This window comes from Modicisalibacter sp. 'Wilcox' (assembly GCF_010993675.1).
Classification (GTDB): Bacteria; Pseudomonadota; Gammaproteobacteria; order Pseudomonadales; family Halomonadaceae; genus Modicisalibacter; species Modicisalibacter tunisiensis.
Genome location: NZ_WNXF01000001.1, coordinates 378,875 through 433,340, shown reverse-complemented (window position 1 = coordinate 433,340; position 54,466 = coordinate 378,875). Strand labels below are relative to the sequence as shown.

54 protein-coding genes and 1 tRNA gene (2 of these 55 cut by a window edge) are annotated in these 54,466 nt (G+C 69.8%); 20 read left to right on the top strand and 35 right to left on the bottom strand.

The genetic code is table 11. The annotated features are described in order from the left end of the window. The 3 genes in view from G7A98_RS01915 to G7A98_RS01905 are tightly spaced (each overlapping or abutting the next) and all read right to left on the bottom strand, a layout consistent with a single transcriptional unit that may run on beyond the window. Window positions 1–182 carry the 5' portion of a DUF1653 domain-containing protein gene (locus G7A98_RS01915; RefSeq protein WP_163647787.1) on the bottom strand. Its footprint begins 52 nt before the window's first position, so only the first 182 of its 234 coding nucleotides appear in the window; it begins with the start codon at window positions 180–182; its stop codon lies beyond the left edge, outside the window. Beyond that, the gene (gene tcdA / locus G7A98_RS01910; RefSeq protein ID WP_163647786.1) at window positions 172–993 is read right to left on the bottom strand and encodes a tRNA cyclic N6-threonylcarbamoyladenosine(37) synthase TcdA; all 822 of its coding nucleotides are present in this window, start codon (window positions 991–993) and stop codon (window positions 172–174) included. Before tcdA ends, G7A98_RS01915 begins: the two co-directional genes overlap by 11 nt. Beyond that, a complete protein-coding gene (locus G7A98_RS01905; RefSeq protein WP_163647785.1) occupies window positions 990–1,778 on the bottom strand; it encodes a pseudouridine synthase in 789 nt (262 codons plus the stop codon). The genes tcdA and G7A98_RS01905 overlap by 4 nt, the downstream gene beginning before the upstream one ends. Before the next feature lie 296 nt (window positions 1,779–2,074). On the opposite strand from G7A98_RS01905, the gene G7A98_RS01900 reads away from it, so the two are divergent. After that, window positions 2,075–2,797 (top strand): Sir2 family NAD-dependent protein deacetylase, encoded by a 723-nt coding sequence (locus G7A98_RS01900; protein ID WP_163647784.1) that lies wholly within the window; start codon window positions 2,075–2,077, stop codon window positions 2,795–2,797. Between the two features lie 96 nt (window positions 2,798–2,893). After that, the gene (locus G7A98_RS01895; RefSeq protein ID WP_163647783.1) at window positions 2,894–3,658 is read left to right on the top strand and encodes a DTW domain-containing protein; all 765 of its coding nucleotides are present in this window, start codon (window positions 2,894–2,896) and stop codon (window positions 3,656–3,658) included. On the opposite strand, the gene G7A98_RS01890 is transcribed toward G7A98_RS01895, so the two are convergent. From G7A98_RS01890 to def, 7 genes are all read right to left on the bottom strand, one after another. Then, a complete protein-coding gene (locus G7A98_RS01890; protein WP_163647782.1) occupies window positions 3,650–4,870 on the bottom strand; it encodes a TraB/GumN family protein in 1,221 nt (406 codons plus the stop codon). The genes G7A98_RS01895 and G7A98_RS01890 overlap by 9 nt on opposite strands. 144 nt (window positions 4,871–5,014) lie before the next feature. Next, on the bottom strand, window positions 5,015–6,463 hold the full coding sequence (locus tag G7A98_RS01885) for a TrkH family potassium uptake protein (RefSeq protein ID WP_163647781.1): 1,449 nt from the start codon (window positions 6,461–6,463) through the stop codon (window positions 5,015–5,017). A 46-nt stretch (window positions 6,464–6,509) separates the two neighbouring features. Beyond that, window positions 6,510–7,883 (bottom strand): Trk system potassium transporter TrkA, encoded by a 1,374-nt coding sequence (gene trkA, locus G7A98_RS01880; RefSeq protein WP_163647780.1) that lies wholly within the window; start codon window positions 7,881–7,883, stop codon window positions 6,510–6,512. Window positions 7,884–8,048: 165 nt separating this feature from the next. Beyond that, window positions 8,049–8,255 (bottom strand): dodecin, encoded by a 207-nt coding sequence (locus tag G7A98_RS01875; RefSeq protein WP_163647779.1) that lies wholly within the window; start codon window positions 8,253–8,255, stop codon window positions 8,049–8,051. A gap of 76 nt (window positions 8,256–8,331) precedes the next feature. Beyond that, window positions 8,332–9,654, bottom strand: a complete 1,323-nt coding sequence (gene rsmB, locus G7A98_RS01870; RefSeq protein ID WP_163647778.1) for a 16S rRNA (cytosine(967)-C(5))-methyltransferase RsmB — start codon at window positions 9,652–9,654, stop codon at window positions 8,332–8,334. Continuing rightward, the gene (fmt, locus tag G7A98_RS01865) at window positions 9,647–10,624 is read right to left on the bottom strand and encodes a methionyl-tRNA formyltransferase (RefSeq protein WP_163647777.1); all 978 of its coding nucleotides are present in this window, start codon (window positions 10,622–10,624) and stop codon (window positions 9,647–9,649) included. The genes rsmB and fmt overlap by 8 nt, the downstream gene beginning before the upstream one ends. 244 nt (window positions 10,625–10,868) lie before the next feature. Next, window positions 10,869–11,381 carry a peptide deformylase gene (gene def, locus G7A98_RS01860; protein WP_163647776.1) on the bottom strand — a complete coding sequence of 171 codons (513 nt, stop codon included), beginning with the start codon at window positions 11,379–11,381 and terminating at the stop codon, window positions 10,869–10,871. Window positions 11,382–11,625: 244 nt separating this feature from the next. On the opposite strand from def, the gene G7A98_RS01855 reads away from it, so the two are divergent. The 5 genes from G7A98_RS01855 (at window position 11,626) to aroE (ending at window position 16,293) form a co-directional block, all read left to right on the top strand. Continuing rightward, window positions 11,626–12,762 carry a LysM peptidoglycan-binding domain-containing protein gene (locus tag G7A98_RS01855; protein WP_163647775.1) on the top strand — a complete coding sequence of 379 codons (1,137 nt, stop codon included), beginning with the start codon at window positions 11,626–11,628 and terminating at the stop codon, window positions 12,760–12,762. Next, the gene (dprA, locus tag G7A98_RS01850) at window positions 12,759–13,871 is read left to right on the top strand and encodes a DNA-processing protein DprA (RefSeq protein WP_163647774.1); all 1,113 of its coding nucleotides are present in this window, start codon (window positions 12,759–12,761) and stop codon (window positions 13,869–13,871) included. Before G7A98_RS01855 ends, dprA begins: the two co-directional genes overlap by 4 nt. Before the next feature lie 69 nt (window positions 13,872–13,940). Continuing rightward, window positions 13,941–14,495 (top strand): Sua5/YciO/YrdC/YwlC family protein, encoded by a 555-nt coding sequence (locus G7A98_RS01845; protein ID WP_163647773.1) that lies wholly within the window; start codon window positions 13,941–13,943, stop codon window positions 14,493–14,495. Window positions 14,496–14,552: 57 nt separating this feature from the next. Then, window positions 14,553–15,488, top strand: coding sequence for an oxygen-dependent coproporphyrinogen oxidase (gene hemF, locus G7A98_RS01840; protein ID WP_163647772.1), 936 nt, complete (start codon window positions 14,553–14,555; stop codon window positions 15,486–15,488). Next, complete coding sequence (gene aroE / locus G7A98_RS01835; RefSeq protein ID WP_163647771.1) at window positions 15,481–16,293, top strand: shikimate dehydrogenase; 813 nt, start codon at window positions 15,481–15,483, stop codon at window positions 16,291–16,293. Before hemF ends, aroE begins: the two co-directional genes overlap by 8 nt. A 15-nt stretch (window positions 16,294–16,308) precedes the next feature. On the opposite strand, the gene G7A98_RS01830 is transcribed toward aroE, so the two are convergent. After that, window positions 16,309–17,100 (bottom strand): M48 family metallopeptidase, encoded by a 792-nt coding sequence (locus G7A98_RS01830; RefSeq protein WP_163647770.1) that lies wholly within the window; start codon window positions 17,098–17,100, stop codon window positions 16,309–16,311. Window positions 17,101–17,228: 128 nt separating this feature from the next. On the opposite strand from G7A98_RS01830, the gene G7A98_RS01825 reads away from it, so the two are divergent. Then, the gene (locus G7A98_RS01825; protein WP_163647769.1) at window positions 17,229–18,086 is read left to right on the top strand and encodes an ATP-binding protein; all 858 of its coding nucleotides are present in this window, start codon (window positions 17,229–17,231) and stop codon (window positions 18,084–18,086) included. A gap of 18 nt (window positions 18,087–18,104) precedes the next feature. On the opposite strand, the gene der is transcribed toward G7A98_RS01825, so the two are convergent. The 14 genes from der to G7A98_RS01755 form a co-directional block, all read right to left on the bottom strand. Next, the gene (gene der / locus G7A98_RS01820) at window positions 18,105–19,517 is read right to left on the bottom strand and encodes a ribosome biogenesis GTPase Der (RefSeq protein WP_163647768.1); all 1,413 of its coding nucleotides are present in this window, start codon (window positions 19,515–19,517) and stop codon (window positions 18,105–18,107) included. A gap of 337 nt (window positions 19,518–19,854) precedes the next feature. After that, complete coding sequence (gene bamB / locus G7A98_RS01815) at window positions 19,855–21,006, bottom strand: outer membrane protein assembly factor BamB (RefSeq protein ID WP_163647767.1); 1,152 nt, start codon at window positions 21,004–21,006, stop codon at window positions 19,855–19,857. Then, window positions 21,003–21,662, bottom strand: a complete 660-nt coding sequence (locus tag G7A98_RS01810) for a tetratricopeptide repeat protein (protein ID WP_163647766.1) — start codon at window positions 21,660–21,662, stop codon at window positions 21,003–21,005. The genes bamB and G7A98_RS01810 overlap by 4 nt, the downstream gene beginning before the upstream one ends. Before the next feature lie 58 nt (window positions 21,663–21,720). Next, a complete protein-coding gene (gene hisS, locus G7A98_RS01805; protein WP_163647765.1) occupies window positions 21,721–23,001 on the bottom strand; it encodes a histidine--tRNA ligase in 1,281 nt (426 codons plus the stop codon). A gap of 23 nt (window positions 23,002–23,024) precedes the next feature. Continuing rightward, the gene (gene ispG, locus G7A98_RS01800) at window positions 23,025–24,140 is read right to left on the bottom strand and encodes a flavodoxin-dependent (E)-4-hydroxy-3-methylbut-2-enyl-diphosphate synthase (RefSeq protein ID WP_163647764.1); all 1,116 of its coding nucleotides are present in this window, start codon (window positions 24,138–24,140) and stop codon (window positions 23,025–23,027) included. Window positions 24,141–24,158: 18 nt separating this feature from the next. Beyond that, a complete protein-coding gene (locus G7A98_RS01795; protein WP_163647763.1) occupies window positions 24,159–25,229 on the bottom strand; it encodes a RodZ domain-containing protein in 1,071 nt (356 codons plus the stop codon). 25 nt (window positions 25,230–25,254) lie between these two features. Beyond that, a complete protein-coding gene (gene pilW, locus G7A98_RS01790; RefSeq protein ID WP_163647762.1) occupies window positions 25,255–26,004 on the bottom strand; it encodes a type IV pilus biogenesis/stability protein PilW in 750 nt (249 codons plus the stop codon). Window positions 26,005–26,151: 147 nt separating this feature from the next. Then, window positions 26,152–27,279: a 23S rRNA (adenine(2503)-C(2))-methyltransferase RlmN gene (gene rlmN, locus G7A98_RS01785; protein ID WP_163647761.1), complete on the bottom strand. Its 1,128-nt coding sequence runs from the start codon at window positions 27,277–27,279 to the stop codon at window positions 26,152–26,154. A 79-nt stretch (window positions 27,280–27,358) separates the two neighbouring features. Then, window positions 27,359–27,784, bottom strand: a complete 426-nt coding sequence (gene ndk / locus G7A98_RS01780) for a nucleoside-diphosphate kinase (protein ID WP_163647760.1) — start codon at window positions 27,782–27,784, stop codon at window positions 27,359–27,361. Between the two features lie 158 nt (window positions 27,785–27,942). Continuing rightward, complete coding sequence (locus tag G7A98_RS01775) at window positions 27,943–28,269, bottom strand: iron-sulfur cluster assembly accessory protein (protein WP_163647759.1); 327 nt, start codon at window positions 28,267–28,269, stop codon at window positions 27,943–27,945. Window positions 28,270–28,309: 40 nt separating this feature from the next. Further along, window positions 28,310–29,458 carry an aminotransferase class V-fold PLP-dependent enzyme gene (locus G7A98_RS01770; protein WP_163647758.1) on the bottom strand — a complete coding sequence of 383 codons (1,149 nt, stop codon included), beginning with the start codon at window positions 29,456–29,458 and terminating at the stop codon, window positions 28,310–28,312. Window positions 29,459–29,499: 41 nt separating this feature from the next. Beyond that, on the bottom strand, window positions 29,500–29,985 hold the full coding sequence (gene iscR / locus G7A98_RS01765; RefSeq protein ID WP_163647757.1) for a Fe-S cluster assembly transcriptional regulator IscR: 486 nt from the start codon (window positions 29,983–29,985) through the stop codon (window positions 29,500–29,502). Window positions 29,986–30,143: 158 nt separating this feature from the next. After that, window positions 30,144–31,019, bottom strand: coding sequence for a serine O-acetyltransferase (cysE, locus tag G7A98_RS01760; protein WP_163647756.1), 876 nt, complete (start codon window positions 31,017–31,019; stop codon window positions 30,144–30,146). Between the two features lie 100 nt (window positions 31,020–31,119). Next, window positions 31,120–31,899 carry an RNA methyltransferase gene (locus tag G7A98_RS01755; protein WP_163647755.1) on the bottom strand — a complete coding sequence of 260 codons (780 nt, stop codon included), beginning with the start codon at window positions 31,897–31,899 and terminating at the stop codon, window positions 31,120–31,122. Window positions 31,900–32,044: 145 nt separating this feature from the next. Between G7A98_RS01755 and G7A98_RS01750 the strand changes: the two genes are divergently transcribed. Further along, entirely contained in the window at window positions 32,045–32,839 is a 795-nt protein-coding gene (locus tag G7A98_RS01750) for an inositol monophosphatase family protein (RefSeq protein ID WP_163647754.1), read from the top strand. A 150-nt stretch (window positions 32,840–32,989) separates the two neighbouring features. Here G7A98_RS01750 and secF read toward each other — a convergent pair whose 3' ends face one another. The 5 genes from secF to queA all read right to left on the bottom strand — a co-directional run bounded on the left by secF (window position 32,990) and on the right by queA (window position 38,506). After that, window positions 32,990–33,913: a protein translocase subunit SecF gene (gene secF / locus G7A98_RS01745; RefSeq protein WP_163647753.1), complete on the bottom strand. Its 924-nt coding sequence runs from the start codon at window positions 33,911–33,913 to the stop codon at window positions 32,990–32,992. Between the two features lie 9 nt (window positions 33,914–33,922). Then, the gene (secD, locus tag G7A98_RS01740) at window positions 33,923–35,773 is read right to left on the bottom strand and encodes a protein translocase subunit SecD (protein ID WP_163647752.1); all 1,851 of its coding nucleotides are present in this window, start codon (window positions 35,771–35,773) and stop codon (window positions 33,923–33,925) included. A gap of 69 nt (window positions 35,774–35,842) precedes the next feature. Then, a complete protein-coding gene (gene yajC / locus G7A98_RS01735) occupies window positions 35,843–36,178 on the bottom strand; it encodes a preprotein translocase subunit YajC (RefSeq protein ID WP_163647751.1) in 336 nt (111 codons plus the stop codon). A gap of 95 nt (window positions 36,179–36,273) precedes the next feature. Continuing rightward, window positions 36,274–37,392 carry a tRNA guanosine(34) transglycosylase Tgt gene (gene tgt, locus G7A98_RS01730; RefSeq protein WP_205596190.1) on the bottom strand — a complete coding sequence of 373 codons (1,119 nt, stop codon included), beginning with the start codon at window positions 37,390–37,392 and terminating at the stop codon, window positions 36,274–36,276. Window positions 37,393–37,465: 73 nt separating this feature from the next. Next, a complete protein-coding gene (gene queA, locus G7A98_RS01725) occupies window positions 37,466–38,506 on the bottom strand; it encodes a tRNA preQ1(34) S-adenosylmethionine ribosyltransferase-isomerase QueA (RefSeq protein WP_163647749.1) in 1,041 nt (346 codons plus the stop codon). Window positions 38,507–38,661: 155 nt separating this feature from the next. Between queA and G7A98_RS01720 the strand changes: the two genes are divergently transcribed. Both G7A98_RS01720 and G7A98_RS01715 read left to right on the top strand, forming a co-directional pair. Then, a tRNA-Leu gene (locus tag G7A98_RS01720) sits at window positions 38,662–38,748 on the top strand. A 516-nt stretch (window positions 38,749–39,264) separates the two neighbouring features. After that, on the top strand, window positions 39,265–39,873 hold the full coding sequence (locus G7A98_RS01715; protein ID WP_163647748.1) for a LysE family transporter: 609 nt from the start codon (window positions 39,265–39,267) through the stop codon (window positions 39,871–39,873). Between the two features lie 3 nt (window positions 39,874–39,876). Here the strand turns inward: G7A98_RS01715 and G7A98_RS01710 are convergent, their stop codons facing one another. Then, a complete protein-coding gene (locus G7A98_RS01710; RefSeq protein WP_163647747.1) occupies window positions 39,877–41,523 on the bottom strand; it encodes an acyl-CoA dehydrogenase family protein in 1,647 nt (548 codons plus the stop codon). A 195-nt stretch (window positions 41,524–41,718) separates the two neighbouring features. Between G7A98_RS01710 and G7A98_RS01705 the strand changes: the two genes are divergently transcribed. Continuing rightward, window positions 41,719–42,213, top strand: coding sequence for a glutathione peroxidase (locus G7A98_RS01705; protein WP_163647746.1), 495 nt, complete (start codon window positions 41,719–41,721; stop codon window positions 42,211–42,213). Window positions 42,214–42,226: 13 nt separating this feature from the next. On the opposite strand, the gene G7A98_RS01700 is transcribed toward G7A98_RS01705, so the two are convergent. Beyond that, window positions 42,227–42,619 (bottom strand): hypothetical protein, encoded by a 393-nt coding sequence (locus G7A98_RS01700; RefSeq protein WP_163647745.1) that lies wholly within the window; start codon window positions 42,617–42,619, stop codon window positions 42,227–42,229. Window positions 42,620–42,777: 158 nt separating this feature from the next. On the opposite strand from G7A98_RS01700, the gene fabV reads away from it, so the two are divergent. Next, on the top strand, window positions 42,778–43,986 hold the full coding sequence (gene fabV / locus G7A98_RS01695) for an enoyl-ACP reductase FabV (protein WP_163647744.1): 1,209 nt from the start codon (window positions 42,778–42,780) through the stop codon (window positions 43,984–43,986). Window positions 43,987–44,033: 47 nt separating this feature from the next. Next, window positions 44,034–44,999 (top strand): GlxA family transcriptional regulator, encoded by a 966-nt coding sequence (locus G7A98_RS01690; protein WP_205596189.1) that lies wholly within the window; start codon window positions 44,034–44,036, stop codon window positions 44,997–44,999. 100 nt (window positions 45,000–45,099) lie between these two features. Here the strand turns inward: G7A98_RS01690 and G7A98_RS01685 are convergent, their stop codons facing one another. Next, complete coding sequence (locus tag G7A98_RS01685; RefSeq protein ID WP_163647743.1) at window positions 45,100–45,717, bottom strand: class I SAM-dependent methyltransferase; 618 nt, start codon at window positions 45,715–45,717, stop codon at window positions 45,100–45,102. 110 nt (window positions 45,718–45,827) lie between these two features. Further along, window positions 45,828–46,622, bottom strand: coding sequence for an SDR family oxidoreductase (locus tag G7A98_RS01680; protein ID WP_163647742.1), 795 nt, complete (start codon window positions 46,620–46,622; stop codon window positions 45,828–45,830). A gap of 263 nt (window positions 46,623–46,885) precedes the next feature. On the opposite strand from G7A98_RS01680, the gene G7A98_RS01675 reads away from it, so the two are divergent. The 5 genes from G7A98_RS01675 to astB are packed head-to-tail and all read left to right on the top strand — an operon-like array spanning window position 46,886 to window position 53,090. Beyond that, window positions 46,886–48,100 carry an aspartate aminotransferase family protein gene (locus tag G7A98_RS01675; RefSeq protein ID WP_163647741.1) on the top strand — a complete coding sequence of 405 codons (1,215 nt, stop codon included), beginning with the start codon at window positions 46,886–46,888 and terminating at the stop codon, window positions 48,098–48,100. A 32-nt stretch (window positions 48,101–48,132) separates the two neighbouring features. Further along, a complete protein-coding gene (locus G7A98_RS01670; RefSeq protein ID WP_163647740.1) occupies window positions 48,133–49,197 on the top strand; it encodes an arginine N-succinyltransferase in 1,065 nt (354 codons plus the stop codon). Further along, window positions 49,197–50,216: an arginine N-succinyltransferase gene (gene astA / locus G7A98_RS01665; RefSeq protein ID WP_163647739.1), complete on the top strand. Its 1,020-nt coding sequence runs from the start codon at window positions 49,197–49,199 to the stop codon at window positions 50,214–50,216. The genes G7A98_RS01670 and astA overlap by 1 nt, the downstream gene beginning before the upstream one ends. Before the next feature lie 22 nt (window positions 50,217–50,238). After that, window positions 50,239–51,708 carry a succinylglutamate-semialdehyde dehydrogenase gene (gene astD, locus G7A98_RS01660; RefSeq protein WP_163647738.1) on the top strand — a complete coding sequence of 490 codons (1,470 nt, stop codon included), beginning with the start codon at window positions 50,239–50,241 and terminating at the stop codon, window positions 51,706–51,708. 8 nt (window positions 51,709–51,716) lie between these two features. Beyond that, complete coding sequence (gene astB, locus G7A98_RS01655) at window positions 51,717–53,090, top strand: N-succinylarginine dihydrolase (RefSeq protein WP_163647737.1); 1,374 nt, start codon at window positions 51,717–51,719, stop codon at window positions 53,088–53,090. Window positions 53,091–53,276: 186 nt separating this feature from the next. On the opposite strand, the gene G7A98_RS01650 is transcribed toward astB, so the two are convergent. Further along, window positions 53,277–54,236, bottom strand: coding sequence for an aldo/keto reductase (locus tag G7A98_RS01650; protein ID WP_163647736.1), 960 nt, complete (start codon window positions 54,234–54,236; stop codon window positions 53,277–53,279). Between the two features lie 174 nt (window positions 54,237–54,410). On the opposite strand from G7A98_RS01650, the gene G7A98_RS01645 reads away from it, so the two are divergent. Next, window positions 54,411–54,466, top strand: partial view of a DUF808 domain-containing protein gene (locus G7A98_RS01645; RefSeq protein ID WP_163647735.1) — the start only. Its footprint extends 871 nt past the window's final position; 56 of the gene's 927 nt are visible here — the first part of the coding sequence; its start codon is at window positions 54,411–54,413; the stop codon falls past the right edge of the window.

Here is a 54,466-nt window from a genome sequence, read left to right as displayed (position 1 = left end):
TCGACGGTTTCGCTGAACATCGAAAGCGGCCTGACCCACAGGCCGTAATCGCCGTAGAGCGCCCGGTAGACCACCAGCGGCTCCTCGGTCTCGCTGTGATGGGCCACGCCGAGCACCTCGTAGGTCTGCCCCTTGTAGTGACGGTAGATGCCCGGCACCGGGTGGCTGGATTCACGAGACATCGGCGCTCTCCTCGGTAATGGGTGTCGGGGCCGGGCGTGCGGCCAGCCTGGCCAGTACGCGTGCGGCGGCGGTGAAACCGAAGCTGCCGGTGACGAAGGTCGCCGCGCCGAAGCCGCTGGCGCAGTCGAGCCGGGTGGCCTCGCCGCTGCCCGGCTTCTGCAGGCAGACCTCGCCGTCGCTGCCCGGATAGACGAGCTGCTCGTCAGAATAGACGCATTCCACGCCGAAGCGGCGTTTCGGGTTGCGCGAGAAGCCGAAATCCCGGCGCAGCCGGGCGCGCACCTTGGCCAGCAACGGATCGTGCTCGGTGCGGGCCAGGTCGGCGACGCGGATGCGCGTGGGGTCGGTCTGGCCGCCGGCGGCGCCGGTGACGGTCAGGCCCAGCTTGCGGCGCTTGCACCAGGCGATCAGCGCGGCCTTGGCGACGACGCTGTCGATGGCGTCGACCACGTGGTCGGCGTCCTCGGGCAGGCGCTCGGCGAGATTGGTCGGGGTGACGAAGGCGGTGTCGGCGACGACCTCGATCCCGGGATGGATCGCCCGGCAGCGCTCGGCCAGCACCGCGACCTTGGGGCGGCCGATGGTGCCGTCCAGGGCGTGGAGCTGACGGTTGACGTTGGACACGCAGACGTCGTCCAGGTCGATCAGCGTCAGCCGGCCGATGCCGGCGCGGGCCAGCGCCTCCACCGTCCAGCTGCCGACACCGCCGACACCCACCACCACCACGTGAGCGTGGCGGAAGTGCTCGGCGGCCCGGGCGCCGTAGAGGCGACGGATGCCGCCGAAGCGAAGGTCGTAATCGTCGTTCATGGCGTCTCCTCGGCAATGCCGCGAGAGGCCGACGGGGCGGCCTCGGACCAGTGGTAGCCGTCGCCCGGCGCATGCGCCGACCAGCCGAAGCGCGTGAACAGCCGCTGCATGTCCGGTTCGAGCGCGCCGCGCAGACACAGGGTGGCCTCGGCTCGCGGATGCCGGACATGCAGCTCGACGGCGGCCAGCAGCAGGCGCGGGCAGTCCAGCCGCTCGCGGAAGAAGCGGTTGTGCACGCCCTTGCCGTGCTTGGCGTCGCCGATGATCGGGTAGCCGCGCCGCGACAGATGACGGCGAATCTGGTGGCGACGTCCGGTCAGCGGCCGCGCCTCCATCAGTGAATAGCGCGTGGTCGGGTAGCGGTCGACGCTCACCGGCAGTTCCACGCTGTCGAGCCGGCACACCTCGGTGAGCGCCGGCTGGGCGGGCATCTCGGCCTTGGGGCGCGGCCCGTCCTCGTCGCGCAGCGGGCCGTCGAGGCGGTCCCGTTCGGGGCCGACACCGCGCACCACCGCCAGGTAGCGCTTGTGCACCCGGTGCGCGGCGAAGGCCTCGCCGAGCTCCCGCGCCGTGTCGGCGTCCAGGGCAAACAGCAGCACGCCGGAGGTCGGCCGGTCCAGGCGGTGCACCGGGTAGACGCGCTGGCAAAGCTGATCGCGCAGCAGCTGCAGGGCGAAGCGCGACTCGCCCCGCGCCAGGGCGGTGCGATGCACCAGCAGGCCCGGGGGCTTGCGCACGGCGACCAGATGGTCGTCCCGGTAGAGGATCGGCAGTGGCTCGTTCATCGCGGCAAGACGTGTCGTGTGGCAGAAGGGCGGGCATTGTCGCCGTTCGTGGCGGTGGCTGTCACCCTTCTTGCGGGGCGGCGTAGACGGCTGACTCGCTCGCGGCTGGTGCCGACGACAAGTCTTCGAGGGGGGCGCTGTGGACCCTTCCCTGGGCGCTACCTCGGCCATCCCCGGGCCGAGGACCCCCTCTCCGGTCTGTCCCCGGCGCCTCTCGCGACAGTGCTGCAGGCCGGGACCTATGAAGGCGGGCGGCGATGGTATAGTCAAGGGCCGAGATCGACGCGGAGCCCGCCATGAGCCAGCCCGATTCCCGCCGCCTGGTGGTCCTCACCGGGGCCGGCATCAGCGCCGAGAGCGGCCTGAAGACCTTTCGCGACGGCGACGGCCTGTGGGAGAACCATCGCATCGAGGACGTCGCCACGCCGGAGGCCTGGGCGCGCGACCCCGAGAGCGTGCTGCGCTTCTACGACGAGCGCCGCGAGCAGGTGCGCCGCGCCCGCCCCAACCCGGCGCATCAGGCCCTGGCGCGCCTCGAGCGGGCGGGCTTCGCGGTGCGGATCATCACCCAGAACATCGACGACCTGCATGAGCGGGCCGGCTCCTCGGACGTGCTTCACCTGCACGGCGAGATCCTCAAGGCGCGCTCCAGCGTCGACCCGCGCCTGCTCTATCCGCTGGCCCGCGGCGGCATCCGCCCGGGTGACCTGTGCGACAAGGGCAGCCAGCTGCGCCCGCATGTGGTGTGGTTCGGCGAGGCGGTGCCGGCCTATGGTCCGGCCTGCGACAGCGTCGCCGAGGCCGACCTGCTGCTGGTGGTGGGCACCTCGCTGACGGTGATGCCGGCGGCGATGCTGCTCGATGCCGCCCCCGTCGAGTGCCCCTGCCTGCTGGTCGATCCCCGGGCCAGCGAGGTCTCGCCGCGCTGGGTCACCGCCTTCGACGAGCTGGCGAGCCGTGGTGTGCCACGACTGGTCGAGCAGTGGCTGGCGGCGGGGCGGCTGCTCGCGCCGTCGTGATGCCCGCCCTGCCGGGGCGGGACGCCATCGATTGACGGGCTACCGGGCCGGGCATGCTAGAATGCCCGGCCCTGTCGTTGATGGCCTGTCCTGCCCATGAAAGATGATTCCGACGCTCCGATCGCCGAGCGGGCGCCCGCGCCGGACGTGGCGTCCGATGCGCAGGCCGACCCGCCGCGCAAGCCCTTCAAGGCCCGCGGCAGCTTCGTCGAGCGCTGCGAGGAGTGCCGCCTGCCGGTGCTCAACTGCCTGTGTCCCTACTGCGTCACCGCCGAGAGCACCACGCGCGTGTGGCTGCTGACCCACCCGCTGGAGCATTACAAGCCCACCAACACCGGGCGGCTGATCGGCGACGTGCTGGCCGACACCGAGGTCTTCACCTGGCGGCGCACCGAGCCGGACGAAGGCCTTCTCGCCCGGCTCGACGACCCGCGCTTCGCGCCCTTCGTGGTGTTCCCCGACGACCAGCCGGACTACGCCCATCGGGTGGTGGGGCCGGAGGCCGTGCACGAGGCGCGCGACGACGGGCGCATCCCGGTGCTGATCCTGCTCGACGGCACCTGGCGCCAGGCGCGACGGATCTTCCGCAAGAGTCCGTATCTCGACACCCTGCCGGTGCTGCCGCTGCACACCTCGCGGCACACGCGCTATCACCTGCGCAAGCCGGCCTCGGCCTCGCACCTGTGTACCGCGGAGGTCGCCGCCGAGCTGCTGCGTCAGGTCGGCGACAGCGCGGCGGCGGACGTGCTCGATGATTATTTCGATGCCTTCAACGATAGCTATGCCTCCAGTCGGCGGCACAGCAAGCTGGAGGGGCCGACCCCGGCGATGCAGCGTCTGCTGGCGCGGCGTTCAGAATAGCTGTTCGGCGATCCGTAGCCCGGCGATCCAGGTGCCCGCCGCCGAGCCGAGGGTGGCGAGCAGGAACACCAGCAGCGTGCGCGAGACGCGGTTGCGCCACCAGCCCTTCACCGAGCTGACGTCGTGACGCAGTCGCGAGAAATCGCGCACCTTGGGCTTGCGCAGGGCCAGCTCGACGCCGGCGGCGACGAAGCCGGCGCCGATGGTGGGGTTGAGCGAGGTCAGCGGCGCGGCGACGAAGGTCGCCAGGATGGTGAGCGGATGCGCCAGGGCGATCGCCGAGCCCAGCGCCGAGAGCACGCCGTTGATCAAAAACCACTCGGCGATCAGCTGCCAGCCGAGCTGGGTGTCCCGCGAGAAGCCGATCGCGAAGCCGGCCAGCACCAGCACCGTGACCAGCCAGGGCAGGGCCTTCCACCAGCGCGTCCGCGGCGGCGTGGCCTCCAGTTCGGCGCGCTCGGCGCCGGGATCCTCGGGCAGCGGTTGCGAAAGATGTTCGGCGAGCCCCTTGAGATGGCCGGCGCCGATCACCACCAGCACGTGGCGATGAGGCGGGTCGCGGCGCTCCTCGGCCAGGCGCAGGGCCATGTAGCGGTCGCGTTCGCGAATCAGCGGCTCGTAGAGGGTCTCGGAGCGCTCGGCGAACTCGGCGAAGGTGGATTCCAGCACGTCGCCCTGCTTGAGCCGCTCGATGTCCTCGCTGGACACCGTGTCGCGGGAGAACAGGCTGCCCACCAGGCCGCCGATCAGGCCGGCGCGCTGCCACCAGGGCACCCGGGTATAGATGCGCTTGAGGGTCACGCCGATGTCGCGGTCGATGAGCAGCAGCGGCAGGTCGGCACGCCGGCAGGCCTGGACGGCGGCACGCATCTCGGCGCCGGGTTCGATGCCGGACTGCTCGGCAACGCGCTGCTGGAAGGCGCCCAGTGCCAGGCTGGCGGCGACCATGCCGGCCTTGCCCTGGCGGAAGATCTGGAACAGGTCCTGATCGTCCATGCTCCTGGGCTGGGTGAGGTTCTGGTGGCGCGAGGGGCACAGTTCGACGGCCACGGCGTCGAACTCGCCGGAGTCGATCAGCTCGCGAACCTCGTCGGCGCTGGCGCGCGAGACGTGGGCGGTGCCCAGCAGGGTGTAGCGGGTGTCGCCGGCGTCGATCACCTGGCGCGGGCCGCGGGTGGTGTCCGGCGAGGCGATGTCCTGGGTGTCGGTCATGAGGGCTCGCTGTTTCAGGCAGAAACTCGATTATCCACGCCATGGCCGGGGGGGCAAACGCCAGCGGTGATTGAACTGTAAATGAGTACTTTGAGCCGATTTTTAACGCCGTATTGCCGAGCGCAGGCAGTTTTCGTATAAAGCCTAGCGTCGCCAGAAGGCGGGCGTGAATAACACCAGCACCGTGAAGATCTCCAGACGCCCCAGCACCATCGCCACCACCAGGATCCACTTGGCCAGTGCCGGGATCTCGCCGAAGTCGGTGGCCACCTCACCGAGCCCCGGCCCCAGGTTGTTGAGTGCCGAGCCCACCGCGGACCAGGCGGTGACCTGATCGAGCCCGGTGGCCAGCAGGCCGATCAGCATCAGGAAGAACAGCAGCACGTAGACCGCGAAGAAGCCCCACACCGCCTGGGCGACGCCGTCGGTCACCCGTATCTTGCCGACCTTGATGGCGATCACCGCGGTGGGATGGATCAGACGGGTCACCTCGCGCATACCCTGCTTGAAGATCAGCAGGATGCGGATCACCTTCATGCCGCCGCCGGCCGAGCCCGAGCAGGCGCCGACGAAGGCGGCGACGAACAGCATGAAGGGCAGGGCGCCCGGCCACAGCGAGAAGTCGGCGACCCCGAAGCCGGTGGTGGTGGCCACCGAGACCGCCTCGAACAGCCCGTGACGCAGCGCCTTCCACTGTGTGTAGTTGGGGTCGGCGAGCAGGGTGGCGATGCTGAGCAGGCTCAACAGCGCCAGGAAGCTCACGAAGAAGCGAAACTCCGGATCGTGCAGGTAGTGGCTCAGGCGCTTCTCGCGCCAGACCGCGAAGTGCAGCCCGAAGCTGGCCGAGGAAATCACCATGAAGACCACGCAGATCTGCTCGATGGTCGGGCTGTCGAAGTAGCCGATGCTGGCGTCATGGGTCGAGAAGCCGCCGATCGCCACCGTCGAGAAGCTGTGGCCCAGGGCATCGAACCAGTTCATGCCGGCCAGCCAGTAGGCCAGCCCGCAGATAATGGTCAGCGCCGCATAGATGTACCACAGCGCCTTGGCGGTCTCGGTGATGCGCGGGGTAAGCTTGGAGTCCTTGAGCGGGCCGGGAATCTCGGTGCGGTAGAGCTGCATGCCGCCGATGCCCAGCGTCGGCAGGATGGCCACCGCCAGCACCACGATGCCCATGCCGCCCAGCCACTGCAGCTGCTGGCGGTAGTAGCGGATGCCCTCCGGCAGCAGGTCGATGCCGGTGAGCACGGTGGCGCCGGTGGTGGTCAGCCCGGAGAAGGACTCGAACACCGCATCGGTCCAGGACAGCGAGGGGGCGCTGGACAGCATCAGCGGCAACGAGCCGAACAGGCCCAGCACGCTCCAGAACAGCACGGTGATCAGGAAGCCGTCGCGGGTGCGCAGCTCCTTGTGGGCGCGGCGGTTGGGCCAGTAGACCAGCGCGCCGGTGCCGGCGGTGATCACCATGGCGATGGCGAAGGCATGCCAGTCGCCGTCGGCGAACAGCCAGGAGATCAGGATCGGCGGCACCAGGGTCAGGCTGAACAGCATCAGCAGCAGACCCAGGATACGCAGGGCGACGCGCGGACTCATGACGGCGTTCCGTCTGGGTGAGGCATGACGAGTGACGGCGTCCGGGTCAGAAGAAGGTCAGGCCGACCTGGAACAGGCGCTCGACGTCGCGGATGCGGCGCTTGTCGATGACGAACAGGATGACGTGATCGCCGGACTCGACCACCACGTCGTCGTGGGCGATCAGCACTTCCTTGCCGCGCACCACGGCGCCGATGGTGGTGCCTGCCGGCAGGTCGATCTCGTCGATCGCCCGGCCCACCACCCGGGAGGAGCGCGAGTCGCCGTGGGCGATCGCCTCGATGGCCTCGGCCGCGCCGCGGCGCAGCGAGTGGACATTGACGATGTCGCCGCGGCGTACATGGGTGAGAAGACCACCGATGGTCGCCTGCTGCGGCGAGATGGCGATGTCGATCTCGCCGCCCTGGACCAGGTCGACGTAGGCGGCGTTGTTGATCAGCGTCAGCACCTTCTTGGCGCCGAGTCGCTTGGCCAGCATCGACGACATGATGTTGACCTCGTCGTCGTTGGTCAGCGCGCAGAAGATGTCGCAGTCCTCGATGTTCTCCTCGATCAGCAGCCGCTTGCTGGTCGCGCTGCCGTGCAGCACCACGGTGCGGTCGAGGCGCTCGGAGAGTGCGGTGCAGCGGTCCAGGTCGTGCTCGATGATCTTGACCTGATGGCTGTGCTCGAGCTGCTCGGCCAGGCGCTGACCGATGTTGCCGCCGCCGGCGATCAGCACCCGGCGGAAGTCGCGCTCGACCTTGCGCAGCTCGCTCATCACCGCGCGGATGTCCTTGCGCGCGGCGATGAAGAACACCTCGTCGTCGGCCTCGATCACCGTGTCGCCGCGCGGGATGATCGCCCGGTTGCGGCGGTAGATCGCCGCCACGCGGGTGTCGACGTTGGGCATGTGGCGGCGCAGAAAGCCCAGTTCCTGGCCCACCAGCGGACCGCCGTAGTAGGCCTTGACCGCCACCAGCTGGACCAGCCCGCCGGCGAACTCGAGCACCTGCAGCGCCCCGGGGTAGACGATCAACCGGCGGATGTGGTCGGTGACCACCTGCTCGGGGCTGATCAGCACGTCCACCGGCACCGCGTCGTGGGAGAACAGCCCCTTGCGGGTCAGATAGGCGGCGGCGCGCACCCGGGCGATCTTGGTCGGGGTGCGGAACAGCGTGTGCGCCACCTGACAGGCGACCATGTTGACCTCGTCGGAGTTGGTCACCGCGATCAGCATGTCGGCGTCCTCGCCACCGGCCTGGCGCAGCACCATCGGATACGAGGCGGGCCCGGTGACGGTGCGGATATCGAGGCGGTTGTGCAGTTCACGCAGCCGCTCGGTGTCGGTATCCACCACCGTGATGTCGTTCTCTTCGTGGGCCAGATGCTCGGCCAGTGTGCCGCCGACCTGGCCGGCGCCCAGTATGATGATCTTCATCGATGTCGAGTCCGCAGGGTTCGATGCCATCGCGCGGCCGGGCCGCGAGGCGGTGTATCAGACGCGAGGTAGCATAAACCACCCGGGCAGGGCGGGGACAGGTGTGTCGCGGTTCGGGGCGGGATTTCGGGGCCCCGGGCCGCCGCGACGGCCCGGGCGAGTCAGTCAGCTCAGTGTGAAGCCGACCTTGACGGTCACCTGCCAGTGGGCGATGCGGCCGTGTTCGACGTGGCCGCGGGTGTCGGTGACCTCGAACCAGCGAATGTCGTGAAGCGTCTCGTTGGCCTTGGCCAGGGCCTGCTCGACGGCATCCTCGATCCCCTTGGGTGAGGAACCGGTCAGTTCGATGTGCTTGTAGACGTGCTGGGTCATGGGCTGCTCCTTGCCGTTGCAAAACGAAGGCGCCGCTGGTGTGCATCGTTCAGCGGCGCCCTGGTCAGTATAGGCATCAGGCGCCGGGCGTTGTCGACTCCTTGACCAGCCGCGCGTAGAAGAAGCCGTCGTGGCCGCCGGTCTGCGGCAGCAGCTGGCGGCCGGCACCGGCGGCGCGGCCCCAGGCGGCATCCACGGTCTCGGCCCGGGCATCCGGGGTGCGTGCCAGGAAGGCGGCGATCTGCTCGGCATTCTCCTCGGGCATTACCGAGCAGGTGGCATAGAGCAGGGTGCCGCCCGGGGCCAGTGCCTGCCAGAGGCTGTCGAGCAGGCGTGCCTGAAGGGCGGCCAGCTCGCGCAGGTCCGAGGGGCGGCGCAGCAGCTTGATGTCCGGGTGGCGACGGATTACCCCGGTGCCCGAACAGGGCGCATCGAGCAGGATGGCCTCGTAGGGCGTGCCATCCCACCCGTCGAGCGAGCCGGCATCGGCGGCCTCGAGATGTGCCGCCAGGCCCAGGCGCTCGAGGGTTGTGCGTACCCGGGCCAGGCGCTGGGCGTCGACGTCCAGTGCCGTCAGCTCGGCGTCGCAGGTTTCCAGCAGATGGGCCGCCTTGCCGCCGGGTGCGGCGCAGGCGTCGAGCACGCGGGGGGTGGCTCGGCCGGCGAGCGCGGGAGCGAGCAGGTCCGCGGCGAGCTGGGCGGCCTCGTCCTGGACACTGACCTCGCCCTCGGCGAAGCCGGGCAGGGCGCTGACGTCGCAGGGCGTCTCGAGGGTGATCCCCGTGGCGGCATGACGGCACGGTTCGGCGGCGATGCCCGCCTCGGCCAGCCGCGCCAGATAGCCCTCGCGGGTGGTGCGGCGGGCGTTGACCCTCAGGGTCATCGGCCCGGGCTGATTGTTGGCCTCGGCGATGGCGCGCCAGTCGTCCGGCCAGGCCTGGCGCAGCCGCTTGAGCAGCCAGGTCGGGTGCAGCAGGGCCACGCCGGGATCGCGGTCGACCCGCCCCTGCAGGGCGACCGATTCGCGCTGGAAGCGGCGCAGGCAGCCGTTGATCACGCGGGTCGCCCAGCCCTTGTTCAGGGCGCGGGCGGCGCCAGCGGTCTCGCTGACCGCGGCGTGGGGCGGCACCCGCATGTACAGGAGCTGATAGAGCCCCAGCAGCAGCAGGGCGTGAATGTCGTCGTCGCGCTGCTTGAAGGGCTGGCGCAGCAGCTCCTGGGCCAGGGCCTGCAGGCGAGGCTGGGTACGGCACACGCCGAAGCACAGCGCCTTGGCGAAGCCCCGGTCGCGGGTGGCGACGCCGCTGTCGGCGAGAGCGGCGTCGAGCCCGGACAGTGACCCCTGGCTGGCGAGCACCGGGGCGAGCTGGCGGGCGGCGAAGGCGCGAACGTCAGTCATCGGTGGTCTCTCCCAGACGCTGCCCGGCGACGAAGCGCTCGCCGCGGGCATTGAGCAGGTCGCGCACCGCCAGCGGCTTGCCGCCGGGCAGCTGGGCCCGGGTCACCCGCAGCACCTCGCGCCCCGCGGGGCCACAGGCGATGCGCAGGGCATCGGGCGCGCTTTCCAGCAGGGTGCCGGGAGCGGCGCCGGCGGCCCGTGGCGTCGGTTCCGCCTCGGCCAGCCATAGCCGCAGGGTGTCGCCGTCGAGGCGTGTCCAGGCCACCGGCCAGGGGTTGAAGGCGCGTACCCGGGCGGCGAGTTCGGCCGCCGGGCGGGTGAAGTCCAGCGCCGCCTCGGCCTTGGAGAGCTTGGCGGCGTAGGTCACGCCGGTATCGGGCTGGGGTGTGGCGGCGAGGCCGTCGCCGGCCAGGGCGTCGAGCGCCTCGGCCAGCGCCTCACCGCCCAGCGTGGCCAGCCGGTCGTGCAGCTCGCCGCCGGTAGTGGTGGTCTCGATCGGCGTGCGGCGTTCCAGCAGCACGTCGCCGGTATCCAGCCCGGCGTCCATCTGCATGATGGCCACACCGCTCTCGCGATCACCGGCCTCGATGGCGCGCTGGATCGGTGCCGCACCACGCCAGCGGGGCAGCAGCGAGGCGTGGACGTTGAGACAGCCAAGCCGTGGGATGTCGAGCACCGCCTGGGGCAGCAGCAAGCCGTAGGCCACCACCACCATCACGTCCGGACGATACGCGGCGAGCTCGCGCTGGGCGTCTTCCGCCTTGAGGTTGACAGGCTGGTGCACCGGCAGGCCGTGCTCGAGCGCCAGCGCCTTGACCGGGCTGGGGGTGAGTTTGCGGCCGCGCCCGGCGGGGCGGTCGGGCTGGGTGTACACGGCGACTACCTCGTGGCGGCCGGCGAGCAGTGCGCGGAGGCTTTCCGCGGCGAAGTCCGGGGTTCCGGCGAAAACGACGCGCAGGGATCGGGTCATCGACAGGGCCTTGCTGACGGGAAAATGGACGATAGCGTAGCGGATGGGGCGGCGAACGAAAAACGCCGGAGCACCTCATGGGCGGCCCCGGCATCCCGATCAGGCAATGATAACAGGAGCGACGGGAAGGCCGAATCGCGACTGAAGTCGCTCCCGCAATCCGGCTGACCACCTCGGTCAACCGGGGTGCGGGTTTTTGTGGGAGGGAATCTCGCCCCGAGCGCCCTCGGGCAGGGAAGCGTCGTCAGGCGGACTGCATCTGCCGGTGACGCTTCTGCATCTTCTTCATCACGCGGTCGCGCTTGAGCGGCGAGAGGTAGTCGACGAACAGCCGCCCCTCGAGATGGTCGCACTCGTGCTGGATGCAGTGCGCCAGCAGCCCCTCGGCCTCGCGCTCGTAGGGCTGGCCGTCGCGCCCCAGCGCCTTGAGCCGCACGCGCAGGGCGCGGGGCACCTCGGCGTAGTACTCGGGGATCGACAGACAGCCTTCCTGCATCGGCTCGCGCTCGTCGCCGAGCGGCTCGTACTCGGGGTTGATCAGGACCAGCGGTTCGCTGCGGTCCTCGCTGGCATCGATGACGATCACCCGACGATGGACGTCGACCTGGGTCGCCGCCAGGCCGATGCCATGCGCGTCGTACATGGTCTCGAGCATGTCGTCGACCAGGGCGCGGACCTCGTCGTCGACGGTCTCGACCGGCGCCGCCCGGGTACGCAGGCGTTCGTCGGGGAATTCGAGGATTTCTAGCTTGGCCATGGCGTTGAAGGTACCGTATTCGGTTTATGCAACAATGTTGCCCCAATTGTAGTCCGCGGCGGCGCATTACGGAACCGCCGGGCCGGGCATCGCCGCGATAGGGCTCGGCTATGGAGCGCGGCAGGCGTCGCGTCGTGTCGCTCGTTCGACCCCGCGGGGCGCGCGGCGTTCCCGTCGGTGCGCTCCCGAAGTACGCAGAAGAGTACGCAGAAGAGAAAGTACGCAGGAAAAGGCACAGACCACCATGAATGAATGCAAGGGTGCCGGCCGCCGGCGACGGTGGCTCGTCAGGTTGCTGGCGGCATGGCTGCTGATCCCGGCCTGGAGCCTGGTCGCCGTGCTCCCCGCGGCCGGCGCCAGCGAAACGGGCGCGTCCGCGCCGCAGGCAGGCACGTCCTCGACGGTGCTGCGCCGCGATGCGCCGGCCCGCTACACCGTGCAGCGCGGCGACACGCTCTGGGACATCGCCGGGCGCTTCCTCGCCGACCCCTGGCAATGGCCGCGCCTGTGGCGGGGCAACCCGCAGGTCGACGACCCGCACTGGATCTATCCCGGCGACGTGATCCATCTCTACCGTGCTGCCGACGGCACGCCGCGCCTGGGGCTCGAGCGCGGGCAGGGCGTGGTGCACCTGTCGCCGCAGGTGCGCCGGGTGCCGCGGCGCCGGGCGGTGCCGCCGCTGCCGCTGGACAAGGTGCAGCGCTTTCTCGAGGCCAATCGCATCGTCGCGCCCGACCGGCTGGCGCAGGCGCCCTACGTGATCGCCGGCGACGACCGACGCCTGATCAGCGGGGCCGGCGATCATGTCTACGTGCGTGGCGCTCTGCCCCCGGGCGAGCGTTTCGGGCTCTATCGCCCCGGCGAGCGCTACGTCGCCCCGGATACCGGCGAATTCCTCGGCCTTGAGCTCGAGACCCTGGGCGAGGCCCGTGTGCTGCGCCGCGAGGGGGACGTCTCCCGGCTGGTGGTGACCGCCTCGCGTCAGGAGATACGCCCCGGGGATCGGCTGCTGCCGCTGGAGTCGCTGCCGGTGACGCCCGAGTTCCAGCCCCGCCCGCCCTCGCACCCGGTCGCGGGGCACATCCTCTCGGTGCCCGGCGGCGTGCGCTACATCGGTCGTCTCGACGTGGTGGCGCTCGACCTGGGGCGTCGCGAGGGCATGGCGCCGGGCACGGTACTGGCCGTCGAGCAGCGCGGCGAGACGCTGAGCGACCCGCTGACCGACGCGGCCGTGACCCTGCCCGACGAGCAGGCGGGCCGGCTGATGGTGTTCCGGGTCTACGACCGGGTCAGTTATGCCCTGGTCATGCATGCCACGCGCAGCCTGGCGGTGGGCGACCGGGTGCGGGCGCCGCGCCCGGCGGGAGGGCGAGCGCCATGACCCCGGAACGGCGCGACTGGCTGGCGCTGTGCCATCTGCCGAAGGTGGGGCCGCGGCGGCTGGCCGAGCTGAGGGCGGCCCGGCCCGCCTGGCCGGACGGCTGGCTGGCGGTGCTGCCGGCACCGGCGCGGGACGCCCTGCGGCTGTGGCTGGCTCGCCCGGCGGCGAGCCCGCTCGAGGCGCTGGTCGACCGCGCCCTGGCCTGGGAGGCGGCGTCGGCGACCCATCACCTGCTGTATCCCGGGCATCCGGCCTGGCCGGCCCTGCTCGATGAACTGCCCGATCCACCGCCGCTGCTCTGGGCCTGGGGGGAGCTTTCCGCGCTCGACGCGCCGGGGCTGGCGATCGTCGGCACCCGCCGGCCCACCCGCGACGGCCTGGGCAATGCCGCGCGCTTCGCCGGCGAGCTGGCCGGTGCCGGGTTCTGCGTGATCAGCGGCATGGCGATGGGCATCGACGGTCGTGCCCATCAGGCCGCGCTCGAGGCCGGCGGCTCCAGCATCGGCGTGCTGGGCTGCGGCATCGACGGCGTCTACCCGGCCCGGCACGGCGCGCTCTACCGCGCGATGCGCGAGACCGGCCTGCTGCTCAGCGAACACCCGCCCGGCACCCGGGCCAATCCGGCGTTCTTCCCGCGCCGCAACCGGCTGATCACCGGGCTGTCGCTGGGCGTGCTGGTGGTCGAGGCGGCGGAGAAGAGCGGCTCGCTGATCAGCGCACGGCTGGCCGGAGAGCAGAACCGCGAAGTGTTCGCGCTGCCCGGCTCCCTGAACAACCCCCAGGCGCGCGGCTGCCTGGCGCTGATTCGCCAGGGCGCCACCCTGGTGACGGAACTCGACGACATCCTCGCCGAGCTCGCCCACTGGATCCCGGCGCGCGGCGAGCCATTCGGCGAGCCATTCGGCGAGCCTGCCGGCGCGGCATCGCCGCCGGCGACACCGGAGGAGCCGCTGCTGGCCCTGCTCAGCGACTCGCCCACGCCGCTGGACCTGCTCATCGAGCTGTCCGGCCAGGGCGTGCTGCACTGCCAGCAGCGCCTGCTGGAGTTCGAACTGGACGGCCGGGCGGCCCAGGTGCCCGGTGGCTGGGTCCGCCTGCCCGGGGCCTGAGGGCGCTGTGACCCCCGGCGCGGCATGCTAGAATGGTCGGCTTTCGGACGTGCGGAGATAACGGGCGAAATGAGCACCGCGACTGGTTTCGAGGCCGCCGTGGCGACCCTGCGCGACGGCGGCGTGATCGCGTATCCCACCGAAGGGGTGTGGGGGCTGGGTTGCGACCCGGACGACCCCGCGGCGCTGCAGGCCGTGCTGACCCTCAAGCAGCGCGACCCGGCCAAGGGGTTGATCCTGATCGCCGGCGACATCGCCCAGGTGGCGCCGTGGCTGGAGGGCATCAGCGAGGCCCAGCGCGAGACGCTGCTGGCCACCTGGCCCGGACCCAACACCTGGCTGGTGCCCGACAACGGCCGGGCCCATCCGCTGCTGCGTGGCGAGCATGACCGCGTCGCCCTGCGGGTCAGCGACCATCCGCTGGTCGCCGCGCTGTGCGCCGCCCACGGCGGGCCGATCGTCTCCACCTCGGCGAACCCGGCGGGCGCCGAGCCGGCCCGGGACCTGGCCACCGTGCGCCGCTACTTCGGGGCGTCGCTGGTCGCCGTGGACGGCGCACTGGGCGGTCAGGCCCGCCCCAGCCGCATCCGCGACCTGCTTACCGGGGACACGCTGCGCGCGTGAGCCCGGCGCAGCGCACGCGAATCCACTCCATCCAGCCATTGTGACGAGGAGCCTGCCGTGGCGCATGCCTATCTCGATGACGTGAAGCATTACCTGCTCGACCTGCAGGACCGCCTGTGCCGACAGCTGGCCGAGGCGGATGGCGGGGCGACCTTCCGCGAGGATGCCTGGGAGCGGCCCGAGGGGGGCGGCGGCCGTTCCCGGGTGATCGAGGGCGGCGGCGTGTTCGAGAAGGGTGGGGTGAACTTCTCCCACGTCCACGGCGACACCCTGCCGCCTTCCGCCACGGCCGCACGCCCCGAGCTGGCCGGTCGCGGCTTTCACGCCGTGGGCGTGTCCTGGGTGCTGCACCCGACCAATCCGCACATTCCCACCAGCCATGGCAACGTGCGCTTCTTCATCGCCGAGAAGGCCGGCGAGGCGCCGGTGTGGTGGTTCGGTGGCGGCTATGACCTGACGCCCTTCTATCCGGTCCACGCGGACGTGCTGCACTGGCACCGGGTCGCCCGCGACGCCTGCGCGCCTTTCGGCGACGACGTCTACGCGCGCTACAAGCGCTGGTGCGACGACTACTTCTACCTCAAGCATCGCGACGAGACCCGCGGTGTCGGCGGGCTGTTCTTCGACGACCTCAACGAGGGCGGCTTCGAGCGCTGCTTCGCCTTCCAGCAGGCGGTGGGCGACAGCTTCCTCGACGCCTACCTGCCGATCGTCGAGCGGCGACGCGACACCCCCTGGAGCGAGCGCGAGCAGGCCTTCCAGCGCTATCGGCGCGGGCGCTACGTGGAGTTCAACCTGGTCTGGGACCGCGGCACCCTGTTCGGCCTGCAGAGCGGCGGGCGGACCGAGTCGATCCTGATGTCGATGCCGCCGGTGGCGGAGTGGCACTACGGCTGGACGCCCGAGCCGGGCAGTGCCGAGGAGACGCTCTACCGGGACTATCTGCGCCCGCGCGACTGGCTGGGCGAGGCACAAGGAGACGCCCATGAGTGATCGCTACTGCGTGTTCGGCCATCCGATCGGCCATTCGAAGTCGCCGCGGATCCATGCCGCCTTCGCCGAGCAGACCGGCGAGGCGATGACCTACGAGGCGATCGAGGCGCCGCGGGACGACTTCGCCGGGGCATGGCGGGCGTTTGCCGCGGCCGGCGGTCGCGGCGCCAATGTCACCGTGCCCTTCAAGGAAGACGCCTTCCGGCTGGCCGAGGCGCTGAGCCCCCGCGCGCGGCGGGCCGGGGCGGTCAACACCCTGTGGCTCGACGACGACGGCCGCCTGCACGGCGACACCACCGACGGCGTGGGGCTGGTGCGGGATCTCGAGGCGCATGCCGCGCCGCTGGCCGGCGCACGCATCCTGGTGCTGGGTGCCGGCGGGGCGGTGCGCGGTGTGCTCGAGCCGCTGCTGGCCGCGCAGCCGGCGAGCCTGACGATCGCCAATCGCACCGCCGCCAGGGCCGAGGCGCTGGCGGCGGACTTCGCCGACCTGGGCGACGTGCGGGGCGGCGGCTTCGCCGACGTGGCCGGCCCCTTCGATCTGGTGATCAACGGCACCAGCGCCAGCCTGGCGGGGGAGCTTCCGCCGCTGCCCGACGCGCTGTTCGCCGACGGCGCGCTGGCCTACGACATGATGTACGGGGCCGAGCCCACGGTGTTCCTGCAGTGGGCGGCGCAGCGCGGTGCGCGGACCGTCGACGGCTTGGGCATGCTGGTCGAGCAGGCGGCGGAGTCGTTCTTCATCTGGCGCAACACGCGCCCGGACACGGGGCCGGTGCGCGAGATGCTGCGCCGCTCACTCTAGCGCCTCTAGCCGGGTTCAGCCCGGCTGGTGACAATCGGGCGTGCGACCGGCGTCGCGGGCCTGACGGTAAAGCGTGAGCGCCTGATCCATCTGTGCCTGCAGACCGTCGATGCGCTGGCCGTGGCTGGGGTGGGTGGACATCCACACCGGCGGCTGGCCCTGGCTGTTGGCCTCCATGTTCTGCCACAGGTCGATGCTCTCGCGCGGGTCGAACCCGGCGCGGGCCATCAGGTTGAGCCCCAGGGTATCGGCCTCGCTTTCCTGCTTGCGCGAGAAGGGCATCAGGATGCCGTACTTCGCGCCCATGCCCAGCAGGCCCATCAGCTGCTGCCCCCCCTGACCCTCGAGCCCGGCGGCGGACTGCAGTACCGAGAGGCCGGTCTGGGTGGCCGCCTGGGTCGAGACCCGCTCGTTGGCGTGATGCGCCAGCACGTGGGCGACCTCGTGACCGAGCACGGTGGCCAGCTGGTTCTGATTTTTGGCGACCTCAAGAAGTCCCGTGTTGACGCCGATATGTCCTCCAGGGAGCGCGAAGGCGTTGGCGGAGTCATCCTTGAAGACCTTGACCTCCCAGTTTTCGCCGCTGTTGGTCTGGGCGGTGACGGCATGGGCCACGCACTGCACGTAGTCGGCGGTCGCGCCGCCCACGGTGGGCAGTTTCTGCTGGTACTGCTGGAAGCTCTGGTCGCCCATCTGATTGATCTCCTGGTCGGAGAACAGGGTCAGCTGCGATCGCCCGGTGGGGGTCTGGCTGCAGGCGGCCAGCACGAGCGTCAGGCTGAGCGCGCCGAGGGTGCGAAGTGTCATGGGTCTCTCCCTGAGAATGGGCTGGGGGAACCGCGCTGGACAGCGGCGGTCGCGTTCCGTGGCAGTGATCGCCTTCAAGATACCCCGTTGCCACATGGGGTCAACCGGATTGGAAAGAGGGGGAATCCATGGACGAGAGTCTGAACCGGCGCCTGCACGGGCTGCTCGATCGCCTCGAGGCGTGGCTGCCGCCCGCGCCCGAGGCCGCCGACTGGTCGCGGGACGTGGCCGCGATCTGGCAGCGCCATCCGCTCGGCGGCCAGCTGGTCCCGGTGGCGGCCCGCGATGCGGTGCGCCTCGACGACCTGGTGGGCGTCGATCGGCAGCGCGAGGCGCTGCTCGCCAACACGCGGGCCTTCCTGGCCGGCCGCCCGGCCAACCACGCCCTGCTGTGGGGCGCACGGGGCAGCGGCAAGTCGTCGATGGTGCGGGCGCTGCTCAACACCCTGGCGCCGGAAGGGCTGCGGTTGATCCAGGTCGACCGCCACGACCTGGCCGGCCTGCCGGCGCTGGTGGCGCAGCTGCGCGATACCGAGCACCGCTTCATCGTCTATTGCGACGACCTGTCGTTCGAGGGCCACGACGACGCCTACAAGGCGCTCAAGAGCGTGCTCGACGGTACCCTGACCGGCCCGCCGGAGAACGTGCTGCTCTACGCCACCTCCAACCGTCGCCATCTGCTGCCCGAGTCGCTGGCCGACAACGCCGACACCCGGCTGGTCGGCGACGAGCTGCATCACGGCGATGCCGTCGAGGAGAAGATCTCGCTGTCGGACCGCTTCGGCCTGTGGCTGGCCTTCCATCCCTTCAACCAGGACTCCTATCTCGAGGCCTGCCGTCACTGGGTGGCGCACCTGGGCGGGGCGGAGTGCTGGAGCGAGGCGGCCCGGGAGGCGGCATTGCGACACGCCACCCTGCGCGGGACGCGCAGCGGGCGGGCCGCCTGGCAGTTCGCCTGCCAGTGGGTGGGCAGCGGCGTCGGCTGACCCGCGCCCCGGGCGGGGTCAGCGCCGGCTGCGGCGGGCCTCGCGGGTCCGTGCCAGCTGGCGGGCGCGGGCCTTCTCGCGGTCGTTGGCCCCGGCGTTGGGGTCGTAGGGGTTGGCGCCGGAGCGGAACTCGAAGCGGATCGGCGTGCCACGCACCTTGAGCACCTTGCGGAAGGTGTTGGTCAGGTAACGCTTGTAGGCCTCGGGCAGCGAGGCGGTCTGGTTGCCGTGGACGACGATGATCGGCGGGTTGCTGCCGCCCTGGTGGGCCATGCGCAGCTTGATGCGCCGACCGTTGATCAGCGGCGGCTGGTGCTCGCTGACCGCGTCCTGGAGGATGGTGGTCAGGCGGTTGGTCGACCAGTGGGCGGTGGCGGCCTTGTAGGCACGCTCGATCGACGGGTAGAGGTCGCCCACCGCGGTGCCGTGCAGCGCCGAGATGAAGTGCAGGTCGGCGTAGTCGGCGAAGCCCAGACGACGCTTGATCTCGCTGCGCATCTTGTCGCGCTGCTCGCTTTCCAGGCCGTCCCACTTGTTGACCGCCAGCACCAGCGCCCGCCCGGAGGAGAGCACGTAGTCGAGCAGGTGCATGTCCTGTTCCACCAGCCCGGAGCGGGCGTCGAGCACCATGATCGCCACATGGCACTCCTTGATCGCCTCGAGCGTCTTGATGATCGAGAACTTCTCGGCCACCAGGCTGACGTTCTTGCGCCGGCGCACGCCGGCGGTGTCGACCAGCACGTAGGGGCGGCCGCGGCGCTCGTAGGGGATCTCGATGGCGTCGCGGGTGGTGCCGGCCTCGTCGAAGACCACCACACGGTCCTCGCCGAGCAGGCGGTTGACCAGGGTCGACTTGCCGACGTTGGGGCGGCCGATCACGCCGATGCGGATGCCCTGGTCGGCGGGGGGGAGGGCGTCCGCGTCAGGGTCGGTGTCGCGCTCGGGAAAGGGCGCGAGCACCTCGTCGATCAATGCGGTGACGTTGCGCCCGTGGCTGGCGGCGATGGGGCGCGGGTCGCCCAGGCCCAGCCCCCAGAACTCGGCCATCGCCGAGTGCTCCTCGAGGCCGTCGGTCTTGTTGACCACCAGCCAGGTCTTCTTCTGGTTGACCCGCAGGTGATTGGCGATCGCCTCGTCGGCGGGAATCAGACCGCTGCGCGCATCGACCAGGAACAGCACGATGTCCGCCTCGTCGATGGCCAGCAGCGACTGCTCGGCCATGGCGGCGTCGATGCCCTGCTCGTCGCCGCTGATGCCGCCGGTGTCGATGACGGTGTATTCCTTGCCGCCGAGCTGGCCGTTGCCGTACTTGCGGTCGCGGGTCAGCCCCGGGAAGTCGGCCACCAGGGCATCGCGCGAGCGGGTCAGGCGATTGAAAAGGGTCGATTTGCCGACATTGGGGCGGCCGACCAGGGCGATCACGGGAGTCATGGGAGTCAACGAGTCGAGGTTCAGGAACGGAATTTCGCGCGGCCCCGGGCGGGGTGCGCGGTCAGGGGGGCGATTCTAGCATCCCCCGGGCGGGGCGCCCAATGTTCAATGGGGACGTGGTGAAGAAGGGAATGCCGACGGGCCGGGGCGGCCCGTCGGAACACGGCTTTGCGCCTCATTCACTTTCCCTCTCTCAGGCGGTGCGGCTTTTCCGGCGGCAAGGCTTCCCGAGGGCGCTGTAAACCCGTCCCTGGGCGCTACCTTTGCCATCCATGGCAAAGGACCCTCGCTTCGCCTTGCCCCCGGCGCCATCACCGCCGGGAGCTTGGACATGATCTTACTGGCCGTCCTGGAGGCGATAGGCGGCAAGATCGCCGTCGTTGTCCATCACGTAGAGCTGCTTGCCGTCGCTGAGCGGGGCCAGGCTGATGCCGTCGCCGAGCTCGGTGCGGCCGACCAGCTTGCCGCTTTCGGCGTCGAGCAGGTGCACGTAGCCGGCATAGTCGCCCACGGCCAGGCGACCGTCGATGAAGGTCGGCGCGGTCAGGCTGCGGCCCTCGAGGGCGTCGGTTTCCCACATCACCCGTCCGGAGCGGGCGTCGAGGGCCAGCACGTGGCTGTCCGCGTTGACCGTGAACAGGAAGTCGCCGACCAGCAGCGGACTCAGGTAGCTGGAGGCGTCGTGTGACCAGAGGACCTTGCCGCTGGTGGCCTGCAGGGCCAGCAGGCGGCCGTTGTAGCTGGTGACGTAGAGCCGGCCGTCGGACGTGAGCAGCGGCTGGCCGTCGAGGTCCACCAGCCGGTCCACCTCGGTGCGGCCCTTGGGCACCGCCACGCGCATGTCCCACAGCGGCTGGCCGCTGCGGTTGTCGAGCGTCACCAGGCGGCCGTTGGCGAAGCCGGCGAAGCTGACCTGGTTGATCACCCGCGGCGTGCCGGTGCCGCGCAGGGTCAGTGCCGGCTGGTTGCTGGTGTAGACCCACTGTTCCTTGCCGGTGGCGCGGTCGAGCGCGGTGACCGCGCCGTCGACGCTCTGGACCACCAGCAGGTCGCGGTTGGCCTGCGGCGCGGCGAGCACCTCGCTGGACACCCGCGAGCGCCAGACGACGCTGCCGTCGGCCTGGTCGAGGGCCAGCACCTCGCCGTTGCGGGTGCCCAGGTAGATGCGGTCGGCCACGGCGGTCAGGCCGCTGGAGACCGGCGTGTCGAGGGTGACCTGCCACTGCGTCTCGCCGGTGGCGGTGTCGATGGCCCGCAGCAGGCCCGACTGGTCGGCGGCGAACAGCCGGTCCTGATCGAGGGCCGGGGTGATCGGATAGCGGGCGATGCCCAGCCCGTCACCGATCGACTGGTCCCACTGCATCTGCAGGTCGGCCTGGCGGTCGATGTCGGTCAGCGGCTTGGGCGGATACTCGGGCTCGACGTTGCTCGAGCAGCCTGCCAGCAGGGCGAGCAGCAGGGTCGGGGCGAGCAGCTGGGCGAGTTTCATAGCGTGGCATCCTCCGCGCCGAGATTGTCGAGCTTGAGCTGGGCGCCGAACACCGGCTGGCCCTGCTCGCGGGACAGGTCGAGCGCCTTCCGGTAGGCGCTGCGCGCCTCGTCGTCGCGATCCAGGGCCACCAGGGCATCGCCGCGGGTCATGGCCTGCGAGGCGCCCAGGCTGTCGGGAACCCCGGCGTCGAGGGTGTCGAGCGCCGCCTGCGGGTGGCCGTCGGCGACCTGGATGCGGGCCAGGCGCAGGCGGGCCAGCCCCTTCAGGTAGGCATCGTCACTGGTGTCGATCACGCTCGACAGCGCCTGCCGGGCGCCGGCGAGGTCATCGTCGGCGACCTCCAGGCGGGCCTGGATCAGCGCGGCCAGGTCGGCGTAGAGCGTGCCGCCGTGCTCGTTGCGCAGCGTGCCGATCAGTTCGTCGGCGCGCGCGATGGTCTTGTCGTCTAGGGTGTCCTGGCCAGCCAGCCCCAGCAGTTCCTGGTAGCTTGCCGAGGCGGCAGCGGCCTGGTTGTGCTGATAGCGTTCCCAGGCCTTCCAGCCGACGACCGCGGCCACCGCGACGGCCACGCCGAGAATCAGCGACTTGCCGTTGTCCTTCCACCAGCGCTTGATGGCGTCCAGCTGTTCTTCTTCGCTCCTAAGCTCGGCCACCGATGGCCCCTCCTATGCCGTGAGGTCCCGTGCCGGGGGCACGGACTTTATTTCAGTCTCAGTCGAGTCGTTCGCCCAGACGGGCGATCGCCGCCGCCTGGTCCAGGGTTTCCTGCTCGCGCTCCTCGCGCAGGTACTTGATGGTCAGCTGGCCCTGCGCGAGTTCGTCCTCGCCGAGGATCAGCGCCAGCCGGGCGCCGCTGCGGTCGGCCTTCTTGATCTGGCTCTTGAAGCCGCCGCCGCCGCAGTGGACCTGCAGGGCCAGGCCGGGCAGGGCGTCGCGCAGCCGCTCGCCGAGCAGCAGGGCCTCGCGCTCGGCGTCTTCGCCCATCGCCAGCAGGTAGGCATCGGGGCCTCGCTGGCTCTCGGCGGGGATCAGCTCGAGGGTCTCGAGCAGCAGGATCAGCCGCTCCACGCCCAGGGCGAAGCCCACCGCGGGTGTGGGCTTGCCGCCGAGCTGCTCGACCAGGCCGTCGTAGCGGCCGCCGGCGCATACCGTGCCCTGGCTGCCCAGCGCCGTGGTGGTCCACTCGAACACGGTGCGGCTGTAGTAGTCCAGCCCGCGGACCAGGCGTGGATTGATGCGGTAGGCGATGCCGGCCGCGTCGAGCCGTGCCTTGAGCGCCTCGAAGTGCTCGCGGGAGGCGTCGTCGAGATGGTCGAGCAGCTGCGGCGCGTCGGCGAGCATCGCGGCCATGTCGGGGTTCTTGGAGTCGAGGATGCGCAGCGGGTTGCTGGACAGCCGGCGCCGCGAGTCCTCGTCGAGCAGCTCGTGATGGCGCTCGAAGTAGGCCACCAGGGTGTCGCGGTAGGCGGCGCGCGCCTCGGGCGAGCCCAGCGAGTTGAGCTCGAGGGTGACGTGGGCGTCGAGCCCGAGCTGCTTCCACAGCCGCGCCGAGAGCAGGATGACCTCGGCGTCGATGTCCGGTCCGTCGAGGCCGTAGGCCTCGATGCCCACCTGATGGAACTGCCGGTAGCGGCCCTTCTGCGGACGCTCGTGGCGGAACATCGGCCCTTGGTACCACAGCCGCTGGGTCTGGTTGTGCAGCAGCCCGTGTTCCATCGCCGCGCGCACGCAGGCGGCGGTGCCCTCGGGGCGCAGGGTGAGGCTGTCGCCGTTGCGGTCGTCGAAGGTGTACATCTCCTTCTCGACGATGTCGGTGACCTCGCCGATGGAGCGCTTGAACAGCGCGGTCTGCTCGACGATGGGCGTGCGGATCTCGCGATAGCCGTAGCGTCGCATCAGCGTGCGGACCTGCTCCTCGAAGTACTGCCACAGCGGCGACTGGTCCGGCAGCAGGTCATTCATGCCACGGATGGCCTGGATCTTCTTGCTCAACGAAACGAATCTCCTGAAGCGGTTCAGCCCTCGCGGGCGATGGTGTTCTGCTCGGCCTGTTCCTTCTCGCGGACCTTGTCGCGGATCAGCCGTTCCAGGTCGTCGACCAGGTGGTCGTTGCGCAGCTTGGAGGCCGGCTTGCCGTCGATGTAGACGAGATTGGCGGGGCTGCCGCCGGTCAGGCCGATGTCGCTTTCCTTGGCCTCGCCCGGGCCGTTGACCACGCAGCCGATCACCGAGACGTCGAGCGGCGTCATGACGTCGTCGAGACACTCCTCGAGGGCGTTCATGGTGCCGATGACGTCGAAGTTCTGGCGCGAGCAGCTGGGGCAGGCGACGAAGTTGATGCCCTTGGCGCGCAGGCGCAGGCTCTTGAGCATGTCGTAGCCGACCTTGACCTCCTCGACCGGGTCGGCGGCCAGCGACACGCGGATGGTGTCGCCGATGCCGTCCATCAAGAGCATGCCCAGCCCGATCGACGACTTGACGGTGCCCGAGCGCAGGCCGCCGGCCTCGGTGATCCCCAGGTGCAGCGGCTGCTCGATGCGCGTGGCCAGGTCGCGGTAGGCGGCGACCGCCATGAACACGTCGGAGGCCTTGACGCTGACCTTGAAGTCGGGGAAGTCGAGGCGCTCGAGATGGTCGATGTGGCGCATCGCCGACTCGACCAGCGCCGCGGGGGTGGGCTCGCCGTATTTCTTCTGCAGGTCCTTTTCCAGCGAGCCGGCGTTGACGCCGATGCGGATGGGGATGCCGCGGTCGCGGGCGGCGTCCACCACGGCGCGCACCCGGTCCTCGCGGCCGATGTTGCCGGGGTTGATGCGCAGGCAGTCGACGCCGAGCTCGGCGACGCGCAGGGCGATCCGGTAGTCGAAGTGGATGTCGGCGACCAGCGGTACCGGCGAGCCGGCCTTGATGCGGCCGAAGGCCTCGGCGGCGTCCATGGTCGGCACCGAGACGCGCACGATGTCGGCGCCGGCCTGGGCGAGGCGCTGGATCTGGGCGAGCGTGGCCTCGACGTCGAGGGTGTCGGTGTTGGTCATGCTCTGCACGGAGATGGGCGCGTCACCACCTACCGGGACGGAGCCGACATGAATCTGGCGCGACTGGCGCCGCTTGATCGGGGATTGCGCGTGCATCGCGAAGTCCTCTCCCAGTTATTCGCCCAGCGTGAAGCGGGCGACATTGTTGCCGCCGGTATGGGCGCCGAGGTCGACGGTCTCGCCGTGCCAGGTCAGCTCGACGCCGCTGGCGTTGCCGATGGTCAGCCGGAACGGCGGCTGGCCCTCGACCGTGGTCTGGCTACCGGCGGGCTGCAGACCGACCAGGATGCGCTTGTCGTTGGCATCGTGGATCTCGGTCCATGACTGTTCGTTGAAGGTGAAGGCCAGGCGCCGGGCCGTGTCGGCGGTCGGCGTCTGGTCCTCGGCGGCCGTGTCGGTCGTGGCGCTTGCGGTGTCGGTGGCTGCCGCGGCCGGCGCGTCGTTGCTGCCGGTATCGGCCGTGTCAGCGGCCGTGCCATCCGCGGGGGCCGAGGGCGTGGCGCTCGTTTCCGCCGTGCCGGCGGTGTCTGCCGTGGCGCCGGCAACGGCGGTGTCGCCGGTCGGGGCGGACGCGCTCGCGGCGGGTTCGGCGTCCGCGGCCTGTGCCTTCGCGTCGTCGGGCAGCGGCGGCAGGTCGGTGGTGGCGTCCGGGGTATCGGTTTCGGCGCCGGTTTCGGCAGCCGGTTCGCCGCTCAGGGCGGTCGCGGCGGCCTCGTCGCCGCCGCCCAGGCCCAGCAGGTCGTTGCCGTTGCGGCTCTGCCACCACAGCAGCGACAGGCCGATCAGGCCGACGATCACCAGCAGGGTGAACAGCTTGAAGACCCAGGCCCCTAGGCGCGACGGCGGGCGCGTGGTATTGACCGGCGTGATCTTGCGCTCGATGTCGCTGCGGGTATCGCCGTGCTGGCGGTTGTAGGCGCCCACCACGCTGGCCTCGTCGATGCCCATCAGGCGCGCATAGGCGCGCAGGTAGCCGCGCCGATAGGCGGCGACGGGAATCTCGTCGTAGCGGTCGGCCTCCAGGCCGCTGACCACGGCGGGGCGCAGGTTGAGCTGGGTGGCCACCTCGTCGATGGAGAGGCCCTGGTTCTCGCGTTCGCGGCGCAGCACCTCGCCCGGCGATTCGGGGGCCGTGCCGACGGCGGGATCAAGACTGCCTTCCTGTCGCTGTTGTGTGTCGCTCATGACTGAGCCGTCCTCTCGATTGGGGTCAGGGATCGCGCCGGGAGGCGTTGAGCTGGCGTGAATAGAAAGCGGCGGTGGCGGCGTCCCCGCGAGCGCTGGCGATCTGCTTGGCCAGTCGCAGGCTCTCCGGGGTGGTGCCGGCCAGCCGGATGAAGCGTTGCAGCGCCTCCCAGGCGCGCGTTTCCTCGCCCTGGTCGTGCAGGGCGCCGGCGAGTGCCAGATAACTGGGTGCGTAACGGGGATCGATCGTCTGGGCCTTGTTCAGGCTCTGCAGGGCCGCCTCGTTCCGGCCGAGCCGGCGCTGGCAGCGCCCCAGATTGGTGAACAGCTGGGCCCGGTTGTCGTAGTGGATATCCTGCGTGGCATGCTCGAGCTGGGTGCAGGCTTCGGCGGTGTCGCCCCGGGCGTAGAGAAAGGCCGCATAGTTGTTGCGCGCCCGGGTGAAATCGGGCGCCGCCTGCAGGGCGCGCTTGAAGAATCGGCGGGCCAGCTCGGGCTCGCCCTGGCGCTGGTAGAGCAGGGCGCTGGCCTGCAGGGCGTCGGGGTCGTCGGGGGCGATCGACAGTGCCTTGTCGAGCTTGCGACGGGCCCGGGGCAGGTTGCCCTTCTGCATGTACTCGAGCCCCATCGTCACGTTGAGCTCGGCCGCCTGGCTCGGATCGGCCCCGCCCTCCAGGCCGGCCGGCGCGGACGTGGCGCAGCCGGACAGCCAGAGCATGCCGCACAGCGCGGCACCCAGCAGGGGGGCGAAGGACGAGTGTTGGCGACGAATCATGCACTCCTCTCGACAGTGGCGGGCCCGGCTCGCGACGAACCCTCGTCGAATCAAAGGTATAGGGGGTGACGATGCTGGGCCGACCCGCCATGAAAAGGCGTACTCATAAAAGCGCCGTGACCGGTTGAAGTCAAGGTCGCCGCCGGGTCAGTCGGCATCCAGCTGGATCGACTGGATGTAGCGTTCGTGGCGCCGCGTGCGGTCCTTGACCCGCCCGACCAGCTGGCCGCAGGCGGCATCGATGTCGTCGCCGCGGGTGCTGCGGATCGGCGCCGTGTAGCCCAGTTCGTAGAGCCACTGCTGAAAGCGCATGGTCTGGTTGCGCGAGGGCTTCTCGTAGCCCGAGTGCGGGAACGGGTTGAACGGGATCAGGTTGATCTTGCACGGCAGCTCGTCGAGCAGCGCGGCGAGCTGGTCGGCGTGCTCGCGCTGGTCGTTGACGTCCTTGATCAGCGTGTACTCGATGGTGATCAGGCGCGTGTCGTCGCACTTGGCCAGGTAGCGCTGGCAGGCGTCGAGCAGGGTGCGGATGTCGTACTTGCGGTTGAGCGGCACCAGCTCGTTGCGCAGGGCGTCGTTGGGCGCGTGCAGCGAGATCGCCAGGCTCACGTCGATCTCGTCGCCGAGCTTGTCGATCATCGGCACCACGCCGGAGGTCGACAGCGTCACGCGACGCTTGGACAGCCCGTAGCCGTTGTCGTCGAGCATCAGCTTCATCGCCGGCACGACGTTGTCGTAGTTGAGCAGCGGCTCGCCCATGCCCATCATCACCACGTTGGTGACCGGACGGTTGGCGGTGTCGCGACGCGGGCCCGCACTGCGGCTGGCGACCCACACCTGGCCGATGATCTCGGCGGCGGTGAGGTTGCGCTGGAAGCCCTGCTTGCCGGTGGAGCAGAAGCTGCAGTCCAGCGAGCAGCCCACCTGCGACGACACGCAGAGCGTGCGGCGGTTGCCGTTCTCGGAGGGGATCAGCACGGTCTCGACGTAGCTGCCGTCCTCGACCTCGAGCACCCACTTGCGCGTGCCGTCGCTCGACGTGCCTTCGTAGACCACGCCGGGGCCGCGGATCTCGGCCACCTCGGCCAGGCGCGCACGCAGGGCCTTGGAGAGGTTGGTCATGGCCTCGAAATCGTCACAGCCTTCGTGATGGATCCACTTCATCACCTGGCTGGCGCGAAACTTCTTCTCGCCGATCGAGACGAAGAAGGCTTCCATCTGCTCTCGGGACAGGCCGAGCAGGTTGGTACGGGGGGTATGGGGGGTGGCGGTCATGATGGTCAACCGATGGTCGGAGGGCGGTCAGGCACGGCCCGGCGTGGCGGGCGGGAGCCGTGCGGCTCCCGCTCAAGCTTCAGCGCGGGCAGATTTCGTCGGCGCTGAAGAAGAAGGCCACTTCGCGCTCGGCGGATTCCGGCGAGTCGGAACCGTGCACGGCGTTGGCGTCGATGGACTGGGCGTAGTCGGCGCGGATGGTGCCCGGCGCGGCTTCCTGCGGGTTGGTGGCACCCATCAGGTCGCGGTTCTTGGCGATGGCGTCCTCGCCCTCGAGCACCTGAACGACGACCGGGCCGGAGGTCATGAAGCCGACCAGTTCACCGAAGAAGCCGCGCTCCTTGTGCTCGGCGTAGAAGCCCTCGGCCTGCTCCCTGGACAGGTGCAGCATCTTGGCGGCGACGACCTTGAGGCCGGCCTTTTCGAAGCGGCTGATGATCTCGCCGATGACGTTCTTGGAAACGGCGTCGGGCTTGATGATGGACAGCGTGCGCTGAGTTGCCATGCAGGGTTCTCCGTGGAATCGAGTGCTTGGATACGGCTGCGCGCCGCTGTCGTGGCGGCGCGCAGGGTCGCGGTTCGGCCGCGGCGGGCGGCCGGGCGGAAAAGCGCCTGATTATAGCGGCTCGGGCGGGGTCTTGACACCCCGCGGGCCGCGCGGGCTCACACGCTGAAGCTTTCGCCGCAGCCGCACTGGTCCTTGACGTTGGGGTTGTTGAAGCGGAAATAGCGGTTGAGCCCCTCGTTGACGTAGTCGACCTCGCTGCCGTCGAGCATCTCCAGGGCGTCGGGAGCCACGTAGACCGTGGCGCCGTGGGCCTCGAAGGGCACGTCGTCGGCGACCGCCTGGTCGGCGAAGTCCAGCACGTAGCTGTAGCCGGAGCAGCCGCTGGGCTTGACGCTCACGCGCAGCCCCAGGCCGTGGCCGCGCTCGCCGAGCACGTGACGGATCTGGTCGGCGGCGGCGGGGGTGATCGAAAGGTGCGCCATGGAAATTCCTCCTGACTGCGTAGCGGCGGCCGAATCGGCGTCAACCGCGCAAGGTGGTGATGGCATGACGGATCTCGGCGACGGCCGCATCGATCTCCGCCTCGGTGGTGAAGCGCCCGAAACTGAAGCGCAGCGCCGTCAGGGCGCGCGAGCGGGGCACACCGATGCCCCGCAGGACATAGGAGGGCTCGACGCTCGCCGAGTTGCAGGCCGAGCCGGTGGACACCGCGATGCCGCGCAGCGCCATGAGCAGCGACTCGCCGTCGACGCCGTCGAAGGACAGGTTGACGATGTTGGGCACGGCCACGGTGACATCGGTATTGCGGTGGATGCCCTCGAGATCGTCGAGCCCGGCGAGGAAGCGTTCGGCCAGCGCGGCGATGCGCGCCTGATCGGCCTCGCCCTCGCGCTCGGCCAGGGCGAAGGCCTCGCCCATGCCGGCGATCTGGTGGGTGGGCAGGGTGCCGGAGCGCATGCCGCGTTCGTGGCCGCCGCCGTGGATCAGCGCCTCGAGGCGGATGTCCGGGCTGCGCTTGACGTAGAGGGCGCCGACGCCCTTGGGGCCGTAGACCTTGTGGCCGGACAGCGACATCAGGTCGATGCCCAGGTCGATGACGTCGAGGGGAATCCGGCCCACCGCCTGGGCGGCGTCGACATGGAAGACCGCGTCGCGGGCATGCACCACCGCCGACAGCGCGGCAAGGTCGTTGATGCTGCCGAGCTCGTTGTTGACCGCCATCAGCGACACCAGCACGGTGTCGTCGCGCATCGCCGCGGCCAGGTGGGCGGGGGCGATGCGGCCGTCGTGGCCGGGCTCGAGCCAGGTGACCTCGAAGCCCTCGGCCTCCAGGGCACGGGCGGTGTCGATGACCGCCTTGTGCTCGATGGTGGAGGTGATCAGGTGCCCGCCCCGGGCGCGGTTGGCGCGCATGAAGCCGATCAGCGCCAGGTTGTCGGCCTCGGTGGCGCCGGAAGTCCAGACGATCTCGCGCGGGTCGGCACCGATCAGGTCGGCGACCTGGCGGCGGGCGCCCTCCACGACCTGCTCGGCCTGCCAGCCGGGCATGTGGCTGCGCGAGGCCGGGTTGGCGAAGATTCCGTCCAGGGTCAGGTGGCGCGCCATGACCTCGGCGACGCGGGGGTCGACCGGCGTGGTGGCGGCGTAGTCCAGGTAGATCGGTGCGTTCATGGCTCTCTGCGTGACAGCGAGGCCGGCGGTCCTGGCCGGTCTCAGGGTGACGAGGTGACGATGGTGTTGTCGGTGCTGCTTTTGTTTCCGGCGTTGCCGCGCTGGCGTTCGGCGATGCCGCGGACCTCGTTGCGCCGCACCAGGTCGCCCAGGCTGATGCCGTCGAGGAAGCCGTGAATCTCCTCCGACAGCTCGCACCACAGGTGATGCGTCAGGCAGGTATGGCCCTGCTGGCAGTCCGACAGCCCCTGGCATCGCGTGGCGTCCACCGACTCGTCGACGGCGTCGATCACCCGCGCGACCGACATCGTGTCCGGGGCGGCGGCCAGCAGGTAGCCGCCGCCCGGCCCGCGCACGCTCTTGACCAGCCGGGCGCGGCGCAGGCGGGCGAACAGCTGCTCGAGATAGGACAGCGAGATCGCCTGGCGCTGCGAGATGTCGGCGAGGCTGATCGGCCCCTGGTCGCCGTGCAGGGCGAGATCGAGCATCGCGGTGACGGCGTAACGTCCTTTGGTGGTCAGGCGCATAAGCGAGTCGGGTCGGGCATCGGTCGCAGGGCCGCGCTGCGCCGGAGCGGGCTGAAGCGCGCGGCCGCCGGTGGAATCATCGCTCCATTATGAGAAAACCCAGTAAAGCGGTCAACAATAGCGCCGCCCGGCCCGGCGGCGTACCGTCGTGATGCGGCTCAGTCCTCGTCGCCGGCGTCGCGCCGGGTATCCTGGCGTTCGGTCCGCCGTTCGGCTTGCCGTTCGGCGCGGGGGTCGGGACCGCAGCAGCTGTCGACATCGGCGAGGATCTCGGCGAAGTCCTCGTCGCGCAGCTCGGGCAGGCGGCCTTCGCGGTAGCCGGTGTCGAGCTTGCGCAGCGTGGTGCACATGCGCTCGATACGCTGGTCCACGGCGTGCATGTGGTCGAGCATTGCCTGCATGGAGCGGGCCACCGGGTCGGGCATGTCCTGGCTCACGCCGTAGGCATCGAAGCCGAACTTCTGGCGGATCGCCTCGCGGCGTTCGGGATCGAAGGTCGGGGCCTCCTCGGTGTCGGGCTCGGCGCGCTTGACGATCTTGCCGGGAATGCCCACCACCGTGGCGCCGTCCGGGACCTCCTTGGTGATCACCGCGTTGGAGCCGATCTTGGCGCCGGCACCGACCCGGAACGGCCCCAGGATCTTGGCGCCGGCGCCGACGATCACGCCGTCGCCCAGGGTCGGGTGGCGCTTGCCCTTGTTCCAGCTGGTGCCGCCCAGGGTGACGCCCTGATAGAGCGTCACGTCGTCGCCGACCTCGGCGGTCTCGCCGATCACCACGCCCATGCCGTGGTCGATGAAGAAGCGCCGGCCGATGGTCGCCCCGGGGTGGATCTCGATGCCGGTCAGCCAGCGCGCCAGGGTCGAGATGGTCCGCGCCAGCCACTTGAGGTTGTGGCCCCACAGCCGGTGGCTCAGGCGGTGGGCGAGCAGGGCGTGCAGCCCCGGGTAGTTGGTCAGGACCTCGAGAAAGTTGCGTGCCGCGGGGTCGCGGTCGAACACGCTGTTGATGTCTTCACGCAGACGACCAAACATGAAGCCTTCCTTGTTGGGCTGTCGGTCGGCGCACGGGCCGGCCGCGAACGGGTTGGTCACTCATTATTGGGGCGCTCGGCGCCCCCTGCAAGGCGCCGTCTCAGCGCCCGGCGATGCGTTTCTCGACGGCGCTGAGGATGCCACGCAGGATGCTGATCTCCTGGGTGTCCGGCCGGGCACGCAGGTAGAGCCGACGCAGCCGGGCCATCAGCTGGCGGGGCCGCTGCGGGTCGTGGAAGCCGGTGTCGGTCAGTACCCGCTCGAGATGCGCGAAGTAGCGCTCGAGATCGTCGTGGCTGGCCGGCGGGTGATCCCAGTCGATGCCGAACGGGGCGGCCTCGCTGCCGGCCTCGGTGGGCTCGGCGGCGGCCAGCCAGGCCAGGCGGCACTCGTAGGCCACCACCTGCACGGCGGCGGCGAGGTTCAGCGAGCTGAAGTCAGGGTTGGTGGGGATGTGCACATGACGGTGGCAGTGCTGCAGCTCGGCATTGGTCAGCCCGCTGTCCTCGCGGCCGAACACCAGCGCCACCCGGCCTTGCGGGTCGGCCAGTTCGGCGGGCAATGATTCGCCCAGCGCCCGGGGCGTGATCATCGGCCAGGGCAGGGTGCGCGAGCGGGCGCTGGCACCCACCACCAGGGTGGCGTCGGCCACCGCGGCATCCAGCGTCTCGTGACGGCTGGCGCCGATCAGCAGGGCATCGGCCCCCGAGGCGCGGGCGATCGAGTCGCTGGTCTGGATCTCGCAGCGCGGCGCGACCAGCGCCAGGTCGCCGAGTCCCATGTTCTTCATCGCCCGGCACACGGCACCGATGTTGCCGGGGTGGCTGGTGCCGATCAGCACGATGCGCAGCTGGTCGAGGGAAAAGGCGGGTTGAGGCATGGCAAGACAACGTCGCGGCAATGAAAAGGGGCGCCAGTCTACCATGTCAGCCGCCGGGCCGGGACGCATCGCGATTCCCTCGCGGAGCCGGGTCTGCTAGCATGCGCGACGTTCTTTAACAGTTACCGACCCTCAAGGCCCGATCATGCATCCGATGGTCCAGTTCGCGCTGCGTGCCGCACGCAGCGCCGCCGAGCAATTCGTCCGTATCCGCGAGCGCATCGATGTCGCCCGCGACGACCGCGGTCTCGACCGCCTCCTGGAAGATACCGCCCGCAACGCCGAAACGCTGATTGTCCGTCAATTGTCCCGCGGCTACCCGCAGCACGGGATCGCCGGCCGCTATACGCCGCACCGCGACGGGGAAGGCGAGGGTCGGGACACGGTCTGGAAGATCGAGCCCTTCCACGGCTACACCAATCTCGGCGTGGGCAGCGTGCAGTTCGCCCTGTCGCTGGTGTGTCTCGTCAAGGGGCGCCCCGAACATGCGGTGGTGATCTGCCCGTTCAGCGACGACGAGTACCTGGTCAGCCGCGGCCGCGGGGCGCAGTACAACGGCAAGCGCATCCGCGTCGGCAAGACCCACGGCATCGACGGCATGCGCCTGGCGATGGGGCTGCCGGAGACTTGGCTGCGTCCGCGCCATCTGCCCACCTACCAGACCCTGATCCAGCAGCTCGCCCCGCGGGTCGAGTCGCTGACCGCCTCGGGCTGCGCGCTGCTCGACATGGCCGACGTGGCCGCCGGCCGTGCCGATGCGGTCTTCGTGCTGGGCCTCGAGGAGCAGGACAGCCTGGTCGGCACGCTGCTGCTCAAGGAAGCCGGCGCGCTGATCGGCGGCCCCGACGGCTCGCCCGGCGTGGCGCCGGAAGCCAACCTGATGGCGGCCGGGCCGCGTCTCTACAAGGCGCTGGTGCAGGGCCTCAAGCCGCACATGTAAGCCCGCCGTCTGCTGAAGAGCCCCGACTCGCGTTCGCGAGGCGGGGCTTTTTCATGTCTGCAGGACGACCCGGGGACACGGCCGTTCGGCCCCTGAAACGACGACACCCCGCCGAGGCGGGGTGTCGTGCGGACGTCGAGGGTCGAACGGTCAGGGCAGCTCGTCGGCCTCGGCGTTTTCCTTCTTCGCCGGGATCAGGTCCTCGCGCTGAAGCTTGACGGCGATCAGCAGCGCCGAGGCGACATACACCGAGGAGTAGGTCCCCACCCCGACGCCGACGATCAGCGCCAGCGCGAAGTTGTGGATCATGTCGCCGCCGAGCAGCAGCAGGGCCAGCAGCACCAGCAGGGTGGTGCCGGAGGTGGCCAGGGTGCGCGACAGCGTCTGGTTGATCGCCTCGTTGAAGATCGTCGGCATGTGGTCGGTGCGCGACTTGCGGATGTTCTCGCGGATGCGGTCGTAGACGATGATGGTGTCGTTGAGCGAGTAACCGATCACCGCCAGCACCGCCGCCAGCACGGTGAGGTCGAAGTCGAGCTGGAACAGCGAGAACACGCCGAGCACGATGATCACGTCGTGGATCAGCGCCAGCAGGGCGCCCAGCGAGAACTTGTACTGGAAGCGCAGGGCGACGTAGAGCATCACCACGCCCAGCGCCACCAGCATGCCCAGGCCGCTCTGGTCGCGCAGCTGACCGCCCACCTGGGCGCCGACGAACTCGGCACGGATCAGGTCGACGCTGGCACCGCCCTGGCGCAGCACGTCCGTCACCTGGGCGCCGACGTTGGGGTCGAAGGCCTGCTGCAGGCGCACCAGCACATCGGTGGGCGCGCCGAAGGTCTGCACCGAGACGTTGGTGAAGCCGGCGCCTTCCAGGGTCTGGCGCACGGCCTCCAGGGCCGGCGCGGCGGCGTAGCGCACCTCGACGAGGGTGCCGCCGGTGAAGTCCAGCCCCAGGTTGAGCTGCTGGAACAGCAGCGAGACGATCGACACCAGCAGCATCGCCCCCGAGACGAAAAACGCGAGGCGGCGCTTGCCCATGAAGTCGAGCCGGCGATTGATGAAAGCGTTCATGCCCACCTCTCAGATCCAGAGTTTCTTCACCGGCTTGCCGCCGATGGTGAGATTGACGATCGCGCGCGACACCATGATCGCGGTGAACATCGAGGTCAGGATCCCCAGCGACAGCGTCACGGCAAAGCCCTTGACCGGACCGGTGCCGATCGAGAACAGGATCACGGCCACCAGCAGGGTGGTGATGTTGCCGTCGAAGATCGAGGTGAAGGCGCGCTCGTAGCCGGCGTGGATCGCCTGCTGGATCGGCATCTTCGCCCGCAGTTCCTCGCGGATGCGCTCGTAGATCAGCACGTTGGCGTCCACCGCCATGCCCAGCGTCAGCACGATACCGGCGATGCCCGGCAGGGTCAGGGTCGCGCCGAGCAGCGACAGGGCGGCGACCAGCAGCACCAGGTTGATGCCCAGCGCGAGGTTGGCGACCAGCCCGAAGGCGCGGTAGCGGATCAGCATGAAGGCCACGACCAGCAGCATGCCGATCTCCACCGAGTGGATGCCGCGCTCGATGTTCTTGGCCCCCAGGCTCGGCCCGATGGTGCGTTCGGCGACGAAGTAGATCGGCGCGGCCAGCGAGCCGGAACGCAGCAGCAGGGCGAGCTCCTTGGCCTCGGTGGGCGAGTCCAGTCCGGTGATGCGGAAGCGGTTGCCCAGCGCGCTCTGGATGGTGGCCAGGCTGATGATGCCGCGCTCGGTGTAGTTGTCGCGCTTCTCGACCGCCTTGCCGTTCTCCATCACCGTGCGGGTGCGGGTCTTGTTGTCGATGTAGACCACCGCCATCGAGCGGCCGATGTTGGAACGGGTGGCCCGGTTCATCAGCGTGCCGCCGGTGCCGTCGAGGTTGATGTTGACCTGCGGGCGGCCGTTCTGGTCGAACCCGACGCTGGCGCTGGAGACGTTCTCGCCGGTGATGATCACGTCACGCATCAGCCGCGCGGTGCGCTGCTGATCGTTGCGGAACGGCAGCGTCTCGGTCTGCGAGTCGGGGGTGTCGGGACGCGCGGCGAGGCGGAACTCCAGGTTGGCGGTGGCGCCCACCACGCGCTTGGCGGCGGCGGTATCCTGCACGCCGGGGAGTTCGACGACGATGCGGTTGGGGCCCTGGCGCTGCACCAGCGGCTCGGCCACGCCCAGCTCGTTGACACGGTTGCGCAGCGTGGTGAGGTTCTGCTCCACCGCGTAGTCCTGAATCTCCTGGACCTTCTTCGGCGTCAGGGTCATCGCCAGGGTGGCGCCGCGTTCGGCGGCCTGGTCGGCGTACTGGAAGTCGGGGAACTGGCGACTGATGACGTCGCGGGCCTTGGCGCGATCCTCGGCACTGGCGAACGTGAAGGACAGCGTCCGGCCATCGATCTGGGTATCGCGGTAGCGGATGCGCGCGTCGCGCAGGGCCTCGCGGATCGCGCTGGCGTTGACCTGCAGGCGCTGTTCGATGGCGGCGTCCATGTCGACCTCGAGGGCGAAGTGCACGCCGCCGCGCAGGTCGAGACCCAGGTTCATCGGCGAGGCGCCGAGGCTCTCGAGCCAGGCGGGGGTCGATTCGGCCAGGTTGAGCGCCACCGTGTAGTCGTCGTTGACCTGGCCGGCGACGATCTGGCGGGCCTTGAGCTGGTCATCGCCGCTGGCGAGGCGAATCAGGGCGCCGTTGGGCTGGGTGTCGATGCGCTCGATGGGGATGTCGGCCTTGCCGAGGGCGTTGCGGATGCGCTCGAGCTGGCCGTCGTCCAGGGTGGCATCGCCACGGGCACTGCTGATCTGAACGGCGGGGTCTTCGGGGTAAAGGTTGGGTAGTGCATAGATCAACCCGACGACGATCACGAACAGTATCAGCAGATACTTCCACAGGGGGTAACGGTTGAGCATGGAAGCCCTGTCCTTGTTGCTGACGCGAAAAGAGCGCTGCCGGCGTGATGACCGGCAGCGGGAGGCGGGTTAGAGGGACTTCAGGGTGCCCTTGGGCAGCACCGCCGCGACGGCGTTCTTCTGCACGTTGACCTCGGTGCCTTCGGCGATCTCCATGGTGAGGAACTCTTCATGCACCTTGGTGACCCGGCCGACCAGGCCCCCGCCGATGACGATCTCGTCGCCGTTGGCCAGGTTGCTGATCAGCTTCTTGTGTTCCTTGGCGCGCTTGGACTGGGGGCGCCACAGCAGGAAGTAGAAGATCAGCACGAAGCCGACCAGCAGAGCGATCTGGGCGATGCCGCCGCCCGCAGCCGCACCGCCGCCGCCCTGGGCGTGCGCCTGTGAGATGAAGAAATCCAGCATGGGTCAGTGTCTCCCGGAAGGTTGCGAAAAGGCTCTTGCCAAAGCGGGGCCGGGACGCGCGGGCCCCGGCCGGAAAAAGGGTTCCGCGGCGCGCGTCAGTGCGGTGCGTCGGGAACCGGCAGGCCCCGGCGCGCGTAGAACGCGGCCACGAAGTCAGCCAATGTACCCGCTTCGATAGCACCGCGCAAACCGGCCATTACACGCTGGTAATAGCGCAGATTGTGGATGGTGTTGAGCATCGAGCCGAGCATTTCGCCGCAGCGATCCAGGTGGTGCAGGTAGCTGCGCGAGAAGTGCCGGCAGGTGTAGCAGTCGCAGCCTTCCTCGAGCGGTCGGGTATCGTGGCGGTGTTTGGCGTTGCGGATCTTGACCGTGCCCTCGGCGGTGAACAGGTGGCCGTTGCGGGCGTTGCGGGTGGGCATCACGCAGTCGAACATGTCGACGCCGCGGCGCACGCCCTCCACCAGGTCCTCCGGCTTGCCCACGCCCATCAGGTAGCGCGGCTTGTCCGCCGGCATCCAGGGCGGCAGGTAGTCGAGCACGCGGAGCATCTCCTCCTTGGGCTCGCCCACCGACAGCCCGCCGATGGCCAGGCCGTCGAAGCCGATGTCGACCAGGCCCTTGAGCGAGCGCTCGCGCAGTTCCGGGTACATGCCGCCCTGGACGATGCCGAACAGCGCCGAGGGCGAGCTGCCGTGGGCCGCCCGCGAGCGTTCGGCCCAGCGCAGCGAGCGCTCCATCGACAGCCGGGCCTCCGTCTCGGTGGCCGGGTAGGGCGTGCACTCGTCGAAGATCATCACGATGTCCGAGCCCAGCGAGCGCTGCACGGCCATCGACTCCTCGGGCCCCATGAACACCCGGGCGCCGTCCACCGGTGAGCGGAAGTGCACGCCCTCCTCGGTGATCTTGCGCATCGCCCCCAGCGAGAACACCTGGAAGCCGCCGGAGTCGGTGAGGATCGGCTTGTCCCACTGGGCGAAGTCGTGCAGGTCGCCGTGGGCCTCGATCACCTCCATGCCCGGGCGCAGCCACAGATGGAAGGTGTTGCCGAGGATGATCTCGGCGCCGATCGCCTTGACCGACTCGGGCGTCATGCCCTTGACGGTGCCATAGGTGCCCACCGGCATGAAGGCGGGAGTTTCCACCGTGCCGCGGGGGAAGGTCAGCCGGCCGCGGCGGGCGCGCCCGTCGCTGGCCAGGTGCTCGAAGCTCATGAAGCAGTCGTTACGCATGGGGCTCTCGAAAATGCTGGGTGCCGCGAAGGCGGTCATCGCTCGGGACGGCGTGTCAGGGCGCCTTGCGGGTCAGGAACATGGCATCGCCATAACTGAAGAAACGATAGCGCTCGGCCACCGCCTCCCGGTAGGCGCGCAGGGTCAGCTCGTGGCCGGCGAAGGCGCTGACCAGCATCACCAGCGTCGATTCCGGCAGGTGGAAGTTGGTGACCAGGGCGTCGACGCAGCGCCAGCGATAGCCGGGATAGATGAAGATGTCGGTCTCGCCGCGATAGGGGGCGAGGGTGCCGTCCTCGCGGCCTTCCGCGGCGGTCTCCAGGCAGCGCACGCTGGTGGTGCCCACGGCGATCACCCGATTGCCGCGTGCGCGGGCGGCGTTGACCTGTGCGCAGACCCGCTCGTCGACCTCGAGCCATTCGCTGTGCATGTGGTGCTCGCGGATGTCATCGACCCGTACCGGCTGGAAGGTGCCGGCGCCGACGTGCAGGGTGACGAAGGCGGTCTCGATGCCGCGCTCGTGCATGGCGGCCAGCAGCGGCTCGTCGAAGTGCAGCCCGGCGGTGGGCGCGGCGACGGCGCCGTGGCGCCGCGCGTAGACGGTCTGGTAGCGCTCCCGGTCGGACAGCTCGTCCTCGCGGGTGATGTAGGGCGGCAACGGCATGTGGCCGTGGCGCTCGAGCAGCTCGATCAGCGGGGTATCGCCGAGGAAGCGCAGCTCGAACAGTGCATCGCGGCGCCCCTCGACCACGGCGTGGATGCCGCCCTCGAAGATCAGCTCGGTGCCCGGCTTCGGCGACTTGCTGGCACGCAGATGGGCCAGGCCGCGCTGGGCGTCCAGCGGGCGCTCGAGCAGCATCTCCACGCGCCCGCCGCTGGTCTTGTGGCCATGGAGTCGCGCGGGGATGACCCGGGTGTCGTTGAACACCACCACGTCGCCCGGCGCCAGCAGGGTCAGCAGGTCCGGAAAGCGACGGTGCGCGAGGGTCTGCGACTCGGCGTCGACGCACAGCAGCCGGCAGTCGCTGCGCTGCTCGCTGGGATAACGGGCGATCAGGTCCTCGGGGAGGTCGAAATGAAAGTCGGAACGCTGCATGAAAGCTCGCCACGAAGGCCGGTAATCGGGAGTCACGGGGCGTCGCCGAAGCGGCGGCGCATGAATGAAACGGCGCAACATGATAGTCGAGACGCGCCGCGAAGTCAGTCCCGTCATTGACGCGGCGGGGAGGACCCGTATAATTCTGCCCCGCTGCCGGTGTGGCGGAATTGGTAGACGCAGCGGATTCAAAATCCGCCGCTAGCGATAGCGTGTCGGTTCGAGTCCGACCACCGGCACCATGAAATCAAGCACTTAGCGGTTCCTTCCTTGGCTTGGTTTCTCTGTATTTCCCCTCAGTGTCCACAAAATGTCCACGGCTCTTGCCAGTCGGTGGTGCGTATTCCGGCCTGGGTTGCGGCGGTTGCGGTGCCTGCCACTCTCTTCCTTGCTCGGCGAGAAAGCGGCAGGAATAGCATTCCTGGTGTTTCCGTTTTTCCTGTTCTTGTCTTCGAGGCTTTCGTGAGATTTGATTGTTACTTATTGAATCTCAAGGCCCTTTTCATTGGGCTTTTACCATAATTAACATCGATAAACTTCGCCAATTCGGCGCATTGACAATGCCGTTCACTCCGTAGAATCGAGCCTGCTGCATCCCAGCATCCCTGTAATTTGACCGGCGCCTTCGGGCGCCGGTTTTTTTATGTCCGCAAACGGCACCGGAAGAGCCATGCCCGGCTCTGCTCGCCCCCTGATCGGCTGACGCCGGTACGCGCCAGGCAGTATGATCGAGGCTCCTGTGAGCCGAGGAGAGAATCATGCCGTTGACACTCTGGCTGTCCCTGGCGGCGGTCTGTGCCATGGGGGCCATGTCGCCGGGGCCCAGCCTGGCCATGGTACTGCGTCATACCCTGGGCGGCGGACGCACGCCGGGCGTCGTCGCGGGGCTCAGCCATGCCCTGGGCGTGGGCCTGTATGCCCTGCTGACCGTCTGGGGACTGGGGGCGGTGGTCAGTCAGGAGCCGGTGCTGTTTCGCCTCATCACCTGGGGCGGCGCCGCCTACCTGGCATGGCTGGGCATCAAGGCGCTGCAGGCCGGGCGGGGCGGCGCACTCGAGGCGCAGGCGGCGGTCACCGATCCGCTGCAGGCGGCCCGCGACGGGGTGCTGGTCGCGCTCGGCAACCCCAAGCTGATCCTGTTCTTCGTGGCCCTGCTGAGCCAGTTCGTCAGCCCCGACATGAGCATCGCCGGCAAGGCGCTGATCGTGGCCACGGCCGCCTTGATCGATGGTCTCTGGTACGTGCTGGTGGCGGTTGCGCTGTCGCACTCGGCGGTGCTGCCCTGGCTGCAGGCGCGTGCCCACTGGATCAACCGCCTGACCGGCGTGCTGCTGCTGGCGCTGGCGCTGCGCGTGCTGATCGGCTGAGGCTCACGACTCGATGCGGGCCAGTAGAGTGTCGAGCGGGGCATCGAGCGGCAGCACGCCATAGGCCGGGCTGACCGCCTCGCCGAGCCGGCTGCGGCAGAAGGTCTCGGCGACCTCGTTGGGCGCATGCCGCAGCAGCAGCGACGCCTGAATGCACTGGGCGAGGCGCTGGGTCAGCCAGCGGGCCTCGGCCTCGAGCGCCTCGGCGGGCCGGCCCAGGGTCGCCACCAGGGCGGCCACGGCCCGGTCATAGTCGGCCGACAGGCCGCGTGCGGCGGCGAGCTCGTCGCGCAGGACCTCGATGCAGGCCGGGTGACGCTGCAGCACCCGGAGCACGTCCAGGCAGATCACGTTGCCCGAGCCCTCCCAGATCGAGTTGACCGGAGCCTCCCGGTAGAGCCGCGCCAGCGGCGATTCCTCGACGTAACCGATGCCGCCCAGGCACTCCATGGCTTCGGCCATGAAGCCCGGGGCCCGCTTGTTGTGCCAGTACTTGCCCAGCGTCGGCAGCAGGCGGGCGAGCAGCCTTTCGCGCTCGTCGTCGGGGCTGTCGAAGGCGCGGGCGGCGCGCAGCACCAGCGCCAGGCCGGCCTCGGTTTCCAGCGCCAGGTCGGCCACCACCCGGCGCATCAGCGGCTGTTCGGCGAGGGGCTTGCCGAAGGCCTGACGCTGGCGCACATGGTCCCAGGCCTCGACGAGCGCCTGGCGCATCATGCCCACGGGCGCGGTGGCGGCGTCCAGCCGGGTCTGCTGGACCATCTCGAGAATGGTGGCGATGCCGCGACCCGGCTCGCCGATCGGTTCGGCCCAGGCGTCGCGGTACTCGATCTCCGCCGAGGCATTGGCGCGATTGCCGCACTTGTCCTTGAGGCGCTGGAGCTCGATGGCATTGCGTTCGCCGTCGGGGGTGAAGCGCGGGACCAGGAAGCAGCCCAGCCCCGCCTCGGTGAGGGCCAGGGTCAGGAAGGCGTCGGACATCGGCGCGCTGCAGAACCACTTGTGGCCGGTCAGGCGGTAGCCGTCGCCGACGACTCGGGCGCGGGTCGAGTTGGCGCGCACATCGCTGCCGCCCTGCTTCTCGGTCATCGCCATGCCCAGGGTCGCGGCGGGCTTTTCCCGGGCGGGCACGGCGCGCTCGTCATAGTCCCAGGCCAGCAGCCGGGCCTGCCATTCGTCGTGCACGCGAGGCGCCTGGCGCAGCGCCGGCGTGGCGGCGTGGGTCATGGTCACCGGGCAGCAGAACCCGGGCTCGGCCTGGGTCAGCAGGTAGAGCGCGGCGACGTGCGCCTGATGACCGCCGCGGCCCTCCTCTTCCCAGGCCACGGCGTGCCAGCCGTTGTCGAAGGCCAGGTGCATGAGCTGGTGATAGGCGGGATGGTAGCGGACCTCGTCGAGACGCCGGCCGTAGCGGTCGAACGGCCGAAGCTCCGGCGGGTGGCGGTTGGCCTCCTCGCCGAGCGCCTGGACCGCGCGGCTGCCCACGGCCGCGCCCAGCGGACGCAGGCGGCGGGCGACCCAGTCTGGCGCCTCGCGGGCCAGGGTATCCTGAAGCGGACGGTCGAGAGCGAACAGATCGCGGTCGCCGGGGGGCGGAGGCTGGTTGTCCACCCGGTGGGTGGCGAGCTGGCGGCGCGGGGCGCGATCGGTCATGGCGGGACTCCACGGGCGCACGGAAAACGGCCGATGGACTGAGCATGGGCCGGGGCGGGCAGCGGGTCAATCGACGTTCCTCCTGGGGCCACGGCCGTGCTGCCATTCGATGCCTGTTCCTTGATGGCGCAGCGATGACAGGGGCAGGGCGATCGTGGCATCGTCTAGCGTTCAGCGACAGCAAAGACGTGGACCATGCAGATCTACAGCCAGGATTGTCGTACCCAGAGTGGCGAGCCCTTCAATCTCCGGGCGCTGCGCGGGCAGGTGCTGCTGGTGGTCAATGTCGCCAGCCGCTGCGGCTTCACCCCGCAGCTCGGCGAGCTCGAGCGTCTCTACCGGCGCTATCGCGACCAGGGCTTCACGGTGCTGGCCTTCCCCTGCAACCAGTTCGCGCGCCAGTCGCCGGAAACGGCACGGGCCTTCGGTGCCTTCTGCGAGCGCGAGTACGGCGTCACCTTTCCGGTGATGGAGAAGGTTCGGGTCAACGGCCCCGGGGCGCACCCGCTGTTCGTGATGCTGCGTCGCCAGGCGCCCGGGGTGCTGGGCAGCACGCCGATCAAGTGGAACTTCACCAAGTTCCTGGTCGGTCGCGATGGCCAGGTGATCCGCCGCTTCTCGCCCCGCGACCGGATGGCGCGCATCGTGCCGGAGCTGGAGCGGGCCCTGGAGACGCCGTTCTCGGCCTGAACCGTCCTATCCGTCAGTCCGGCGGCGTCTGGCCGCTGGCCACCAGCAGGCGTTCGATCAGGGTGTTCCAGCGCGGGCGGGCGAGCATGGTCATCATCCCCGAGAACAGCGCCCAGAAGCCCTTGCGCCAGCCGAACAGGCGGCGGTTGTGGGCGACCAGCCGGCGCAGCAGCTGATGATCGTCCAGGGTGTCGTCGCCGGCCACGGACATCTGCTGGCGGGTCAGCACCGGAGCCAGTTCCAGGCGAAAGATCCACTCCAGCTGCTCGAGCGTCAGGTCGTGACGCTCGATCACCGCGACCATGCGTGCGTATTCGGTCTCGCGGGGCTCGTGCTCGCGCCACAGCGGTGCCAGGGCCAGCCACAGCTCGCCGCGCTCGTCGACCAGGGTCTGGGCGTCCTTCACGCCATCCTCCTCGCGATGCGAAACGGAGCGTCATTGTCACACAGTGGCGGACGGCGGGGCAGGGCGGACAGGTCTCCGGCAAATCGCTAGAATACCCGCATCAGTCGCTTCCCGGTCCGGGGAGTGCCCCGCAAGCTCCAGCAACGCCGAGGTCTGACGTGATCATCAAACCCAAGGTTCGCGGTTTCATCTGCACCACCACCCATCCCACCGGCTGCGCGATGAACGTGCTCGAGCAGATCCAGGCGACCCGCCGGGCGATCGGCGCGCGCGGCACCGGCGACGCCTGGCCGAAGAAGGTGCTGGTCATCGGCGCGTCCAGCGGTTACGGCCTGGCGGCGCGCATCACCGCGGCCTTCGGCTACGGCGCCAGTACCCTGGGCGTGTTCTTCGAGAAGCCCGGCACCGAGAGGAAGCCCGGCACCGCCGGCTGGTACAACGCCGCCGCCTTCGACCGCTACGCCAAGGAAGAGGGGCTCTACAGCCGCGCGATCAACGGCGACGCCTTCGCCCACGAGACCCGCGAGAAGGCCATCGAGATGATCAAGGAGGACCTCGGCGAGGTCGACCTGGTGATCTACTCGCTGGCCTCGCCGGTGCGCAAGCTGCCCGACAGCGGCGAGGTGAAGCGCTCCGCGCTCAAGCCGATCGGCGAGACCTACCGCGCCACCGCCATCGACACCAACAAGGACGCCATCATCGAGGCGGAGGTCGAACCGGCCACCCAGCAGGAAATCGACGACACCATCGCGGTGATGGGCGGCGAGGACTGGGAACTGTGGATCGACGCGCTCGACAGGGCCGGCGTGCTGGCCGACGGTGCGCGCAGCGTGGCCTTCAGCTACATCGGCACCGAGATCACCTGGCCGATCTACTGGCACGGGGCCCTGGGCAAGGCCAAGGAGGATCTCGACCGTGCCGCCGGCGAGATCGACAAGCGCCTTGGCGAGACGGGAGGTGGCGCCAACGTCGCGGTGCTCAAGTCGGTGGTCACCCAGGCCAGCGCGGCGATCCCGGTGATGCCGCTGTACATCGCCATGGTCTACCGGGTGATGAAGGAGCAGGGCCTGCACGAGGGCACCATCGATCAGCTCAACCGGCTGTTCCGCGACCGGCTCTACGCCGACGAGGCGCCCGCCACCGACGAGGCCGGCCGGCTGCGTCTCGACGACTGGGAGCTGCGCGACGATGTCCAGCAGGCCTGCAAGGACCTGTGGCCGACGGTGACCACCGACAACCTGTTCGAGATCACCGACTACGCCGGCTACAAGCACGAGTTCCTCAAGCTGTTCGGCTTCGAGCGCGATGACGTGGACTATGACGCCGACGTCGACCCGGTGGTCGACTTCGATGTCGTGCAGCCCTGAGCGCCTGCCGGTGAGGCATGCCGGCAGCCGGGACGGCGAGGGCGGCGATGCTGCACGATAGCCCGGTCGCCTCGACACCCCGGCAGGTCGGCTTCGTGCTGCTGCCGGGGTTCTCGCTGCTCGCCCAGGCCTGCGCGCTGGAGCCGCTGCACGTGGCCAACCGGCTGGCCGGCGAACGTCTCTACACGCCGCTGATCTTCAGCCTGGACGGCCGTGCGGTGAAAAGCGCCGCGGAGCTGGCGCTGTCGCCGAACAGCGTGGCCGGCAGCGATGCCGGGGCGCTGGACCTGCTGCTGGTCTGTGCGCCCTCCCAGGGCGTCGGCGCGCACCCGGCGCTCGAGGCCTGGCTGACGCGCCTGGCCGGGCGCGGCGTGGCGCTGGGCGGTGTCGCCGGGGGCACCGAGGTACTGGCCCGGGCCGGGGTGCTCGACGGTTACCGTGCCACGCTGCCCTGGCAGAATCTGGAAGCCTTCGCCCGGGCGCATCCGGCGGTGCGGGTCGGCCATCAGCTGTTCGAGATCGATCGCGACCGTCTGAGCTGCGGCGGCGGTACCGCGGCGATGGACATGATGATGACCCTGATCGGCCAGCATCACGGCCAGCGGCTCGCCGAGCGCATCTCCGAGCACTTCGTCTGCGAGCGCATCCGCATGGGCGACGAGCCCCAGCATGTGCCGCTGCGCACCCGGCTCGGCCACGCCCCGCAGAGCCTGGTCGACGCCGTGGCGCTGATGGAGTCCAACATCGAGGAGCCGCTGACCACCCATGAGCTGGCCGAGCATCTGGGCATCTCGCGGCGCCAGCTCGAGCGGCTGTTCAAGAAGTACCTGCAGGCGGTGCCCAGCCGCTACTACCTGGACCTGCGCCTGCAGCGCGCGCGCAAGCTGCTGCGCGAGACCGACCAGGCGGTGGGCGACATCGCCCTGCAGACCGGCTTCTCCTCCGGCGCCCACTTCTCCACCGCCTACCGCAACCACTTCGGCATGACGCCCCGCGAGGAGCGGCTGACCTGACGGCGCCGCCTCGTCATCAAGACAATCGCAGTTGGGGCTCTGGCAAGGGGCGTTGTCCACGGACCAGCCCCTGGCTTGACTTGCGATAGCCTTGGCCCCGTCATGCCTTGTGCGCCAGCAGGGCGCGGAACAGCGAGCCCATCATCACCGGCTCGTCGCGCTCGACGACGAACCCGGCGCCCTCCAGCAGCGGCCCCGCCTGACGGGTGATGTCGGTGGCGATGACACGGGTGACGAGGTTGAGCGCGCGCCGTCCCGGGCCGGCGGGATGGCTGTCCGGCTGGAACTTGTCCATCACGCACAGCTGGCCGTCGTCGGCGAGCACCCGGTGCGCCTCCGCCAGCCCGCGCTCCGGGTGCGGCATCACCGCCAGGATCAGGTGCATCACCACCACGTCGAAGTAGCCGTCCGGGTAGCTCAGCGCCGCGGCGTCCATCACCCCGGCCTGGCCGTCGAAGCCCAGGGTCTCGGCCCGGGCACGAAAGCGCCGCACCATCGCCGGGGTGAGGTCGCAGCCGTGCAGCTCGATGTCGCGGGGCAGCCAGGGCAGGTCGAGCCCGGTGCCGCAACCGACGATCAGCACCCGCTGGCCGCCGGCCCAGTCCACCGCCTCGAGCGCACGGCGCCGGGCCCGGCGAAAGGCCCGGTCGGCGACGACGTCGTAGACCGGGGCATAGCAGGCATAGCGCCAGCGGTTCCAGGTGGTGGAATCGATCATGGGCGGGGTCTCCCGGGAAGCCAGGCTGGGTAGTCCATCATGCGCCGGGAGCGTCGGTCAGGAAAGACCGCCCGATGACGGAGGTCATCGGGCGGCGTCGGGCACGGGTGTCAGGCCATGGTATCGACGATGCCGCCCTCGACGCGCAGGGCCGCCCCGGTGGTGGCGCTGGCCTGTTCGGAGGCCGCATAGACGCACAGGTTGGCGACCTCCTCGGGGGTGGCCAGGCGCTGGATGATCGAGGAGGGACGGTTCTCGCGGATGAAGCGTTCCTCCATTTCTTCCTGCGACACGCCCTGTTCCTCGGCGGCCTGGCGGATCATCTCGAGCACGCCCTCGGAGCGGGTCGGCCCGGGCAGGATGGCGTTGACGGTGACCCGGGTGCCGCTGAGCACCTTGGCCAGCCCGCGCGAGATCGACTGCACGGCGGACTTGGTCATGCCGTAGTGGACCATCTCGCTGGGGATGTTGAGCCCCGACTCGCTGGAGATGAACTGGATGCGCCCCCAGTCGCGGGCCTTCATGCCCTGCGCGTAGTGGCGCGACAGGCGCACCGCGCTCATCACGTTGACGTCGAAGAACTGTTGCCAGGTGGCGTCGTCGACCTCGAAGAAGTCCTGCGGACCGAAGATGCCCACGTTGTTGACCAGGATATCAGTCTCCGGCCGAGCGTCGATCAACGCACGGCAGCCCTCGGCGGTGCCCAGGTCGGCGGCCACGCCCGATACGGCCGCCCCCGGCACGGCCTGCCTGATGGTCTCGATCGCCGCGTCGACGCGGGCCTGGGTGCGCCCGGTGACGGTGACCTCGGCGCCGGACTCGGCGAGCCCCCGGGCGATGGCGAAGCCGATGCCGGCGGTGGAGCCGGTGACGATGGCGCTCTTCCCGGAAAGGTCGATCTGCATGCGAAACACTCCTTGTCGTGTGCGGATAACTTGTCGTGTGCGGATAAGACGGCGACGCTGCGCCGATCCCAATGTGTAGTCTGCTAAAAGAGGTGGCGGTGCCCGGGCGCGACTTCAAGGCCTGTTCGACGATTACCCTCTCGCCGCTTTTCATAATTCGCCGTCCCATCGCTGTAAGCCCCGGGGGCTTGCGCTCCTTATACTCGAGGGATCGACTCGATCACTGCATCGCATTTCCCCAGACCCACCGGATGGAGACCGACATGGACTACACCCCGACCCGCGACGACTTCGATCGCTACATGGTGCCCAACTACGCCCCACAGAAAGTGATTCCCGTGCGCGGCGAGGGCAGTCGCCTGTGGGATCAGCAGGGCCGCGAGTACATCGACTTCGCCGGTGGCATCGCGGTGAACTCGCTGGGGCACTGCCATCCGGTACTGGTCAACGCGCTCAAGGAACAGGCCGACAGGCTCTGGCATCTGTCCAACGTCTATACCAACGAGCCGGCGCTCAAGCTGGCGCGGGCGCTGACCGAGCGCACCTTCGCCGACAAGGTCTACCTGTGCTCTTCCGGCGGCGAGGCCAACGAGGCCGCGCTCAAGCTGGCCCGGCGCTGGGCCCACGACACCCACGGCGAGCGCAAGCACAAGATCGTCTCGTTCCGCCAGTCGTTCCACGGCCGCACCTTCTTCACCGTCAGCGTCGGCGGTCAGCCCAAGTATTCGCAGGGCTTCGGGCCGGTACCGGGCGGCATCGTCCACGGCGAGTTCAACGACCTCGACAGCGTGCGCGAGCTGATCGACGCCGACACCTGCGCGGTGATCGTCGAGCCGATGCAGGGCGAGGGCGGCATCGTGCCGGCCACCCAGGCGTTTCTCGAAGGCCTGCGTGCGCTGTGCGACGAGCACCAGGCACTGCTGATCTTCGACGAGGTGCAGTCGGGCATGGGCCGCCCGGGCACGCTGTTCGCCTACATGCGCTACGGTGTCACCCCGGACATCCTGACCAGCGCCAAGTCGCTGGGTGGCGGCTTCCCGGTAGGGGCGATGCTCACCACCGAACAGGTCGCCAGGGTCTTCACGCTGGGCACCCACGGCTCCACCTACGGCGGCAACGCCCTGGCCTCCGCCGTGGCGCTGGCCGCGCTCGAGCACATCGACACCCCCGAGGTACTCGAGGGCGTGCAGCGTCGCCACGAGCGCTTCCGCGAGCATCTCGAGGCGCTCAACGCCAAGTACGGCGTGTTCGGCGAGGTGCGCGGCATGGGGCTGCTGATCGGCGCGGCGATGGCGCCCGAGTACGAGGGGCGGGCCAAGGACGTCCTGCCGCTGGCCATCGAGGAAGGGCTGATGGCGCTGATCGCCGGTCCCAACGTGCTGCGCATGGCGCCGTCGCTGGTGATTCCCGAGGCCGACATCGACGAGGGCATGGCGCGTCTCGACCGCGCCCTGGCCCGCTTCGTCGCGTCCGCATGAACGGTCACGCGCCAACCACGGGAGGAAACGCCATGCTGGTCGTGCGCCCTGCCAAGCCCGCCGACCTGCCGGGCCTCGAGCGCCTGGCGGGGACGGCCACCCCGCGGCTGACCAATCTGCCGGCGCATCGCGATCGCCTCGAGGAACGCATCACCCGCTCGCAGCGCTCGCTGGCCCGCGAGATCGACTTTCCCGGCGACGAGAGCTACACCTTCGTGCTCGAGGACCTCGAGCGCGGCGAGATCGCCGGGACCGCCACCATCCGTGCCCATGCCGGCGCCCACGAGGCGTACTACACCTATCGCCAGGAAACGCTGATCCACGCCTCGCAGCAGCTCAACGTGCGCCGCGAGGTGCAGACGCTGTCGCTGTCCCACGAGGTCTCGGACGCCAGCCTGCTGTGCGCGCTGTCGCTGGACCCGCGCTACAAGGGCACCAGCGCCGAGAGCCTGCTGCGCCGCTCGCGGCTGATGTTCATCGCCCAGTACCCGGAGCGCTTCGCCGAACTCCTGGCGATCGCCTTTCCCGGCTATCTGGATGCCGACGGCGAGTCGCCGTTCTGGAACAGTGTCGGCCGCCACTTCTTCGCCCGCGGCTATCAGGAGATGAATCACCTGGCCGGGGTGCGCTCGAAGAGCTTCATCGCCGAGGTGATGCCGCAGTTCCCGCTTTACCTGCCGCTGCTCACCCCGGCGGCGCGGGCGGCGATCGGCCGCGAGCACCCGGCCCACGAGACGGCGCTGGCGGAAATGCTCGCCGAGGGCTTCGCCCGCTCGCGGCACGTCGACATCTTCGACGCCGGCCCGGTGATCAAGGCCGAGCGCGAGCGGCTGGCGACCTTCCGCCACAGCACCTGGCATCCGGTGCGCATCCGCCCGGCCACGGCGCTGCCGGATGCCGAGCCGGCGCTGATCGCCAACCAGAAGCTCGAGGGCTTCCGCTGCGTGGTGGCGCGCTATGCGCTGTCGCCCACCGGCCAGCTGATGCTCTCGCCCGAGCATGCCGCTGAGCTCGGCGTGGAGGAGGGCCGTGCGGTGCTCGCCGCCCCGCTGGGCCTGCCGGACGCCGATGACGCCTTCGACGAGGGGGAACTGTAATGCGCATTCGACCCATCGCCCGCGGCGATCTCGACGGCCTGCAGCGGCTCGCCCGCGAGACCGGCGTCGGCTTCACCTCGCTGCCGGACAACCGCGACTTCCTGGCCGGCAAGATCGAGTCCGCCGCCCGGGCCTTCGAGGAACGCGTGCCGGCCGAGGAGCGGCTGTACTTCTTCGTGCTCGAGGACGACGAGCGCGGCGAGCTGGCCGGCTGCTGCGCCATCGAGGCGCAGGTGGGCCGCGAGGTGCCGTTCTACCACTACCGGGTGGGCACGCTGGCGCACTCGTCGGTGCAGCTCGACCTGCACCGCACCATCGACACGCTGTTTCTGAGCTCGGACCACACCGGCGACGCCGAGGTGGCCTCGCTCTACCTGCGTCCGGAGTATCGTCGCCACCGCAACGGCGCGCTGCTCTCCAAGGCGCGCTGGCTGTTCATGGCGCAGTTCCGCAGCGGCTTTCCCGACAAGGTGCTCGCCGAGATGCGCGGCAAGTTCGATGCCAACGGCATCAGCCCCTTCTGGCAGTGTCTGGGCAGCCACTTCTTCCCCATGGACTTCAATGAAGCGGACAGACTGACTGGATTAGGCCAAAAGAGCTTTATCGGCGAGCTGATGCCCAAGTTCCCGATCTACACGCCCTTCCTCACCGAGGAGGCGCGGGCCTGCATCGGTGCCGTCCACGACGACACCCGACCCGCGCTGGAGATGCTCAAGAAGGAGGGCCTGCGCTGGGAGGGCTACATCGACATCTTCGACGGCGGCCCCACCGTGGAGGCCTACATCGATGACGTGCGCGCGGTTCGCCATTCGCGGCTGTGCCCGGTGGAAGTCGCCGGCAGCGAGCCGGAAGCCACCGAGCGCCCCGCCTGGCTGGTGGCGACCACCGAGATGGCCGACTTCCGGGCCGCCTGGGTGGGTCGCGGGCCCGGCGCGGACGGCACCCTGACCCTCAGCGACACGGAAGCCCGCCGCCTGGGTGTCACCACCGGCGACAGCCTGCGGGTTCTGGAAACCTAAGCTCGAAACCTGGGAGTCCCTCATGCAAGCCCGACAACAACTCTTCATCGGCGGCGCCTGGGTCGACGGCGCCGCCGACACGCTGACCAAGCATGATCCGATCACCGGCGACGCCCTGTGGCAGGGCGTCAGCGCCAGTGCCGCCCAGGTGGGCGAGGCGGTGGCCGCCGCCCGCACGGCGTTTCCCGGCTGGGCGCGCCAGACCTTCGAGGCGCGGCTGGCGGTGGTCGAGCGCTTCCGCGACCAGCTCGAGGCTCATCGCGAGCCCCTGGCCGAAAGCATCGCCCGGGAAACCGGCAAGCCGCTGTGGGAAGCGCGGACCGAGGTAGGCGCGATGATCGCCAAGGTGGCGATCTCGGTGACCGCCCATCACGAGCGCACCGGCGAGCGCAGCCGCGATGCGGGCGGCACCACGGCGGTGCTGCGTCATCGCCCCCACGGCGTGCTGGCGGTGTTCGGCCCCTACAACTTCCCCGGCCACCTGCCCAACGGGCACATGGTCCCGGCGCTGCTGGCCGGCAACAGCGTGGTCTTCAAGCCCAGCGAGATCACTCCGCGCACCGCCGACCTGACCCTGCAGTGCTGGCAGGCTGCCGGGCTGCCCGACGGCGTGATCAACCTGGTGCAGGGCGGCGCGCCGGTGGGTCAGGCGCTGGCCGGGGCCGACGACATCGACGGGCTGCTGTTCACCGGCAGCGCGCGTACCGGCAAGCTGCTGCACAAGCAGTTCGCCGGCCAGGTCGACAAGATCCTCGCCCTGGAATTGGGCGGCAACAACCCGCTGGTGGTCAAGGACGTGCCGGACGAGGCCGCCGCGGTGCTGACCATTCTGCAGTCGGCGTTCCTCTCCGGCGGCCAGCGCTGCACCTGCGCGCGGCGGCTGATGGTGCCCGAGGGCGCCGTCGGCGACCGCCTGATCGAGGCGCTGGTCGCGGCCATCGGTGATCTTCGCGTCGCCGCACCGTTCAGCGAACCGGCGCCGTTCTACGGCGGGCTGGCCACGGTGGCCGCCGCCGACGGGCTGCTCGCGGCCCAGGACGATCTCGAGACGCGCGGCGCCACCGTGCTGGCGCGGATGCGTCGCCTGGTCGAGGGCACCAGCCTGCTCAGCCCCGGGCTGATCGACGTCACCGGCTGCGACGTGCCCGACGAGGAGCACTTCGGCCCGCTGCTCAAGGTGCACCGCTACCGCGACTGGGACGAGGCCATCACCCTGGCCAACGATACCCGCTACGGGCTTTCCGCCGGGCTGATCGGCGGCGAGACGGCCGACTGGGACGACTTCCTGCTGCGCATCCGCGCGGGCATCGTCAACTGGAACCGCCAGACCACCGGCGCCTCCAGCGACGCGCCCTTCGGCGGCATCGGCGACAGCGGCAACCATCGGCCGAGCGCCTACTACGCCGCCGACTACTGCGCCTATCCGGTCGCCTCGATGGAAAGCGAGTCGCTGGCGCTGCCCGAGAACCTGCCGCCGGGGGTGACATTATGAGCGATGCCATGAGCGACTCCACACCGCGGGCCGACGCCCGCGAGGTCAACTTCGACGGCCTGGTCGGGCCCACCCACAACTACGCCGGGCTGGCCCACGGCAACGTGGCATCGATGCGCCATGGCGGCCTGGCTTCCAGCCCGAAGGAAGCGGCGTTGCAGGGCCTGGCCAAGATGAAGGCCCTGCACGAGGCGGGCTACGCCCAGGGGGTACTGCCCCCTCAGCAGCGCCCCGACCTCGGCGCGCTGCGCGATCTGGGCTTCTCCGGCAGCAACGCTCAGGTGCTCGAGCGCGCCGCCCGCGAGGCGCCGCAGATCCTGCGCGCGGTGTGTTCGGCGTCGTCGATGTGGACGGCCAACGCCGCCACGGTGACGCCGAGCCGTGACGCGCCGGACGGCCGGGTGCACGTCACCCCGGCCAACCTGCAGTCGAGCTTCCACCGCTTCCTCGAGCCGCGGACCACCGGCCGTGTGCTGGCGGCGATCTTCCGCGACGAGGCGCGCTTCGCCCATCACCCGGCGCTGCCGGCGACCCCGGCGTTCTCCGACGAGGGCGCGGCCAACCATACCCGGCTGTGCAGCGATCACGGCGAGCCGGGCGTGCATCTCTACGTCTACGGGCGTCGGGCGTTTCCCGGCGAGGGGCCGGCGAGCCGCGAGCCCCAGCGCTTCCCGGCCCGCCAGACCCTGGAAGCCAGTCAGGCGGTGGCCCGCCAGCACGGCCTCGACGCCACGCAGGTGGTGTTCGCTCAGCAGCATCCCGACGCCATCGATGCCGGCGTCTTCCACAACGACGTGATCGCGGTGGGCAACGGCCCGGTGCTGCTCTATCACGAGATGGCGTTTCTCGACGAGCAAGGCACGCTCGACGAGCTGCGCCGCAAGATGGCCTCGCCGCTGATCCCGGTGCGCGTGCCCGGCGAGGCGGTGAGCCTCGACGACGCGGTGAGCTCGTACCTGTTCAATTCGCAGCTGCTCTCCGACCCCGACGGCAGCGGGACGATGACCCTGGTGGTGCCCGGCGAGTGTCAGGAGAACGAGGCGGTGTGGCGGACCATCCAGGACCTGCTGCTGGCTGGCCACAACCCGATCGGCGAGGTGGTGGTCAAGGACGTCAAGCAGAGCATGCGCAACGGCGGCGGCCCGGCCTGTCTGCGGCTGCGGGTGGTGCTCGACGCCGCCGAGCGCGCCGGGCTGTCCGGGCGGGTGCTGCTCGACGACGCGCTCTACGGCGATCTCGTCGCCTGGGTCGAGCGTCACTATCGCGACACCCTGACCCCGGCCGATCTCGCCGACCCGCAGCTCGCCGAGGAGACGCTCACCGCGCTCGACGAGCTGACGCGGCTGCTCGAGATCGGCAGCGTCTATCCGTTCCAGCTGTAGCGGCTGGCACCGAGGCCGCGGTGTCGCGACTGAAGTCGCTCCCACGGTGAAGCCGCTGTGCTCGAGGCCGGGTCCTGTGGGAGGGATTCATCCCCGATGGCGGTGGCTCGGTGGGGGATGCACCGCGACTGAAGTCGCTCCCACTCCAGCCCGCCGGGGGCTGGAGGACTGTTCATGGGTGCGGCCTCACGCCTGGAAGGGGTTGCTGGCCTCCTCCAGGCGGCGCAGGGCGTCCTTGTCCAGGGTCAGCCGGGTGGCGGCGATCATGGCCTCCAGCTGGCGCTGCGAGGTGGCGCTGGCGATCGGCGCGGTGACCGCGGGGCGGGTCATCAGCCAGGCCAGCGAGACGCTCGCCGGGGTGGTGTCGAGCCGCCGGGCGACGTCGTCGAGAGCGTCGAGGATGCGCATCCCGCGCTCGTCGAAGTACTTGTCGAGAAAGGCCTCGCGGGGCGTGCCGCGGGCGTCCTCGCGGTCGTGATACTTGCCGGTGAGAAACCCGCTGGCCAGCGCGAAGTAGGGAATCACGCCGACGTTGCGCTCCTCGCACAGCGGGGCCAGCCGGGCCTCGTAGTCGCTGCGGTCATAGAGGTTGTAGAAGGGCTGCAGGGTCTCGTAGCGCGGCAGGTCGTTGCGCTCGGCGACCGTGAGGGCCTCGTCGAGGCGATGTGCCCGGTAGTTCGAGGCGCCGATGGCGCGGACCTTGCCCTGTTCGATGAGCCGCTGATAGGCCTCGAGGGTCTCCTCGAGCGGGGTGTCGGCGTCGTCGTCGTGGGACTGGTAGAGATCGATGACGTCGGTCTGCAGGCGCTTCAGCGAGGCCTCGACGGCGCGCATGATGTAGGCTTTCGACAGGCCCTGCTCGCCGTCGCCCATGGGCTTGCCGACCTTGGTCGCCAGCAGCACCCTGTCGCGGTTGCCGCGGGCCTTGAAGTAGCGGCCCAGCACGGTCTCGGATTCGCCGCCGGCGTGGCCGTCCACCCAGCGCGAATAGACATCGGCGGTGTCGATGGCGTTGAAGCCGGCGTCCAGCCAGGCGTCGATCATCGCGAACGACTCGCGCTCGTCGAGCGTCCAGCCGAAGACGTTGCCGCCGAAGATCAGCGGGGCGGTTTTCAGGCCGCTGTTGCCGAGCGGGCGTAATTCCATCGTTGCTTCCTCGTGTATCGGGCCGTCACGACGTCTCGTGAGCAGGCTAAGTGATCGTCTCGCCGTCAGCATAGTCGACCCGGGCCCGAGGTGACAGCGACCGGGGCGAGGGCGCGGGACAGGGGATGGCGCTTGCCGGTAAGCTGGCGGAAAATCCTGGCGGGAGGAGCCACCGTGGCCGGCAGCAATCTGCTTACCCTGATCGATGACATCGCCACCCTGCTCGACGA

Excerpts from the sequence above, each read along its gene's own strand:
- tcdA (WP_163647786.1), bottom strand. The coding sequence starts at position 993 with ATGAACGACGATTACGACCTTCGCTTCGGCGGCATCCGTCGCCTCTAC.
- G7A98_RS01905 (WP_163647785.1), bottom strand. The coding sequence starts at position 1,778 with ATGAACGAGCCACTGCCGATCCTCTACCGGGACGACCATCTGGTCGCC.
- G7A98_RS01900 (WP_163647784.1), top strand. The coding sequence starts at position 2,075 with ATGAGCCAGCCCGATTCCCGCCGCCTGGTGGTCCTCACCGGGGCCGGC.
- G7A98_RS01895 (WP_163647783.1), top strand. The coding sequence starts at position 2,894 with ATGAAAGATGATTCCGACGCTCCGATCGCCGAGCGGGCGCCCGCGCCG.
- G7A98_RS01890 (WP_163647782.1), bottom strand. The coding sequence starts at position 4,870 with ATGACCGACACCCAGGACATCGCCTCGCCGGACACCACCCGCGGCCCG.
- G7A98_RS01885 (WP_163647781.1), bottom strand. The coding sequence starts at position 6,463 with ATGAGTCCGCGCGTCGCCCTGCGTATCCTGGGTCTGCTGCTGATGCTG.
- trkA (WP_163647780.1), bottom strand. The coding sequence starts at position 7,883 with ATGAAGATCATCATACTGGGCGCCGGCCAGGTCGGCGGCACACTGGCC.
- G7A98_RS01875 (WP_163647779.1), bottom strand. The coding sequence starts at position 8,255 with ATGACCCAGCACGTCTACAAGCACATCGAACTGACCGGTTCCTCACCC.
- rsmB (WP_163647778.1), bottom strand. The coding sequence starts at position 9,654 with ATGACTGACGTTCGCGCCTTCGCCGCCCGCCAGCTCGCCCCGGTGCTC.
- fmt (WP_163647777.1), bottom strand. The coding sequence starts at position 10,624 with ATGACCCGATCCCTGCGCGTCGTTTTCGCCGGAACCCCGGACTTCGCC.
- def (WP_163647776.1), bottom strand. The coding sequence starts at position 11,381 with ATGGCCAAGCTAGAAATCCTCGAATTCCCCGACGAACGCCTGCGTACC.
- G7A98_RS01855 (WP_163647775.1), top strand. The coding sequence starts at position 11,626 with ATGAATGAATGCAAGGGTGCCGGCCGCCGGCGACGGTGGCTCGTCAGG.
- dprA (WP_163647774.1), top strand. The coding sequence starts at position 12,759 with ATGACCCCGGAACGGCGCGACTGGCTGGCGCTGTGCCATCTGCCGAAG.
- G7A98_RS01845 (WP_163647773.1), top strand. The coding sequence starts at position 13,941 with ATGAGCACCGCGACTGGTTTCGAGGCCGCCGTGGCGACCCTGCGCGAC.
- aroE (WP_163647771.1), top strand. The coding sequence starts at position 15,481 with ATGAGTGATCGCTACTGCGTGTTCGGCCATCCGATCGGCCATTCGAAG.
- G7A98_RS01830 (WP_163647770.1), bottom strand. The coding sequence starts at position 17,100 with ATGACACTTCGCACCCTCGGCGCGCTCAGCCTGACGCTCGTGCTGGCC.
- G7A98_RS01825 (WP_163647769.1), top strand. The coding sequence starts at position 17,229 with ATGGACGAGAGTCTGAACCGGCGCCTGCACGGGCTGCTCGATCGCCTC.
- der (WP_163647768.1), bottom strand. The coding sequence starts at position 19,517 with ATGACTCCCGTGATCGCCCTGGTCGGCCGCCCCAATGTCGGCAAATCG.
- bamB (WP_163647767.1), bottom strand. The coding sequence starts at position 21,006 with ATGAAACTCGCCCAGCTGCTCGCCCCGACCCTGCTGCTCGCCCTGCTG.
- ispG (WP_163647764.1), bottom strand. The coding sequence starts at position 24,140 with ATGCACGCGCAATCCCCGATCAAGCGGCGCCAGTCGCGCCAGATTCAT.
- G7A98_RS01795 (WP_163647763.1), bottom strand. The coding sequence starts at position 25,229 with ATGAGCGACACACAACAGCGACAGGAAGGCAGTCTTGATCCCGCCGTC.
- pilW (WP_163647762.1), bottom strand. The coding sequence starts at position 26,004 with ATGATTCGTCGCCAACACTCGTCCTTCGCCCCCCTGCTGGGTGCCGCG.
- rlmN (WP_163647761.1), bottom strand. The coding sequence starts at position 27,279 with ATGACCGCCACCCCCCATACCCCCCGTACCAACCTGCTCGGCCTGTCC.
- ndk (WP_163647760.1), bottom strand. The coding sequence starts at position 27,784 with ATGGCAACTCAGCGCACGCTGTCCATCATCAAGCCCGACGCCGTTTCC.
- G7A98_RS01775 (WP_163647759.1), bottom strand. The coding sequence starts at position 28,269 with ATGGCGCACCTTTCGATCACCCCCGCCGCCGCCGACCAGATCCGTCAC.
- G7A98_RS01770 (WP_163647758.1), bottom strand. The coding sequence starts at position 29,458 with ATGAACGCACCGATCTACCTGGACTACGCCGCCACCACGCCGGTCGAC.
- iscR (WP_163647757.1), bottom strand. The coding sequence starts at position 29,985 with ATGCGCCTGACCACCAAAGGACGTTACGCCGTCACCGCGATGCTCGAT.
- cysE (WP_163647756.1), bottom strand. The coding sequence starts at position 31,019 with ATGTTTGGTCGTCTGCGTGAAGACATCAACAGCGTGTTCGACCGCGAC.
- G7A98_RS01755 (WP_163647755.1), bottom strand. The coding sequence starts at position 31,899 with ATGCCTCAACCCGCCTTTTCCCTCGACCAGCTGCGCATCGTGCTGATC.
- G7A98_RS01750 (WP_163647754.1), top strand. The coding sequence starts at position 32,045 with ATGCATCCGATGGTCCAGTTCGCGCTGCGTGCCGCACGCAGCGCCGCC.
- secF (WP_163647753.1), bottom strand. The coding sequence starts at position 33,913 with ATGAACGCTTTCATCAATCGCCGGCTCGACTTCATGGGCAAGCGCCGC.
- secD (WP_163647752.1), bottom strand. The coding sequence starts at position 35,773 with ATGCTCAACCGTTACCCCCTGTGGAAGTATCTGCTGATACTGTTCGTG.
- yajC (WP_163647751.1), bottom strand. The coding sequence starts at position 36,178 with ATGCTGGATTTCTTCATCTCACAGGCGCACGCCCAGGGCGGCGGCGGT.
- tgt (WP_205596190.1), bottom strand. The coding sequence starts at position 37,392 with ATGAGCTTCGAGCACCTGGCCAGCGACGGGCGCGCCCGCCGCGGCCGG.
- queA (WP_163647749.1), bottom strand. The coding sequence starts at position 38,506 with ATGCAGCGTTCCGACTTTCATTTCGACCTCCCCGAGGACCTGATCGCC.
- G7A98_RS01715 (WP_163647748.1), top strand. The coding sequence starts at position 39,265 with ATGCCGTTGACACTCTGGCTGTCCCTGGCGGCGGTCTGTGCCATGGGG.
- G7A98_RS01710 (WP_163647747.1), bottom strand. The coding sequence starts at position 41,523 with ATGACCGATCGCGCCCCGCGCCGCCAGCTCGCCACCCACCGGGTGGAC.
- G7A98_RS01705 (WP_163647746.1), top strand. The coding sequence starts at position 41,719 with ATGCAGATCTACAGCCAGGATTGTCGTACCCAGAGTGGCGAGCCCTTC.
- G7A98_RS01690 (WP_205596189.1), top strand. The coding sequence starts at position 44,034 with ATGCTGCACGATAGCCCGGTCGCCTCGACACCCCGGCAGGTCGGCTTC.
- G7A98_RS01685 (WP_163647743.1), bottom strand. The coding sequence starts at position 45,717 with ATGATCGATTCCACCACCTGGAACCGCTGGCGCTATGCCTGCTATGCC.
- G7A98_RS01680 (WP_163647742.1), bottom strand. The coding sequence starts at position 46,622 with ATGCAGATCGACCTTTCCGGGAAGAGCGCCATCGTCACCGGCTCCACC.
- G7A98_RS01675 (WP_163647741.1), top strand. The coding sequence starts at position 46,886 with ATGGACTACACCCCGACCCGCGACGACTTCGATCGCTACATGGTGCCC.
- G7A98_RS01670 (WP_163647740.1), top strand. The coding sequence starts at position 48,133 with ATGCTGGTCGTGCGCCCTGCCAAGCCCGCCGACCTGCCGGGCCTCGAG.
- astA (WP_163647739.1), top strand. The coding sequence starts at position 49,197 with ATGCGCATTCGACCCATCGCCCGCGGCGATCTCGACGGCCTGCAGCGG.
- astD (WP_163647738.1), top strand. The coding sequence starts at position 50,239 with ATGCAAGCCCGACAACAACTCTTCATCGGCGGCGCCTGGGTCGACGGC.
- astB (WP_163647737.1), top strand. The coding sequence starts at position 51,717 with ATGAGCGACTCCACACCGCGGGCCGACGCCCGCGAGGTCAACTTCGAC.
- G7A98_RS01650 (WP_163647736.1), bottom strand. The coding sequence starts at position 54,236 with ATGGAATTACGCCCGCTCGGCAACAGCGGCCTGAAAACCGCCCCGCTG.